Raw genomic sequence first — 53,540 nt, 5'->3', positions numbered from 1 at the left:
GAGCTCGCCCCACACACCAGCCCCGAACGGAACTCACAGCGGTCCGGAGCTCGCCCCACACACCAGCCCCGAACGGAACTCACAGCGGTCCGGAGCTCGCCCCACACACCAGCCCCGAACGGAACTCGCGGAGGTCCGGAGCTCGCCCCACACACCGGTCCCGAACGGAACTCGCGGGGGTCCGGGGCTCGCCCCGGCTGGGGGTCTGGGGGTTTGACCCCCAGAAGACACAACGAACGCAGAGCGGCAACTGACGAAGCGAAGCGAAGGAAGATGCCGCGGCGCGGTAGACCCTGGGGGTCGATCTACCGCTGCCGCGGCTGCCGCCGGACCGAGGGGGGAGGTGCCCGGCGGAGTTCGTGTCTTCCCAGTGGCGCGCCGAAACGGTGGGTGGCGCGTTAGTAAACGAGAGTAACGGGTCGGAGTGTGATCGCGCCATAACCGGGCGCAGATTCGCGGGTTTTTTCGGGGTTGATCTTTTCAGTGCCAGCGGGTGGTCAGGGCCCCTAGTGCGCCGAGGGCGACGGCGGCGGCGGTGGAGGTGCGCAGGACGGTCGTGCCGAGGCGGACGGCTCGGGCGCCGGCTTCGCGCAGAAGGGTGAGTTCGTCGTCGGTGATGCCGCCTTCGGGGCCGACGACGAGGAGGACGTCGCCGGTGTCGGGGAGGGCGAGGTCGGTGAGGCGGTCCGGGACGTCGGATTCGAGCACGATCGCGAGGGACGTCGTGGCGATGAGGCCGGCGAGTTCGCGGGTGGTGGCGGGCTCGGTGACGTCGGGGACGTGGGCGCGGCGGGCTTGTTTGGCGGCGGAGCGGGCGGTGGCGCGCCAGCGGGCGAGGGCTTTGTCGCCGCGGCCGCCGTCGTCCCACTTGGCGACGCTGCGGGCGGCGCGCCAAGGGACGATGGCGTCGACGCCGGCTTCGGTGGCGAGTTCGACGGCGAGTTCGCCGCGGTCGCCTTTGGCGAGGGCCTGGGCGAGGACGACGCGCAGGGCCGGTGGCTGCTCGGTCCAGCTCTCCTCGACGGTCAGGGTGAGGGCCGCGTCCCGGCCGGGCTGGACGGCTTCGACGACGCAGCGGGCCATGGCGCCGGCGCCGTCGGACAGCACCAGCCGCTCCCCCGCGCGCAGCCGGCGGACGGTGGCCGCGTGCCGGGCTTCCTCGCCGTCGAGGACCGCGGTGCCGCTGGTGGGCACCGCGGCCGCGAGGAAGACCGGCAGGGTGGTGTCGGGCACGGTCAGCGGTGGTTCTTGGCGCGCAGCTTGGAGAACAGGCCGCCGTGCTTGCCGTTCGACGACAGCGTCGGGGCTTCTTCGCCGCGCTGCTGGGCCAGCTCGACCAGCAGCTCGCGCTGGGCGTCGTCGAGCTTGGTCGGGACCTGGACGTCGATGTGGACGTGCAGGTCGCCGCGGCCGTCGACGCGCCCGGAGGAGCGCAGCCGGGGCATGCCCTTGCCGGTGAGGACGAGCTCGGCGTTGGGCTGCGTGCCCGGTTCGATGTCGAGTTCGTAGTCGCCGTCGACGAGGGTCGCGATGGGCACGGTGGCGCCGAGCGCGGCGGTCGTCATCGGGATGCGGAAGTTGCAGTGCAGGTCGTGGCCCTGGCGGACGAAGACTTCGTGCGGGGTCTCGTCGATCTCGACGTAGAGGTCGCCGGCCGGGCCGCCGCCGGGGCCGACCTCGCCCTGGCCGGAGAGGCGGATGCGCATGCCGTCGCCGACGCCCGGCGGGATCTTGGCGGTGACGTTGCGGCGGGCGCGGATGCGGCCGTCGCCGCCGCACTGGCGGCAGGGGTCGGTGATGACCTCTCCGAAGCCGCGGCAGACCGGGCACGGGCGCGCCGTGACGACCTGGCCGAGGAAGGACCGCTGGACGGACTGGACCTCGCCGGCGCCGCCGCAGGTGTCGCAGGTCTTGACCGAGGTGCCCTCGGAGGTGCCGGCGCCGCGGCAGAGGTCGCAGACGATCGCGGTGTCGACGGCGATTTCCTTGTCGACGCCGGTCGCGCACTCCTCAAGCGAGAGGCCGAGCCGGATGAGGGCGTCGGAGCCGGGCTGGACGCGGCTGCGCGGGCCACGGCCGCGACCGCCGCCGCCACCACCGCCCGCGGCGCCGAAGAAGGCGTCCATGATGTCGCCGAGGCCGCCGAAGCCGGCGAACGGGTCGCCGCCGCCCCCACCGCGCGCGCCGCCGTCCATCGGGTCGCCGCCGAGGTCGACGATCTTGCGCTTCTGCGGGTCCGACAGCACCTCGTAGGCCGTCGTGACCTCGCCGAACTTGTGCTGGGCGTCTTCCGACGGGTTGACGTCGGGGTGCAGCTCCCTGGCCAGCTTCCGGTACGCGCGCTTGATCTCCTGATCGCTCGCGTTCTTCGCCACCCCGAGGATGCCGTAGTAGTCCCTCGCCACCGTCTTCGCTTCTCCTTCTGCTCTGCCCGGCTCAGCGGCCGTGCAGGATCTGCCCCACGTAGTTGGCGACCGCGCGCACCGCGGCGATCGTGCCGGGGTAGTCCATCCGGGTCGGGCCGACCACCCCCATGCCGCCGAGCACCATGTCCTGGCCGTAGCCGATCGACACGACCGAGGTGCTGCGCATCTGCTCGTCTTCATTTTCCTCACCGATGCGCACCGTGATCGCACCGGGGTTGCGCGCGGCGGCCAGCAGCTTCAGCACGACGACCTGTTCCTCGAGGGCTTCGAGGACCTGGCGCAGTGAGCCGGGGAAGTCGGCGACGTTGCGGGTGAGGTTGGCCGTACCGCCGAGGACCAGGCGTTCTTCGGGGTGTTCGGCCAGCGACTCGACCAGGATCGTCGTGACGCGGATGAGCGCGTCGCGCAGCTCGCCGGGCGACTTGTCGGGCAGCTCGGCGACCCGCGCCGCGGCCTCGTTGAGCCGCCGTCCGGCCATGGCCGCGTTGAGGACGGTCCGGAGCCGGCTGACGTCTTCTTCGGTGACGACGTCGCCGAGGTCGACCGTCCGCTGGTCGACGCGCCCGTTGTCGGCGATCAGCACCAGCATCAGCCGCGCCGGGGTGAGCGGCACGACTTCGAGGTGGCGCACCTTGGCGTTGGTCAGCATCGGGTACTGGACGACGGCGACCTGCCGGGTCAGCTGCGCGAGCAGCCGCACCGAGCGCTTGAGGACGTCGTCGAGGTCGGTGCCGCTGTCGAGGAAGGTGGTGATCGCCCGCCGCTCGGCGGCGCTCAGCGGCTTGATCTCGGAGAGCCGGTCGACGAAGAGCCGGTACCCCTTGTCGGTCGGCACGCGCCCGGCACTGGTGTGCGGCTGGGTGATGTACCCCTCTTCTTCGAGGGTCGCCATGTCGTTGCGCACAGTGGCGCTGGACACACCGAGGTTGTGCCGCTCGACGATCGCCTTGGACCCGACCGGCTCCTGGTTGGAGACGTAGTCCGCGACGATCGCCCGCAGCACGTCGAAGCGGCGCTCCTCCGCGTTGGCCACCGGTTCCTCACCTACCTCGTTCGCTGCCGACCCCGAGTTTACGGAAGCCTGAGCCGATCGTGCTCAACCCCGGTCGTCCCGGGGAGTGGTGGACGCAGGGTCGCGCACGGGCGGAGGTCCCGCCGATCGGGCGCGCCCGCCGCTGAGCCCGCCGAGAGGGGTTCGGCGGAGGGGGTTCGACGCGGCCGGATCGGGCCCCGCAACGTCATGAACGAGTCGTTCACGACATCCAGCCGAGCCGATCGTGCTCAAGCCCGGTCGTCCCGGCCGGGTAAAGGGCGTCCAAATCAATTCCCATGCGCTGTTCTCGAATGGACTTCCGGCTTGAAGGGGGAACCGAAAAGCGGTTTGCTGCCTCTCATCCGCATGCCCTTCCCGACTTCCGAGGTCGCCGTGAACCACATTGCACCAGATTCGGGTGGAATGCCCGAAATCGCCCGGCGCGCGGCCGAGGCGAAAGCCCGGCTCGAGCGGGTCTCGGCGACCGCCTCGAGTCCTGATGGGGCCGTCACGGTCACCGTCAACACCAGCGGTGCCCTGCAGGAACTCACCTTCGGCTCGCGTGCCGACGAGCTGCCGCGGGCCCGGCTCGCCCAGGCCGTCCTCGCCGCCGCCAAGCGTGCGCAGGTCGATGCCGCGCAGCAGCTGACCGCGATCATGGCGCCGGTGATCGGCACCGACTCCGACGCGATGCATTTCCTCCAGGAACAGATCCCCGCGCCCGAATTGCCCGAAGAAGCAGAAAAAGCACCGCGGTGGGAATTCGCGGCCGAACCCGAGACACCGCCGCCGCCCGTGCGTCCGGCCCGGCCGCCGCGGCCGGACGACGACGAAGACTTCGGCGGCCCGATCCTGCGCCGGGGGCTCTGATGGCGATGAAGGTCGACTTCGACGTCCTCGGCGGGCACGAGGACGAGATCCGCGAGATCGCGGACAAGGTCCAGCAGGCCCTCGACGCCGCGGGCAGCGCGCAGGCGCTCGACTTCGACGCCTTCGGGCTGGTCGGGCAGGTCTTCGCGGCGCCGATCCAGATCTGGACGAGCCAGGCCGAGGAGTTCCTCCGGTCGGCCGTCGACGCCGGGCACGAGGTCGCCGACCGGGTGAAGACCGCCCACGGCGCCTTCACCGAGCACGAACAGACGACGAAGTGCCTGATCGAGGGCATCGGCAAGGAGCTGCCGGCATGACCGAGACGCAGGAGAACCCGCTGGTCGCGACGGCCGAACCGAGCAGCGGCTTCTGGAGCGGCATGGGCGAGGGGTCGAAGGGCGAGCTCGACAACGTCAACGCCCAGACCGGCGGCGCGGGCATCTTCAGCGACGCCGCGTCCACGCTCACCGACGCCCGCAACGGCGACTGGGGCAACCTCGCGCTGGACGTCGGCACCGACGCCCTCGACCTGCTCGGCGCCGCGATGGACCCGCTCGGCACGCTGGCGAGCGCCGGCGTCGGCTGGCTGATCGAGCACATCAGCTTCCTCAAGGACGGGCTCGACAAGCTCGCCGGCAAGCCCGAAGCCGTCACCGCCAAGGCCGTGACCTGGACGAACATCTCGAAGCAGCTCACCGAGACCGCCGAGCAGTACGAGCAGCAGGCCAAGAAGGTCCAGCAGTCCTTCAGCGACTGCGGCTCCGCCGAGGCCTACCAGAGGACGGCGGAGAGCTACGTCGGCGTCCTGCGCGGAGCGGCTTCGCACGCCGACAGCGCGTCGACGGCGATGAACGTCGGCGCGGCGCTGGTCGGCACCGAGCGCGGGCTGATCCGCGACATGATCTCGTCGTTCGTGGGCGAGCTGATCGTCAAGGCGCTGGCCGCGCTGGCGGCGTCGTGGTGCACCTTCGGCGGCACGATCGCGGCGTTCATCGCCGACACCGTCGTCGAGGGCGGGGTCCTCGCCGAGAAGATCAGCACGCGGATCACGAAGATCGTCGAGAAGCTCGAGAGCCTGGCCAAGGGCGCCGGCAAGTCGAAGGCGGCGCTCGAAGGCGCGGCGAACGCCCTCAAGAAGGTCGGCAAGGGTGTCGACAAGATCGTGGACAAGAGCGTCGACACGGCCGCGAGCATCGAGCGGAAGGCCAACGAGCTGAAGCAGGCGGGCAAGGAGGCGAAGTCCGCCGAGGAGACGGCCAAGGGGTGGAGTGACGCCGCCAAGGAGCACGTGCCCGGCCGCGAGAAGGTCGAGGGACTCGGCGACAAGCTCTCCGACGACGGCCGCAGCTTCCTCAGCCAGAAGGAGTGGCGCGAAGGCGGCGGCAAGGTCCCGGGCTTCAACCTCGCGGACGGCGTCGGTGTCGGCACCGAAGCCCGCCGCCAGGAGAACGAGCAGATCGACCGCTACCACGAAGGCCGAGAGGCCTACGAAAAGGAACACCCGGAGGGTGAAGGCGAGTGACGACGGCCGGGCAGGCGGAGGTGGAGCTGGCCAACCGGCAGGGCCGGCTCCACCCCGCGCAGCGGGGGAAGGTGCTCGACGGCTCGTTCTGGGTGGCCGCGGTCGTCGCGGTCGCGGCGCTCGTCGTCGCGGTCGTCGTGCCGGTCTCGGCGATCGACACCCGGTTCGGCGCCCGGCTCACCGGCGCCACGGTGGCCGCGGCCCTCGGCACGGCGCTCCCCCTCCTCGTGCTGGCCGCCTGGCTGGCGTTCGTCTGCGGGCGCCGGCTGGCCGACGTGCGGGACGGACGGCTGGTCGCGATCACCGGCTGGACCCACGACTTCGGCAGGCAGCGGCCGGACCGCGAGTACCCGATCGTGCTCTCCACCCGGCTCAGCAAGGGCATGAACGAGCACCACTACCTCAAGGCGGGCGGCAAGGAGTTCCAGCTCTACCGGACGATGGACCTGCGGATCCAGCCGGACCGGAACAACACCGTCCTGCTCACCCCGCGGGCCCGGCTGCTGATCACCGTCCTGCCGGCGTAGCCCGGGGCTCGATCTCGAGGTCGCCGCGGGTGACCGCGCGGATGTGCCCGCTGCCGAGCAGGTCGTGCGGGTAGCCGAGGTCGAGCGCGCTCACCTCGTCGAGGCGGGCCAGCTGGTCCGGGGTGAACTCGACGTCGAGGGCACCCAGGTTGCCTTCGAGCTGGGCGGGCGTGCGGGCGCCGACGACGGGCGCGGTCACGCCCGGGTTCCGCAGGGTCCAGGCCAGCGCGACCTGCGCGGGCGTGTGCCCGGCCTCGGCCGCGACCTCGGACACGACGTCGGCGATCGCGAGTGTGCGGTCGGTGACCATGCCCAGGCCGGCGTTGAAGCTGCGGCGGGTGCTCTCGTCAGTGGCGGCCGCGCGGTACTTGCCCGACAGCACGCCGCCGCCCAGCGGTGAGTACGGCGTCACCCCGAGCCCCAGCTCCCGCGCCATCGGGATCAGGTCGCGTTCGGCGTCGCGCCGGATCAGGCTGTACTCGACCTGCAGCGCGATCAGCGGCGTCCAGCCCCGCAGGTCGGCGATCGCCTGCATCCGCGAGATCTCCCAGGCCGGGACGTTGGACATGCCCACGTACCGGACCTTGCCCTGGCGGACGAGGTCGTCGAGGCCGCGCAGGATCTCCTCGACCGGCGTCGTGAAGTCCCACACGTGCAGGAGGAGCAGGTCGAGGTAGTCGGTGCCCAGCTGCCGCAGACTGGCCTCCACCGACGCGTACAGGCTCTTGCGGTGCGGGCCGCCGGAATTCGGGTCCCCGGGGCGGCGCAGCGTCGTGTACTTGGTCGCCAGCACCAGGCTTTCGCGGTGGTCGCGGGCGAATTCGCCGAGCAGCCGCTCGGCGCTGCCGTCGGTGTACGTCGGTGCGGTGTCGACGAAGTTGCCGCCGCGCTCGACGTAGGTGTCGAACAGCTTGCGCGCGTCGGCTTCTTCCGCGCCCCAGCCCCACTCGGTGCCGAAGGTCGCCGTGCCCAGTGCCAGCGGCGAGACCCGCAGCCCGGACCGGCCCAGCAGCCGGTAGGTGTCGAGGGTGAGCGCCATCGGGGTCCTCCTGTGTCGGTGATCGTCTCCGGGCACCAGCCTGGGCTCGCGACGAGCCGGGGGTAAGGGAAGGACCTTCCTGGGAACAGCGCTCCCACCCTGCCGGTTGGACCCGGTATGAGCACCGCCACCGTGGAGCTGGCCGCGTTCCTGCGGACCCGGCGGGAACGCCTGGACCCGCGTGACTTCGACCTGCCCGTGCGCCGGTCGCGGCGGACGCCGGGCCTGCGCCGCGAAGAGGTCGCCGAACTGGCCGGGGTCAGCGTCGACTACGTCGTGCGGCTGGAGCAGGCACGGGGGTTGCGGCCGTCGGCGGCCGTGGTGGAAGCGCTGTCGGGGGCGTTGCGCCTGACCGCCGAGGAGCGCGCCTACTTCTTCGACCTGACCCGGCAGCGCCCCCGCGGCACCGGCGAGCCCGCCACCACGGCGGTGCCGTCGCTCGCGCGCCTGGTCGAGGACCTGTCCCCGCTGCCCGCGATGCTGCTGAACCACCGCTTCGACATCCTCGCCTGGAACGGCGAGATGGCGCGGCTGCTGCTGGACTTCGGCACCCTGCCGCCGGCACAGCGGAACGCGATGTGGCTGTGCCTGCTGCACCCGGAGATCCGCGAGTACTACGTCGACCGCGAACGCGTCGTGCGCGAAGGGATCGCCCACCTGCGCGCCGCGTGGGCCGCGCACCCGGACGACCCGGTGCTGACCGCGCTCATCGCCGAATGCACCAGCGGCAACGCGGAGTTCGCGCGACTGTGGGCCGAACGGGACGTCCGGGGCACCGGCGGCGGGAGCAAGGTGCTGCGCCACCCCGCTGCCGGGGTGATCGCCGTGGACTTCGAGGTCCTCGTGCCGCTGCGGGACACCGGCCAGCGGCTGATGATCGGCCGTCCCGCGGACGACGAGAGCCGGGAAGCGCTCGCCGCCCGCGCGTAGCTCAGGAGTTGCGGGGGAAGCCCAGGTTGACCCCGGCGTGCGAGCGGTCCGGCCACCGCGACGTCACGACCTTCGTCCGGGTGAAGAAGTGGAAGCCTTCCGGCCCGTACGCGTGGCTGTCGCCGAACAGCGAGTCCTTCCAGCCGCCGAAGGAGTAGTAGCCGACCGGGACCGGGATCGGCACGTTGACGCCGACCATGCCGACCTCGACCTCGTTCTGGAACTTCCGCGCGGCCGCGCCGTCGCCGGTGAAGATCGCCGTGCCGTTGCCGTAGGGGTTCGCGTTGATCAGGTCCAGCGCGTCGTCGTAGGAAGCCGCGCGCGCCACCGAAAGCACCGGGCCGAAGATCTCGTCGGTGTAGATCGACATTTCCGGGCGGACGTGGTCGAACAGCGTCGGGCCCAGCCAGAAGCCGTCGCCGGGCACCTCGATGCCCCGGCCGTCCACGACCAGCGCCGCGCCCGACGCCACGCCGGCGTCCACATAGGACGCCACGCGCTCGTGGTGCGCCTTGGTGACCAGCGGCCCCATCTCGGACTCGGGGTCGCGGCCGTCGCCGACGCGCAGCCGCGCCATCCGCTCGGCGATCTTCGCGACCAGTTCGTCGCCGATCGGGTCGACCGCGACGACCACCGACACCGCCATGCAGCGCTCGCCCGCGGAGCCGAACCCGGCCGACACCGCGGCGTCGGCGGCCAGGTCGAGGTCGGCGTCGGGCAGCACGACCATGTGGTTCTTGGCCCCGCCGAGCGCCTGGACGCGCTTGCCGTGCCGGGTGCCGGTTTCGTAGACGTAGCGGGCGATCGGCGTCGACCCGACGAAGGAGATCGCCTTGACGTCGGCGTGCTCCAGCAGGCCGTCGACCGCGGCCTTGTCGCCGTGCAGCACGTTGAGCGCGCCCGCGGGCAGCCCGGCTTCGGCGAACAGCTCGGCGATGAACACCGCCGCCGACGGGTCCTTCTCACTCGGCTTGAGCACGACGGTGTTGCCGCAGGCCAGCGCGTTCGGGACGAACCACAGCGGCACCATGGCCGGGAAGTTGAACGGCGAGATCACGCCGACCACGCCGAGCGGCTGGGCGATCGAGTAGACGTCGACGCCGGTGGAGGCGTTCTCGCTGAAGCCGCCCTTGAGCAGCTGGGCGGCGCCGCACGCGTACTCGACGTTCTCGATCGCGCGGGCGATCTCCCCCGCCGCGTCCGACTCGACCTTGCCGTGCTCGCTCGTGATGATCTTCGCCAGATCGTGCTTGCGGGCCGACAGCAGCTCGCGGAAGGCGAACAGCACCCGCGTCCGCCCGGCCAGCGACGTCCCGCGCCAGCCCGGCAGCGCCGCCTTGGCCGCGGCGACGGCGGCCTCGACCTCGGCGTCGCCCGCGAAGTCGACCTGCGCGCGGACCTGGCCGGTGGCGGGGTCGAACACGTCGCCGGTGCGCGCGGGGGTCGCGGTGAACGGCTTGCCGTCGATCCAGTGGCTGATGCGGTCGCTCACGGCGGTGCGCTCCTTCGCTCGGGGGACGTCCACCCGAGTCTCCGGGCGGGCGCCACGCGGGCACCATCGGCAACGTGTACGCCAGTTGCCCCTCGGCCGTACAGTCTGTCCCTGCCGATCATCCCGAGGAGCCATGTACCCCACCGTCGCCGAGGCGCTCGCCCTGCCGGTGCTGCGCCAGGGCCGCCCGCACGTCGTCGCCGGCGCGGCCGGGCTCGACGCGCCGGTGCGCTGGGCGCACGTCGCCGAGGTCGCCGACATCGCGCACCTGCTGCGCGGCGGCGAGCTGGTGCTGACCACCGGGGTCGCGCTGCCCGACGACGGCCCGGCGCTGGCCCGCTACGTCGCCGACCTGGCCGGGGTCGGCGCCGCCGGCGTCGTGATCGAACTGGTCCGGCACTGGAGCGACAAGCTGCCCGCCGCGCTGGTCGAGGCGGCCGAGGAACACGGGCTGCCGCTGGTCACGCTCTCGCGCGAGACGCGGTTCGTGAGCGTCACCGAGGCGGTCAACGGCCAGATCGTCGACGCCCAGGTCGCCGAGCTGCGCGCCGCCGAGCGCGTCCACGAAACGTTCACCGCGCTGACGGTCGCGGGCGCCGAACCCGGCGTCGTGCTGGGCGAGGTCGCCCGGCTCACCGAGCAGCCGGTGGTGCTGGAGACGCTGTCGCACGAGGTGCTCGCCTACGACGCGGCCGGCACGGACCCGGCCGAGCTGCTCGCCGGCTGGCCGTCGCGCTCGCGGGTGGTCCAGGTCGGCGAGCGGACCGGCTACCACCCGGGTTCGGGCTGGCTGGTCACCGTCGTCGGCGCGCGCGGGCACGACTGGGGCCGGCTGGTGCTCGTCTGCGCCGACCAGCCGCCGCACCGCCACCGGGTGGTCACCGAGCGGGCCGCGTCCGCGCTGGCCGTGCACCGGCTGGTCGCCAAGGACTCCGACGGTCTCGAGCGGCAGGCCCACCGCGCGGTGCTCACCGAACTGCTCGCCTCGCCCGCGCCGTCCTCGGAGCTGCTCGCGCGGGCCTCGGCGCTCGCCGTGCCGCTGACCGGGCGGCAGCTGGTCGGGCTGGCGGTCCGGCCGCGGCTGGCCGGCCACCGCCCCGCGCTGTCGACGCCGCCGGTGCTGCGCGAGCTGGCCGAGGCGACGGTGCTGGCGGCGCGCCGCGCGAAGGTGTCGGCGCTGGTCGCCACCGACGACCTCGGGGTGCGGGCGCTGCTCGCGCTGTCGCGGGAGGCGAACGCCGACGCCGTGCTGCAGCGGCTCGCCACCGACGTCCACGAGGCCCGGGGCAGCGCGCCGGGCGTGCTCGCGGTCGGCACGACGGTGTCGTCCCCCGCCGAAGCGCGCCGCACGCTGCAGGAGGCCGCGCACGTCGCGGCGGCCGCGCTGGGTTCGGGCGACGAGCGCGTCCTGCACCGGCTGTCCGACGTCCGCCTGCGCGGCCTGCTGCACCTGCTGGCGGGCGACGAGCGGGTGACGGCGTTCGCGCACCGGGAGCTGGGCCCGCTGCTGCAACGCGACGCGGCTTCGGGCAGCCGGCTCGTCCAGGCCCTGCGGCACTACTGCGAGCAGGGCGGCAACAAGTCGGCGGCGGCGGCCGCCGCGCACACCTCCCGGACGGCGTACTACCAGCAGCTCGCGCGGATCGAGCAGGTCCTCGGCGTCCGACTGGAAGACCCGGAGTCGATGCTCTCGCTCTACGTCGCCTTGCTGGCGTCGGACCTCACCCGTCCGAGCGAGGAAGACTCACCCGGACGTGGAGCACAGTGATCGACCCCGGGCTGCCGATGACACCGATATGGCCCTACTCCCCTTCGCTGCCTGCCTGATGAGCTTGAGCTGCCTCGCGCCCGCGCAGCCGCCGGCGTCGACGCTGCAGCTGACCACCCACGACACCGCGAACCGGATCGGCTCGGTGGTGCTCACGTGCGACCCGACCGGCGGCACGCACCCGAAGCGCGACAAGGCGTGCCAGGTGCTCTCCGGCGTGAACGGCGACTTCTCGCGGATCAACGCGCGCCACCAGGCGTGCACGCTGATCTACGCCCCGGTCGACGTCACGGTGGTCGGCTCCTGGCGCGGCAAGCCGGTGTCGTTCCGCGCGACGTACCCGAACCGCTGCGCCGCCGACCGCGACTCGGACGACGTTTTCGCCTTCTGAGCAGCGCGCGGAAGCCGCCGGACCGCCCCCACGACGGCCCGGTGGCTCCCGCGCACGTCGTCAAACACGCCTGACCGCCCGGTCCGGTTCAGCCGCAGCGGCCGAGAGGTACGTCACGTGCCGAGGCGCGCGCGAGGTTCCAGGCGGGCCAGCCGTCCACGGCGTCGCCGGTCAGCACCTGCCGCAGCACGCAGGTGCGCAACGGTTCCGGCAGCCGCGCCTCGACCACCGGCACGACGTCGGCGGAGAACCCGGCCAGGTACCGGTGGTCCAGCGGCTTCCCGGCGGCGGCCCGATCGAGGTTGGCCCCGGCGATGAGCCGTTCCGGATCGAGCACGGCGAGCACGAGCAGCGCGACGGCGGCGGTCCCGATCGCGGCGCGCGGCAGCCACGACGAGCGCAGCCGGACCAGCGAAATCAGCACCAGGACGAAGACCGCGCCGAACCAGAGTTCGCAGACCTCGACCAGCAGCCGCAGCACGGTGAAGCCGTACGCCTCCTGGTAGGTCCCCATCCGGCTGAGCGCGGAGCCGACGAGCACGAGGCTCAAGGCGCTCAGCGCACCGAGCAGCACGCGCTGCCGGAGCCGATCGGCCTTCGTCGTGTTCGGCGCCCAGCGCAGGGCGGCGGAGACGATGGCGAGCGTGAGGACGGTGACGGCGCAGAGCTGCCAGAAGCCGCTCCGGGCGTACTCCGCCGACGTCAGGCCGCTGGTGCGCAGGACGTATCCGGTGCCGCCGAAGAGCACGACCAGCCGGACGGCGACGAAGACGCTGAACAGCACGATGAGGACGACGAGCGGGACTGTCCATTCCAGACCGTATTTGGTCCTCTTCGGACTTTCTCGTTCCGCTTCCGGTGCCGGCGCGGCCAAGAAGTAACTCGCTCCGGCGACGAGCAGCGCGACGACGGCGAAGACCACGCACCACCGCACGAGGACAGCGGGACTGAGATCGGGGACCACGGCGCTGACGACGGCGGCGAAGGCGGCGTCGGCACTGGCGAGCAGCGGCACGAAGACGGCCACGAGCACGGCGGCCCCGAGCACGGCGAGCGCGATCCGCCGGGCGACGCCGTCCCGCCGCGCGGCGAAGCGCCCGAGCCCCCGGCCGGCCCACGGAACGGCGCGGAGGGCTTCGAACGGGAGGGCGACCATGTCGTAGAGGACACTGTGGACGGTCCGCGGCCCGACAACGGCCAGCGACCCGGCCACGACGGCGGCGGGCACGCAGAGGGCGAAGAGCCAGCCGGAGGCCCGGAAGGTGCCCACGCCGAGGAGGGCGAGCCCGAGGACGGCCCAGCCCACACTGGCTGCGGTGAAGCGATCCCGGTTGGCGACGGTCACGGCGACGGCTACGGCTAGTCCGGCGAGCAGCCAGCCGATCCCGGGGCGGTCCACGGGGAGCATGAGCGCTCCGGCGACTCCGGCGATGGCGGCAGCGGGGAGGACGGCTGGGGGCAGCGGGACGGTCGCGGACTTCGGCGGTGGGAGCTGGCGGAGGAGCACGGGCGGAGCCGCGACCGCTACGCCGCCGGTCGCACCGCCGGTGCCACTGCTTGCCGCGCGGTAGCCCGCGTCGCCGCGCATCGCAGAAGCCGAGCCAGGCCTGCCACCCGCTGCACTCGCACCGACACCGCCACCAACAGGTCCCGCCGCGCCGGCACTGCCCGCCGCCTCACCACCACCGGCCACGGGCCCTGCCGCTCCGGCACCATCTGCTGCCCGAGCACCACCGCCCCCTGACCCCGCCTCGCCGACCCCACTCGTCGTCCGAGCACCGCCGACCCCGGGCCCCGCCTCGCCGATACCGCCGTCCACGGGCCCCGCCGCGTCGGTGCCGTTGGGCCACCCGCCCGCCACGCCAGCCCCTCCGCCGACCGCGGGCCCCGCCGCGTCAGTCCCACCGGCTCGCCCGCCTGCCGCACCCGCCCCTCCGCCGTCCGCGATCGTCTGCCGCTTGCCCCGCGGCACCCCTCGCCCGTCACCAGGTTTCCCCGGCCCACCCATGCTGCTCTTCGGCATCCCACCCACTCCTCACGTTCACGTTTGCAAATTCCCCCGGCCAGAGTCCCCCCAAGGTCGCGAGTGAGTCATTCGCGGCAGCCGCGGGCCCCCGAGGTCAGCCCACCGGCAACGTCACCCGGATCCGGCTGCCGGTCCCCGGCGCCGGATCCACCACCCCGATCGTCCCCCCGTGCAGCTCCACCGCCCACCGCGCGATCGCCAGCCCGAGCCCCGTCCCCCCGCCGGTAGACCGCTCCCCCCGGGTGAACCGCTCGAACACCCGCACCCGATCGGCAGGCGCGATCCCCGGCCCCTCGTCGCACACGTCGATGCGCACCTCGTCCCCCCGGACCTCGGCCAGCACCTGCACCGACCCGCCCGCCGGGCCGTGGCGGACCGCGTTCTCCAGCAGGTTCGCCACCACCTGGAACAGCCGCCCGCGGTCCGCGGTCACCAGCACGTCCGGCGCCGACACCGAAAACCGCACCCCGCGGACCAGCGCCGCCTCCGAGACCGCCTCGGAAAGCAGCTCCGACAGCGAAAACGACGTCCTGTGCAGCGGGATCGCCCCCGCGTCCAGCCGCGACAGGTCGAGGAGCTCGTCCACCAGCGTCGCCAGGCGCTCGGTCTGCTGCAGCGCCGTCTTCAACGTCCCCGGGTCCGGCTCTTCGACGCCGTCGACCAGGTTCTCCAGCACCCCGTTCAACGCCGTGATCGGCGTCCGCAGCTCGTGGGACACGTTCGCGATCAGCTCGCGCCGCTGGCGGTCCGCGTCGCCGAGGTCGCCCGCCATCTGGTTGAACGCCGAAGCCAGCGAGCCCACCTCGTCGCGGGTCGTCGCCCTGATGCGGCGGGTGTAGTCGCCCTTGGCCATCGCCCGCGCGGCCGCCGTCATCTCGCGCAGCGGGCGCGTCATGCCGTGGGCCAGCAGCTGCGAGAGCACCAGCGCCAGCACCATCGCCGTGATCGTCGTCCTCGGCGGCAGCCAGCCGATCTGCCAGTTGAAGAACGCGAACGCGACCCCGCCGGACGCGACCATCAGGATCGCCAGCTTCAGCTTGATCGACCGGATCCGGTCCAGCGGCCGCGGCACGAGGTTCACGATCCCGCCTCCAGCGCGTACCCGACGCCGTGCACCGTGCGGATCAGGTCCGCTCCCAGCTTCCGCCGCAGCGCCTTGATGTGGCTGTCCACCGCGCGCGTCGCCGCGGACGTGCCGTGCACGTCCCAGTCCCACACCTCTGACAGCAGCCGTTCCCGCGGCTGCACCACCCGCGGCCGCCGCGCGAAGTGCACCAGCAGGTCGAACTCGATCGGCGTCAGCTGCGCCGCCACCCCCGCCCGCGCGACGCGCCGCTGATCGACGTCGATCTCGAGGTCGCCCAGCACGATCCGGGTCCCCGAAGGGCCGGCGGAAGACCGCTCCACCCGCCGCAGCAGCGCGTGCACCCGCGCGGTCAAGACCCGCATCGAGAACGGCTTCGTCAGGTAGTCGTCGGCGCCGACGCCGAGCCCGACCAGCATGTCCGTCTCGTCGGCGCGCGCGGTCAGCATGAGCACCGGCACCGGACGGCGCCCCTGGATCCGGCGGCAGACCTCCAGGCCGTCGAACCCCGGCAGCATCACGTCCAGCACGACGAGGTCCGGCTCCGCCGCGGCGTCGGCTTCGACCGCGGCCGGCCCGTCGTGGGCGACGTCCACACTGAACCCTTCGGCCCGCAGCCGGGCCGCGATCGACGCGGCGATCGTGAGGTCGTCCTCGACGACCAGCACCCGCCGCCCACCCAGTTCCATGGCCACGACCCTATGCACCCCCGGTGGAGACGGTCCGCGTGAAGTGTGGAGATCCTGTGGAGACGTTTCACCCGCTTTGCCGGTTCGTGACGGCGAGATGTGTGACGCAGGTCATGCACCCGGGAGCCCGTTCGCGCAATCGACAGACTGCACTCCAGGCCGTGGAAGAGTGAACACTCTGCCGTTGCCCCGGCGATGACCAGGCGCGCAGGATGCCGCAATGGCGCCGACACCCGCAGACCAGCGCGTGCACGACGACGGCCGGGTCGAGCTCGACACCGCCGCCGCCGGGTCTCTCGAAGGCAGCCGGTTCTTCAACGAGGAGCTGGCCCCCGTCCCCGTCGAAAAACGAACCTGGACCACTTACAACTACTTCGCGCTCTGGATGGGGATGGCGCACAACATCCCCAGTTACGCACTGGCCGCGTCGCTGATCGCCCTCGGCATGAACTGGGTGCAGGCGCTGCTCACGATCACCATCGGCAACCTGATCGTGCTCGCGCCGATGCTGCTCAACAGCCACGCCGGCACGAAGTACGGCATCCCGTTCCCGGTGTTCGCCCGCGCGTTCTACGGCCTGCGCGGCGCCAACCTCGCCGCGCTGCTGCGCGCGTTCATCGCATGCGGCTGGTTCGGCATCCAGACGTGGGTCGGCGGCGAAGCCATCTACGTCATCCTCGGGCGCCTGCTCGGCTCGTGGTGGCGCGACTCGCCGGTGATCGCCGGGCAGCACTGGACGCTGTGGCTGTCCTTCGTGGTCTTCTGGATCGGCCAGCTGCTCATCATCTGGCGCGGCATGGAGGCGGTCCGCCGGTTCGAGAACTGGACGGCTCCGCTGGTGTCCGTCGGCTTCCTGATCATGCTCGGATACGTGCTGGTCAAGGCGGGCGGGCTCGGCCCGATCCTGTCCGACGGCGGGAAGCTCGGCTGGGGACCGGACTTCTGGAAGGTGTTCGCGCCGTCGCTGATGGCGATGATCGCGTTCTGGTCGACGCTGTCGCTGAACATGCCGGACTTCACGCGGTTCGGCGGCAGCCAGCGCAAGCAGGTCCGCGGCCAGATCCTCGGCCTGCCCACCACGATGACGTTCATCGCGATCGTGGCCATCCTGACGACGTCGGGCGGGCACGTGCTCTACGGCGAGGACATCTGGGACCCGGCGCAGCTGGCCGACAAGTTCACCAGCCCGGTCGTGGTCGTCGTCGCGCTGGTCGCGCTGGTGCTGGCGACGATCTCGGCGAACCTGGCGGCCAACGTCGTCAGCCCGTCCTACGACTTCTCGAACGCGTTCCCGAAGAAGATCACGTTCGCGGTCGGCGGCGGCATCACCGGCGTCATCGGCGTCCTGATCCAGCCGTGGCGGCTCTACTCCGACCCGAACATCTACATCTTCGCGTGGCTCGGCTTCTACGGCGGCCTGCTCGGCGCGGTCGCCGGGGTGCTCGTCGCGGGCTACTGGGTGATCGCGCGCACCAAGCTCAAGCTGAAGGACCTCTACACACCCGATGGGGTGTATTGGTTCAGCGGCGGCTGGAACTGGCGCGCGCTGGTCGCGACGCTGGTCGGAGCCGTGCTGGCGGTCGGCGGCGCCTATGGCGGCCCCTTCCCCGACGGCGGTCTGATCCCGTTCCTCAAGCCCCTTTACGACTACAACTGGGTGGTCGGCTTCGTCGGCGCGTTCGTCGTCTTCGCCGCCCTGTCCGTGTCCGCAACGCAGAAGGAGGAGTTCAGTGAGCGTCGTCCGAGCCGGATTGATCCAGCAGCGGTGGACGGGTGACAAGGAGTCCATGATCAAGGCGGCGGTCGACCACATCGCCACCGCCGCCTCGCAGGGCGCCCAGGTCGTCTGCCTGCAGGAACTGTTCTACGGGCCCTACTTCTGCCAGGTGCAGGACACCGAGTTCTACTCCTACACCGAGGGCATCCCGGACGGGCCGACGACCAAGCTCATGCAGGAGGTCGCCGAACGCCACGGCGTCGTGCTGATCGTGCCGATGTACGAGGTCGAGCAGCCCGGCGTCTACTACAACACCGCCGCGGTGATCGACGCCGACGGCACGTACCTCGGCAAGCACCGCAAGAACCACATCCCGCAGGTCAAGGGTTTCTGGGAGAAGTTCTACTTCCGGCCCGGCAACATGGGCTACCCGGTGTTCGACACCGCCGTGGGCCGCATCGGCGTCTACATCTGCTACGAGCGGCACTTCCCGGAGGGCTGGCGCGCGCTGGGCCTGGCCGGGGCGAAGATCGTGTTCAACCCGTCGGCGACCAGCCGCGGGCTGTCGCAGTACCTGTGGAAGCTGGAGCAGCCGGCGGCCGCGGTGGCCAACGAGTACTTCGTCGGCGCGATCAACCGCGTCGGCGTGGAACCCCTGGGCGACAACGACTTCTACGGCCAGACGTACTTCGCCGACCCGCGCGGGCAGCTGATCGGCGACGCCGCGTCCGACACCGACGACGAGGTCGTCATCCGCGACCTCGACATGACGCTGCTCGACGAGGTCCGGGACCTGTGGGCGTTCTACCGTGACCGCCGCCCGGACACCTACGGCCCCCTCACGGAGGCCTGATGACCACGCTCATCAAGGGCGGCCAGGTCGTTTCACCGTCGGGCGCGCTGCTCGCGGACGTCCTCGTCGACGGCGAGACCATCGCCGCCGTCGGGGCGCCCGGCACACTTTCCGGCGACGAGACGATCGACGCCACCGGCAAGTACGTGCTGCCCGGTGGCATCGACGCGCACACGCACATGGAGATGCCCTTCGGCGGGACGCACTCCGTCGACAGCTTCTCGACCGGCACCACGGCGGCGGCCTGGGGCGGCACGACGACGATCATCGACTTCGCCGTGCAGGCCAAGGGAACGTCGTTGCTGTCCACCTTGGACAAGTGGCACGCCAAAGCGGACGGCAACTGCGCGATCGACTACGGCTTCCACATGATCGTCAGCGACGTCAACGACCAGTCGCTGAAGGAGATGGAAGCCTGCGTCGACGGCGGCGTCGGCAGCTTCAAGATGTTCATGGCCTACCCGGGGGTGTTCTACTCCACGGACGGCGAAATCCTGCTGGCCATGCAGAAGGCGCGCGAGATCGGCGCCACGATCATGATGCACGCGGAGAACGGCATCGCGATCGACCAGCTGGCCGCGCAGGCGGTGGCGGCCGGGAACACCGACCCCGTCCAGCACGGTCTGACGCGTCCGCCGGAGCTGGAAGGCGAGGCGACGTCACGGGCGATCCAGCTCGCGAAGGTCACCGGTTCGCCGTTGTACATCGTGCACCTGTCGGCGTCGCAGGCACTCGCGGCGGTCGCGGAGGCACGCAACGACGGCCAGAACGTCTTCGCCGAGACGTGCCCGCAGTACCTCTACCTGTCCATCGAAGACTTGGCCAAGCCGGACTTCGAGGGCGCCAAGTACGTCGCTTCGCCGCCGCTGCGGGAGAAGTCGCACCAGGCCGACCTGTGGCGGGGCCTGCGGACGAACGACCTGTCCGTGGTGTCCACCGACCACTGCCCGTTCTGCTTCAAGGACCAGAAAGAGCTGGGGCGCGCGGACTTCCGGGCCATCCCGAACGGGATGCCGGGTGTCGAGCACCGGATGGACCTGCTGCACCAGGGTGTCGTCGCGGGCGAGCTGACGCTCGGGCGCTGGGTCGAGACGTGCTCGGCGACGCCGGCGCGGATGTTCGGGCTGTACCCGCGCAAGGGCGTCATCGCGGCGGGCTCGGACGCGGACATCGTGATCTACGACCCTTCGGCGACGCAGACCCTCTCGGCCGAGACGCACCACATGAACGTGGACTACTCGGCGTACGAAGGGTTCGAGATCACCGGTCGCGTGCACACCGTGCTCTCCCGCGGGCGCGTCGTCGTGTCGCCTTCCGGCTTCTCGGGGAGCACGTCGCACGGCAAGTTCCTGTCGCGCTCGCTGAACCAGTACCTGAACTGATAGACAGAGTGTGGCGAAGCCACTCCGCTGAGGGTGGTGGCGGGGAGGAAGGTGGAGATGGACTTCGGGATCGTGCTGCAGACGGACCCACCCGCACGGGACGTCGTGCGGCTCATGAAGGACGCCGAGGACGCCGGGTTCCGCTACGGCTGGACGTTCGACTCCTGCGTGCTGTGGCAGGAGCCGTTCGTCATCTACTCGGCGATCCTCGCGTCGACGTCGTCGCTGGTCGTGGGGCCGATGGTGACCAGCCCCGGCACGCGGGACTGGTCGGTGATGGCGTCGACGTTCGCCACGCTCAACGACATGTACGGCAACCGGACGGTCTGCGGCATCGGCCGCGGCGACTCCGCGCACCGGGTCGTCGGCAAGCCACCGTCCACTTTGGCCACCGTGCGCGACTGCATGCGCGTGGTCAAGGACCTCGCCGAAGGCCGCGCGGTGGAGATGAACGAGAAGACCGTGCAGATCCCGTGGATCCGCAACGGCAGGCTCGAGATGTGGATGGCCGGGTACGGGCCGAAGGCGCTGCAGACGGTCGGCGAGCACGCCGACGGCTTCATCCTGCAGTGCGCGGACCCGGCGATCGCGCGCTGGACGATCGGCGCGGTGCGCGACGCCGCGCGGGCGGCCGGCCGCGATCCCGGCGGCATCACGATCTGCGTCGCGGCCCCGGCGTACGTCGGGGACGACCTGCCGCACCAGCGCGAACAGCTGCGCTGGTTCGGCGGGATGGTCGGCAACCACGTCGCCGACCTGGTGGCCCGCTACGGGTCTTCGAGCGCGGTGCCTCGCGAGCTGACCGACTACATCCGCGAGCGGGAGGGCTACGACTACAGCCACCACGGCAAGGCGGGCAACCCGTCGACGGAGTTCGTCCCGGACGAGATCGTCGACCGGTTCTGCCTGCTGGGCCCCGCGCCGGCCCACGTCGAACGGCTGCAGGAGCTGGCCGAGCTGGGCGTGGACCAGTTCTCGCTGTACCTGATGCACGACGACCGCGAGGCGACGCTGGCGTCGTACGGCTCGCAGATCATCCCGAAGCTCACCGCGTAGGGCCCGCCCCACCCCGGTTCCGGGGGTGCGCACCAGCGCGCCCCCGGTCCCGGTGCCGGGACGATCGGGGCCATGAATTCTCCGAAACTCCGTGCTGCGCTGGCTCTGGGGGCCGTCGTGGGTGCGGTCGCCTTGAGTGCGCCCGCGGCCGCGGCGAGCCCCACCGGAATCGTCTGGGAATCCGCGTGCGCCGCCGGGTACCAATGCGGCCACCTCGACGTCCCACTGTCCTATCAGGACTCGTCGGCCGGCACCGCGTCGATCGCCGTCGGCCGGTTGCCCGCCACCGATCAGGCCCACAAGCTGGGCACGATCTTCTACAACCCCGGCGGCCCGGGTTCGTCCGGCCGTTTCGCACCCGCGTTGACGCCGTTCCTGCACGAGCGCTTCGACATCGTCGGGTTCGACCCGCGCGGCGTCGGCGCCAGCTCGAAGATCCACTGCTTCACCGATCCTTCGCAGCTCGAGGTCCTCCAGCGCGCGCTCGGCACGTTCCCGCTCACCCGGGCCGCCGAGCAGCAGCAGATCGCGGACACCCGCACGGTCACCGACCTCTGCGCGCAGAACGCGGGCCCGCTGGCCGACCACCTTTCCACCGGCACGATCGCGCGCGACCTGGACCGGCTGCGAGCGGCGTTCGGCGAGCCGAAACTGCGCTACTACGGGAAGTCGTACGGCACCTACCTCGGCGAGACGTACGCCAACCTGTTCCCCGGCCGGGTGGGTTCCCTGGCGCTCGACGCGGTCGACGACCCGGTGCGCTGGTCGACCGGCACCGGCCCGATGAGCTACCGGCTTCAGGGCTACGAAGACGGTCCACGCGCGCTGGAGTCCTTTTTGGACGCGTGTGCTTCCCGCTGCACGTTCGACTACGACGCGATCCTGGACCGGCTGGAGACGGGCCCGATCACGGTGACGGACACCGCGGGCAAGCAGGTCGCCGTCACCTACCAGAGCGCGATCGCCACGATCCACAACTACCTGACCGACGCCCAAGCGGCGCCGCAACTGGCCGCGTTCCTCCAGGCGCTGGCGGACCCGGCGTCGCGCGCCCCGGCGTCAGCGGGCGGCCCGCCGGACGTCGATTCCCTCCTGGGCGGCGGCGCGACGCTGTGCTCGGACGCGGCGAACCCGCGCGATCCGGCCGTGTGGTGGGACTACGCGCGGAAGGCCGACCGGGTGGGCCGCGGCTTCGGGCCGTACGACGTCTACAAGACGCTGCCCTGCGCCACCTGGGACGTCTCGGACACCGGCCGCTACACGGGTCCGTGGAACCGCCCGACGGCGCCGATCCTGCTGCTCGCCAACCGCCAGGGCGACCTCGAAACGCCGTACGCCGGGGCCCAGCGGACCGAGAAGCTGCTGGCCAACGCGCGCCTGCTGACCCTCGACACGTACGGGCACGGGTCGAGGGGCAAGAGCGCGTGCGTGGACGCGTCGCTCGACCGCTACTTCGCCGCCGGTTCGGTAACCGCGCGGGGCACGGTCTGCGCACCGGACCGGGGTCCGTTCGACAGGTAGGCCATCGCCGCTCCGGGGTCGCCGAGCCAGCCTTCGTAGTCGGCCGGGTTCTCGAAGAGGTGCGCGAACCGGTGCGCCACTTCGGGAACCCGCTGCGCGGTGTCCAATGTGGCCAGTACGTGCTCGGCCGGCGGGGCCAGGAGGTCGTTGTTGAAGCGCGTCGCGTGCCGGGCGTGCTGCCAGTAGCGGGCGAAGGCGTCGTGCATGAACGCCTCGTCGAACGGCCGGTCGGCACGCTCCACAATGGCCTCCTGGTACGCCCGCGCCGCGCGGGCGGCCATGTTGGCGCCCTGGCCGCCGACCGGGTCGTTGGTCACCGCGGTGTCGCCCATCGCGAGGACCTTCGCCCCGGACGGCAGGGTGCCCACCGGCTGCCGCACGACCGGCGTGATCCGGCCGTGCAGCAGATCCCCGGGCGCGGCCGGCCGGGCGTCGTCGAGCAGCGCGGCCTGCCAGGGGTAGTGCGCGCGCAGCAGCTTCCGCGCGGTCTCGTAGTGCTGCTCTACGTCGGTGACCTCGTTCCAGACGTCCATCGGCCCGCCGGGCACGCCGAAGAAGCCGATGCCGTGCACGGGCCCGTGCACCGACAGCACGGGCAGCAGGAAGAACTCACCGACCTGGGACATCCCGAAGGTCAGGCCGGGCACCGCGTCGAGTTCCCCGGCGACGTACATGATCCCGATCGCCCGCTGCGGTTCGCGGTACGGCGACCGCTCGTCGTCGCGCGGGAACAGCGCGTCGAACTGCGCACCACGTCCGGCCGCGACGATGAGCAACTCGAATTCGCGGGCGCACTCGTCCAGTTCGTCCGGGGTGACGCGGCGGATCCGGAGGTCGCCGCCGAGGCGTTCGAACTCCGCCATCCAGTCCGAGACCTTGACGCGCTGGTCGACCGACTGGGCGGGCCGGTCGAGCCCGACGCGCCAGGACATCGCGGGTTCGGTGCCCTCCCCCGCGGCCGCGAAGGCGACTTCCCGGATCGGCGGCGCGCCGGCGTCCCAGAAGTTGATGCCGAGTTCGCGTTCTCGCTGCAGGGCGGGGGCGAACAGGCACTGGTTGGAGACGAGCCGGCCGGCCCGCACTTCTTCCGCGGTGCGCTCGGCGAACACCGTGACGTCGTAGCCCCGTTGGCGCAGTCCGATGGCCAGGACCAATCCCGCTTGCCCCGCTCCGACGATGCCGATCCGCCGCATGGCCGTCCCTCGCCCTGGAAACCCTTGGCCCCCAACGTACTCGTCGCGGGGCGGGATTCCCTGCCCGATCGGGCGGTCAGCGGTACGCGTCCTGCTCGGCTTCCCGCCGGACGGCTCCGAGCGCGTCGCGCAGCTCGGCGAGCCCGACGGAACCGAGCGCCAGCCGGAGCGCCTGGGGCACGGCCGGCGTCGTCGCGAACGGTTCGGCGGTGGCGACCGCGACCCGCCGGCGTGCCAAGGCCGCCGCGATCCGGTCCGGGCGCGCAGCCGGGGCCAGCGGCAGCCACAGGAAGTACGACGAGGGGTGCGCGAGCACGGGCAGCCCGGCGAGCACCTCGGCGGCGATCGCCTGCCGTGCCCGCGCGTCTTCGCGCTTCTTGGTTTCCAGGCGGTCGACCGTGCCGTCGTCGAGCCAGCGGCGGGCGATCTCGGCGGTCAGCGCGGGCGTGTTCCACGTCGTGGCCCGGATCGCACGTTCGAGCGACGGCACGAGCGCGTCCGGCGCCACGACGAACCCGAACCGCAGCCCGGTCGAGACGTTCTTCGACAGCCCCGACACGTACACGGTGCTCTCGGGCGCGAGCGTCGCCAGCGGTGGTGGGGCGTCCTCGGCGAGGTAGGCGTAGGAAGCGTCCTCGATGATCGTCAGCCCGTGCGAGCGGGCGATCTCGACGAGCCGCGCGCGGCGGGCGTCGTCGAGCACCCAGCCCAGCGGGTTGTGCAGGGTCGGCATCGCGTAGACCGCGCGCACCCGGCGACGGCGGCACAGCAGCTCGAGGACGTCGAGATCGGGCCCGTCCGCGCCGGCCGGCAGCGGCGCCGGCTCCAGCCCGAGCGTGCGCGCGAGCACCCGGAACCCGGGGTAGGTGAGGGCATCGACGGCGACGACGTCCCCGGGCCGGAAGAGGGTCATGGCGGTGATCGCGAGGCCGTGCTGGGCCCCGTCGACGACGAGCACGCGCTCCCGCCCGACGTCGAGACCCCGCCGCCGCAGGTGCCGCGCGACGGCGGCGCGGTCGTGGGCGCGCCCGCGGTGGGGCTGGTAGCGCAGCAGCGCGTCGAGGTCGCCGGCGGTGGCGAGGTCGCGCAGCGCCTGGCGCAGCAGATCGGCTTGCCCGGGCACGGCGGGGTGGTTGAAGCTCAGATCGAGCGCGTCGGCGGCGACCGCCCGCTCGTCGGCCGCCTCCCCGGTGGCGGGATCACGGACGAAGGTGCCGCGCCCTTGCTCGCAGCTGACCAGCCCCATGGCTTCGAGCTCGGCGTAGACCCGCGAGGCGGTGACGACGGCGATCCCGTGGTCGGCGGCAAGCCGCCGGTGGGTGGGCAGCTTCGTCCCGGCGGGCAGTCCGCCACCCCGGATCTGCGCCGCGAGGGCGTCGACGACCCCCTTGTACTTCGGTACGCGCACGCTTCGGATTGTAGGCAGGACAATTCGTGGACTGTCCTGGATCGGTGGTTCTACGGTCGCCGCATGCACACCGCGATCCTGACTTTCGACGGCTACAACGAACTGGACTCCCTGATCGCCCTCGGCGTCCTCAACCGCGCGGGCTCGCGGGTGTCGATCGCGAGCCCGACGCCACGAGTGACGTCGATGAACGGCGTCACGATCGACGCGATGATCGACCTGCGGGAGGCTCGCGAGGCCGACGCGGTGATCATCGGGAGTGGTTCCCGGACGCGGGAAGTGGTGGAGGACCCGGCCATCATGTCGGTGCTGAGCGACCTCGACCCGTCCCGCCAACTGCTGGCGGCGCAGTGTTCGGGGACGCTGGTGCTGGCGAAGCTGAGGTTGCTGGGCGGAGTACCGGCGTGCACGGACCTCACGTCGAAGCCGTGGGTAGTCGCGGCGGGCGTCGAGGTGCTGGACCAGCCGTTCTTCGCCCGCGGCACCATAGCCACCGCGGGCGGCTGCCTGGCTTCGGCGTACCTGGCGTCGTGGGTGATCGCCCGCGTCCTCGGGGTGGCGGCCGCGGAGGAGGCGATGCACTACGTGGCGCCGGTCGGGGAGAAGGAGGAGTACGTGGCACGAGCCATGCGGAACGTGACGCCGTACTTGGAGCCTGCCTTGATGTGACTGTTCTTCCCCCTGCTGTAACAGAAGAAGCCGGGCCGCCGATCCAGTCAGAGCTCAGTACCCGCACAGAACGGCACCCGGTATGGACATCGCGGAGCGCGCGCAAGCGCTGGCCCTGAAGATCCGCAAGCACAAAGAAGGCATCGAAACCGAAGAGGCGACCAAGAACGCCTTCGTGATGCCGTTCATCAGCACCGTTCTCGGGTACGACGTGTTCAACCCGGCCGAGGTCATCCCCGAATTCACCGCCGACGTCGGGACCAAGCGTGGCGAGAAGATCGACTACGCGATCGTCCACAACGGCCAGGTGCAGGTCCTGGTCGAGGCCAAGAAGATCAACGATCCGCTGCGCATCGAGCACGCTTCCCAGCTCTTCCGCTACTTCGCCGTCACCAACGCGCGGATCGCGGTCCTGACCAACGGGCAGGTGTACGAGTTCTACACCGACCTCGACGCGCCGAACCGGATGGACGCCAAGCCGTTCCTCGTGCTGGACTTCGCCGACATCGACGACACCCTGCTGCCCGAGCTGGCCAAGCTCACCAAGGAGTCCTTCGACCTCGACTCGGTCATCAGCGCGGCCGGGGAACTCAAGTACATCGGCCAGCTGAAGCGCATCCTCGCGGCGCAGTTCAAGGAGCCCGAGGACGAGTGGGTGAAGTTCCTGACCACCCGGGTGTACGAGGGACCGTTCACCCAGCGGGTGCGCGAGCAGTTCGCTCCCCTGGTGAGCAAGGCGACCCGCCAGTTCCTCAACGAGCAGGTCAACGACCGGCTGAAGAACGCGCTCGGCGGGCCCGACTCCTACGTCAGCGTTTCGAGCGGCACCACCGCGCCGGCCGAGCAGCCGCAGCCCGAGCCGCTCGCGGACGCCGGTTCCGGCGAAGACAGCGAACGAGTGGTCACCACCGAGGAAGAGCTCGAGGGTTACCGGATCGTCCGCGCCATCGTCTGCGCCGAGGTGCCCGCCTCCCGGATCGCCGCGCGCGACACGCAGACCTACTTCGGGGTGCTCCTGGACGACAACAACCGCAAGCCGATCGCGCGGTTGTGGTTCAACCGGTCGAAGAAGTACCTCGGCGTGTTCGACGAAAACAAGGTGGAGACCCGGCTGCCGATCGCCGCGGTCGAGGACATCTACCAGCACGCCGGCCACCTGCGGAGCACGGTGGCGAGGTATCTCGCCGCCGGGCGTCCGCCGGTGGCCGCCGAGCCGGTTCAGTCCACCAGCGCCTGGTAAACCAGCTGCCGCAACTGCGGTCGCAGCCGGTAAGTGCTCGATGGCAACAGCTGCGTGTAGAACCCGACCGTCAGATCCTCATCCGGATCCACCCAGAACGCCGTCGAAGCCGCCCCGCCCCAAGCGAACTCCCCCGCCGACGACAACGTCCGGGCCTTCACCGGGTCCTCCAGCACCGAGAACCCCAGCCCGAAGCCGTGGCCGTCGAACGGCATCTCCGCGAACAGCGGGCGCCCGAACGCCTCCAAGTCCACCCGCCCCGGCAGGTGGTTCGAAGCCATCAGCGACACCGTCCGCGGGGACAGCAGCCGAACTCCGTCGAGTTCGCCGCCGCGCAGCAGCATCTCCGTGAAACGCCAGTAATCGCCCGCTGACGACACCAGGCCGCCACCGCCGGACAGGCAGTCCGGGCGGGACGTGCCCGCGCGGCCGAACGCGTCGTTGCGGACCGCGCGGCCCGATGCCGGGTCGCGCACGTACATCGCGGCCAGCCGCGGCAGGGAAGGAGCCACGAACGCCGTGTCCGTCATGCCCAGCGGCGTGAAGATCCGCGACGAGAAGAACTCGTCCAGTGGCAGGCCCGACACCACTTCGACCAAGCGCCCGAGCACGTCGGACGCGATCGAGTAGTTCCACTCCGCGCCCGGCTGGAACACCAGCGGCAGCTTCGCCCACTGCTCGCAGCACGCCGCCAGGTCGAGGCCCGGCGGGGTGCTCCACTCGAAGCCCGCCGCCCGGTAGATCGCGTCCACCGGGTGGCCGTGGTGGAATCCGTACGTCAGGCCCGCCGTGTGCGTCAGCAGGTGCCACACCCGGATCGGCGACGTCGCCGGCTCGGTGAGCGGCGACAGCGCCGACCCCTTGACGAACACGCGTGGCGAAGCGAACTCGGGCAACCAGCGTGAAATCGGGTCGTCCAGCTCCAGCAAGCCCTCTTCGGCCAGCATCATCGCCGCCACCGAGGTGATCGGCTTGGTCATCGAGAAGATGCGCCAGAGCGTGTCGGTCTCGACTGGGAGGTCCGCTTCGACGTCGCGGTGCCCGCCGCTGCCGACGTGGACGATGCGGCCGTGCCTGCTCACCACCGCGAGCCAGCCCGGTAACCGCCCGTCCTCGACGTACCGGTCGAAGTGCGCGTCGAGCCTCGTCAGCCGGTCCGCGTCGAACCCGGCTTCGGCCGGGTCGACTTCCACCTTGAGTTCTGCCATGCCGCGAGGCTACTTCTCGCGCGCCCGTTCGGCCGCTTTCTCTTCGCGCCAGGCTTCGTCGTTCTTGCCCACGCGCCAGTAGCCCGAGATCGACAGCAGCTCGCGCCGCACCCCGCGCTCGTCGAGCAGGTACCGCCGCAGGTCCCGCACGAAGCCCGCCTCGCCGTGCACGAACGCCTGCACGACGCCGTCGCGCCACGGCAGCTCGCGCACCGCCGCGGCGACGTCGCCGCCGGAAGCCCGGTGCAGCCAGGTGATCTGCACGTCCCCCTTGGTGGCCAGCGGCTGCTCCTCGGCCGCGTTCTCGACGAGGATCACCGCGTGCGCCGGGGCCCCGGCCGGGAGCGCTTCGAGCGACGCCGCGATGGCCGGCAACGCGCTTTCGTCCCCGGCCAGCAGGTGCCAGTCCGCCTCGGTGCCCGGCGCGTAGGCGCCGCCGGGACCGGAAAGCAGCAGCTCGTCGCCCGGCTGGGCGGCGGCCGCCCACGGGCCGGCGATGCCCTCGTCGCCGTGGTGGACGAAGTCGATGACCAGCTCGCCGGCCTGCGGGTCGAACGCCCGGACGGTGTAGGAACGCTGCCGCGGCCAGTGTTCCCGCGGCAGCGTCGCGCGGCACTCCTGGACGTCGAACGGCTCCGGGTACTCGACGCCGGGCACCTTGAACAGCACCTTCACGTAGGCGTCGGTGAATTCGTTCGGCGTGAAGGCGGCGATGCCGTCACCGCCCGCGACGATCCGGATCATGTGCGGCGTCAGCCGCTCGGTGCGCAGGACCCGCAGGCGCACCGCGGGACGCCCGGACCGCCGGGGTGCTTCAGCCATCGACCACTCCAATACTAAGGCTTACCTAAGTCAGCCTACGCGCCGGATCGGGCCCGTGCCTACCCAGGTGTGCTCAGTTCTTCGAGCAGCCGCGCGAACCCGGCGGCGGTCCGCGCCCGGAACCCGACGAAGAACCGGTTCGCCAGCGGCACGCCCCACCGCCCGCGCGAAGCCGCGTTGACCACCCGGTGCTCGACGCGGGCGCCGGCCGGATCCGGCGTGACGCGGTACTCCCCGCGGTACCACCAGCCGCCCTGGACCGCGACGAACCCGCGTTCGCGGTCGACGTCCATCCGCATCGGGTGGCCGCCGCCGCTCAGCAGGCCCCGCAACCGGTCGAACACCTCCCCGGGTGGCCGCGCGACGACCCCCGAAGCCTCCGCAAGCGCTTTCACGAGCGAGGATCCGAAACGCGCGTGTTCTGGAACGCCGTGATCAGCCACTCGCCGTCTTCGCGGACGAGCACGAAGGTGACCGTCGATTCACGGCCTTCGTCCGTCGTGTCCGAACCGGTCACCGACGAGCCGCCACCCACGACGGCGACGGCGACGTCCGGGCGGACGAACCGCACCTTCGCCGCCGCGTCGGGCCGCCCGGTCAGCTTGATCCCCTTGAGCGGTCCTTCGAAGAGCGCGCGGTGCGAGCTCTCGATCCCGGCGCGGCCGGCGAAGTTCGCCCCGAAGAACGTCACGTAGTCGGCGTCTTCGGTGAAGAGCCGCCCGTACGCGGTCGCGTCCCCGTCGTTCCAGGCCTGCGTGAGCTTGCCGAGCACGGCGCGGACGTCGGCTTCGGCGGTGGTCGTGGTCATGGGATCCCCTTCACGAACGCTGTTCGTTTAACGAACACCGTTCTATCGACGAACGCCGTTCGCGTCAAGTACAGTGTTCGCGTGACCGCTCCCCCGCCGCCGTGGCGCAGCGCCCCGCGCCGCCGCGCCGCGAAACCCGTCCTGTCCCAGGAACTCGTCGTGAAGACGGGGCTGGAAATCCTGGCGAAGGAGGGGTTCGAGGCGGTCACCATGCGGCGGGTCGCGCAGGAACTCGACACCGGGCCCGCGTCGCTCTACGCGCACGTGTCCAACAAGGACGAACTGGCGGAGCTGATGCTCGACGCCGTGCTCGCCGACGTGCCGCTGCCGGAGCCGGACCCGGACCGCTGGGACGAGCAGGTCAAGGACCTCGTCCGCGCGCAGATCCGGGTGATGGTCGCCCACCCCGGCATCGCGCGCGTGGCGTGGGACATCGCCGTGCCGGTCACGCCGAGTTCACTTCAGCAGGGCGAGGCGATGCTCGCCCTGCTGCGCGCCGGCGACCTCGGGCTCAAGCAGGCGACGTTCGCGGGCGACGCGCTTTCCCTCTACGCCAAGGCGTACGCGTACGAAGCCAGCGGCTGGACCTGGGGCGACATCGACCAGGCCGAGACGGCGAAACGCGGCGAGCAGATGGTCGCCTACATGCGCTCACTGCCCGCCGAATCGTTCCCGAACATGCTGCGCATCGGCGAGTTCTTCTCCGCCGAGACGGCCACCGAACGCCTCGAGTTCGCCCTCGACACCTACCTCGCCGGCCTCAAGGTGCTGGCCGCGAAAAACTAGGGCCGCAGCACGATCTTGCCGCGCGTGTGCCGCTGCTCCAGCTCGCGGTAGGCGTCGCGCACCTCGTCCAGCGGGTAGACGCGGGCGACCGGCAGGGTCAGCAACCCCTTGTCCAGCAACAGGCCCAGCTCGCGCAGGATGTCGGCGGACGCGCCGGCCGCGTTGCCGTCGGTCTTGACGTTGTACTTCGCGGCCGCCTCGAAGTCGATGATCGTGTCGATCCGCCCGGGGTGGATCCCCAGGTGCAGCGCCAGTTCCACGTACCCGGAACCGAAGGTGTCGACGAACGCGTGGACGCCGTCCGGCGCCGCTTCCTTGATCCGCCCGAGAACGCCATCCCCGTAGGAAACCGGGACGACGCCGAGCTCGCGCAGCCACTCGTGGTTCGCTTCGCCGGCGAGGCCGATCACCTCGGCGCCGGCCAGCTTCGCCAGCTGGACCGCGAGCGAACCCACACCGCCGGCCGCGCCCGAAACGACGACCGTCTCCCCTTCGCGCGGGCACACCGCTCCCACCGCGGCGTACGCGGTCGTGCCGGCCACGAACAGCGAGCCGGCGACCTCCCACGGCAGGTCGGCGGGCTTCGGCGTCAGGTTCTCCGCTTCCGCGACGACGAAGTCGGCGTGGCTGGAGCGGGTGTCGACGAACCCGATCACCTCGTCGCCGACGGCGATCTCCTCGACGCCTTGGCCGAGCTCGGCCACGACGCCGGCGAAGTCGCTGCCCTGACCGGACGGGAACGTCGCCGGGTAGCGCTCGTGCAGGAAGCCCCGCCGGATGGCCGCCTCGCCCGGGTTGATCCCGGCGGCCCGCACCTCGACGAGCACCTGCCCCGGTCCGGCGATCGGCAAGGGGACGTCCTCGACCCGGAGGACCTCCACGTCGCCGTACTCGTCGAACTTGATCGCGCGCGCCATGAGGCCTCCCGGAAGTCGTTGCTCAATACAAGCAACGACCGGGGCGGCCGGAATAATTCCCGGCTCAGCCCGCGAGCCGCCGGACGACGCCGTCGGCGAGCAGCCGCCCGCGGTCGGTGAGCACCGCGCGGCCCCGCGTGTCCAAAGCGGACGGGTCGAGCAGGCCCTCCGCCGCGGCCGCGCGAGCTTCGGCGAGCCCGGGCTCGTCGAGGGCGTCGAGCGGCAGCCCTTCGGCGACGCGGAGTTCGAGCATGATCCGCTCGAGGTGCTGGTCGTCGTCGGTGAGCACTTCGCGCCCGCCCGCTGGCGAATCGCCGCCGGCCAGCAGCGCGGCGTAGCGCGCCGGGTGCTTGACGTTCCACCAGCGCACCCCGCCGACGTGGCTGTGCGCGCCCGGGCCGGCGCCCCACCAGTCGTCGCCGCGCCAGTAGCCGAGGTTGTGGCGGCAGCGGGCCGCGTCGGAGGCCGCCCAGTTCGACACCTCGTACCAGCGCAGCCCGGCCGCCGTGAGCGCCGCGTCGATCATCTCGTAGTCCGCGGCCAGCACGTCGTCGTCGGGCGCGGGCAGCTCGCCGCGGCGCACGCGGCGGGCCAGCGCGGTGCCCTCCTCGACGATCAGCGCGTACGCGGACACGTGGTCGACGCCGGCGGCCAGCACGGCGTCGAGTGTGGCGAGGAGGTCGTCCGGGCGTTCTCCCGGCGTGCCGTAGATCACGTCGAGGTTCACGTGGTCGAACCCGGCGGCGCGCGCTTCGGCGGCGGCCTGCCCCGGCCGGCCCGGCGTGTGCACGCGGTCGAGGATCTTCAGCACGTGCGGCGCGGCCGACTGCATGCCCAGCGAAACGCGGGTGTAGCCGGCTTCGCGGATCCCGGCGAAGAACTCCGGCGACGTCGACTCCGGGTTCGACTCCGTCGTCACCTCGGCGCCCGGCGCGAGCCCGAAGACGTCGCGGACGGCGTCGAGCACCGAAGCCAGGCCGTCCGCGCCGAGCAGCGAAGGCGTGCCGCCGCCGACGAACACGGTGTCGGCGGCCGGCGGCACGACCAGCACGCGGGCGGCCAGCTCCAGCTCGCGCCGCAGCCCCTCGAGCCAGGACTGGGGCGACGAGCCGGAGTCCAGCTCACCCGCGGTGTAGGTGTTGAAGTCGCAGTAACCGCAGCGCGTCGCGCAGAACGGGACGTGCACGTAGACCCCGAACGCTCTGCTGCCGAGCCCGTCCAGCGCGCTTTCCGGCAACGCCGGATCGATCGGGGTGGCGGGGTCGGGACGCAGCTCGGGCACGCCCCGATTGTCCCCTACGAGGCCGGGAGGTTCGCCGCCGCCCACTCGGGGTCGACGGGGATCATTTCGATGACGTCGAGCAGCACGCCGTCCGGGTCCGCGACGTAGAAGTGCCGCTGCCCGTAGACCTCGTCGACGAGCGGCACGACGAGGTCCACCCCCGCCTCCGCCAGCCGCTTCGCCTCGGCCGCCGCGTCTTCGACGACGAGCCCGAACATCACGCCGGTCGTCTCGGCCGCCCGGTACCCCGCCGGCACCGACGCGTGCCCGCGCTGCACGAAGCTGATCTCGTAGCCCGGCGCGCCGGCGTTGACGCTGGCGAACCAGTCCAGCTCGACGGTGACCGGCAGCCCGAGCACGTCGGCGTAGAAGCGGGTGGTCGCGGCGACGTCGTCGACCAGGTACCCCGCCCCGAAACCCTTGACCCGCATCCAGTTCCCCTCTTCAAACCACTGTGTCCGAAGTACTCTACATGTAGTGGTTTGAATGGCGCAAGAGTCCGCACGCAGCATGGTTGACACGATTTTCGCAGGTGAGTGACCCTTCTCCCAGCATGCGGTCAGGCCTGGACCACATTGTGGACGCGTGGCACGCTCACGTCGTGACTCATGCCGGTGACTTCCTCGTGGCCCGCCGCCACGTCGACCTCCTGCGGGTCGCGAGCGCCCTCTGCGCACCCGTTCGCTGACTGCCGTCGCCACCACCTGCCACGAAATCGGACAGCCCCCTCGGAGGACGCCGCCATGGCCACGCCCACGCGTCAGACCCCCGCCCGACCCGCCCGCGCGAAGCAGAAGCGGGGCGAAGGGCAGTGGGCACTCGGTTACCGGGAGCCGCTGAACCCGAACGAGCGGTCGAAGAAGGACGATCACCCGCTCAACGTGCGGGCGCGGATCGAAAACATCTACGCCCACCGCGGGTTCGACGCGATCGACCCGGGCGACCTGCGCGGCCGGTTCCGCTGGTTCGGCCTCTACACCCAGCGCAAGCCGGGGATCGACGGCGGCCGCACCGCGACGCTGGAGCCCGAAGAGCTCGACGACAGCTACTTCATGCTGCGGGTCCGCCTCGACGGCGGCGCGCTGACCACCCGGCAGCTCACCGTGCTCGGCGAGATCTCGCAGCAGTACGCCCGCGACACCGCCGACATCACCGACCGGCAGAACATCCAGTACCACTGGATCCGGATCGAGGACGTCCCCGCGATCTGGGACAAGCTCGAGCAGTCCGGCATGACGACGATGGAAGCGTGCGGCGACAGCCCGCGCGTCATCCTCGGCTCGCCGGTCGCCGGCATCGCGGCCGACGAAGTGATCGACGGCACGCCGGCGATCGACGAGATCAAACGCCGCTACATCGGCAAGCCCGAGTTCGCGAACCTGCCGCGCAAGTTCAAGACCGCGGTCTCCGGACAGCCCGACGTCGCGCACGAGATCCACGACATCGCCTTCGTCGGCGTCGACCACCCCGAGCACGGCCCCGGCTTCGACGTCTGGGTCGGCGGCGGCCTGTCGACCAACCCGATGCTCGGGCAGCGCCTCGGCGCGTGGGTGCCGCTGGACGAGGTCCCCGACGTCTGGGAAGGCGTCATCTCGATCTTCCGCGACTACGGCTACCGGCGGCTGCGCTCCCGCGCCCGGATCAAGTTCCTGGTCAAGGACTGGGGCGCGGAGAAGTTCCGCCAGGTGCTGCAGGACGAGTACCTCAAGCGCGAGCTGATCGACGGCCCGGCGCCGGCCGAACCCGCCGCCCCGCTCGACCACGTCGGGGTGCACCCGCAGGTCGACGGCAACTTCTACGTCGGCGCCGCGCCGATCGCCGGCCGGTCATCGGGCGGCACGCTCGTCGCCGTCGCCAAGGCCGCCGAGCGCGCCGGGTCGGCCCGCGTGCGGCTCACCCCGCAGCAGAAGCTCGTCGTGCTCGACGTCCCCGAGGCCCAGGTCGCCACGCTCGAGGCCGAGCTGAGCGAACTGGGGCTGGAGACGAAGCCGTCGCCGTGGCGGCGCGGCGTGATGGCCTGCACCGGGCTGGAGTTCTGCAAGCTCGCCATCGTCGAGACGAAGGCGCGGGCGCAGCAGCTGGTCGCGGACCTCGAGAAGTCCTTGGCGGACATCCAGAAGGACCTCGACACGCCGGTCAGCGTGCACCTCAACGGCTGCCCCAACTCCTGCGCGCGGATCCAGACCGCGGACATCGGCCTCAAGGGCCAGATCGTCACCGACGCCGACGGCAACCAGGTCGAAGGCTTCCAGGTGCACCTGGGCGGCGGCCTCGGCCTCGACGCCGGGTTCGGCCGGAAGCTGCGCGGGCACAAGGTGACCTCGGGCGAGCTGACCGGGTACGTCGAGCGCGTCGTCCGCAACTACGTGGCCGGGCGCGAACCCGGCGAGCGGTTCGCGCAGTGGGCGTTGCGCGCCGAGGAAAGCGCCCTCCAGTGACCGAGCGAGCGGCTCCGTACTACTGCCCGTACTGCGGTGACGAGGATCTGCGGCCGGAAGAGAACGGCGGCTGGCTGTGTTCGGCCTGTCGCCGGGTTTTCTCGGTGAAGTTCCTCGGCCTGTCCCTCCCGGAGGTTTCCCGATGACCGCCACCGCCGACTACAAGACCCTCGCCGAGCGCGCGTCCAAGGAGCTCGCGGACGCCACCGCCGACGAAGCGATCCGCTGGACCGTCGACACGTTCGGCGACGACTTCATCGTCGCGTCCAACATGCAGGACGCCGTGCTCATCGACCTCGCCACGAAGGTCAAGTCCGAGGTGGACGTGCTCTTCCTCGAGACCGGGTACCACTTCCCCGAGACCCTCGGCACGCGCGACGCCGTGCAGACGGTCTACCCGGGCGTGAAGATCGTCAACGCCCAGGCCGAGCAGAGCGTCGCCGAGCAGGACGCGGAGTACGGCGAGAAGCTGCACGAGCGCGACGCGACGCTGTGCTGCAACCTGCGCAAGGTCGTGCCGCTGCGCAAGACCCTCTCGAACTACTCGGCGTGGATCACCGGCGTGCGCCGGGTCGACGCGCCGACCCGCGCGAACACCCCGATCGTCACCTGGGACGACCGCAACGGCCTGGTGAAGGTCAACCCGATCGCGGCGTGGACCGACGACGAGTTCAACGGCTACATCCGCGAGCACGGGATCCTCGAAAACCCGCTGGTTTCGATCGGCTACCTGTCGATCGGCTGCGCCCCCTGCACGGCTCGCGTCGAGCCGGGCCAGGACCCGCGCAGCGGCCGGTGGGCGGGTCAGTCGAAGACCGAGTGCGGATTGCACGGCTGAGGAAGGGACGCATGACGACCTTGGAGCCCGCCACCGACGCGGCACAGGACAACCTGGCGGCTTTGGAATCCGAAGCCATTCACATCTTCCGGGAGGTGGCAGGCGAGTTCGACCGGCCGGTGATCCTCTTCTCCGGTGGCAAGGACTCGACGCTGCTGCTGCACCTGGCGATCAAGGCGTTCTGGCCGGCGCCGGTGCCGTTCCCGCTGCTGCACGTGGACACCGGGCACAACTTCGACGAGGTCATCGAGTTCCGCGACCGGGTCGTCGAGCGGCACGGGCTGCGCCTGGTCGTCGCGAAGGTCCAGGACTGGATCGACGACGGGCGCCTCGAAGAGCGCGCCGACGGGATGCGCAACCCGCTGCAGACCACGCCACTGCTCGACACGATCTCCGAGAACAAGTTCGACGCCGTCTTCGGCGGCGGGCGCCGCGACGAGGAGCGCGCCCGGGCGAAGGAGCGGATCTTCAGCCTCCGCAACGCCTTCGGCCAGTGGGAGCCGCGGCGGCAGCGCCCCGAGCTGTGGAACCTGTACAACGGCCGGCACCGCCCGGGCGAGCAGGTGCGCGTCTTCCCGCTGTCCAACTGGACCGAGGCCGACGTCTGGAACTACATCGCCCGCGAGAAGGTCGAGCTGCCGTCGATCTACTACGCGCACCAGCGCGAGGTGTACCTGCGCGACGGGATGCTGCTGACCGAAGGCCCGTGGGGCGGCCCGCGGCCCGGCGAAGAGGTCCGCGAGCTGACCGTGCGGTACCGGACCGTCGGCGACGGCTCGTGCACCGGCGCGATCGAGTCCGCCGCGACCACCGTCGAAGACGTCATCGCCGAGGTGTCCGCGTCACGGCTCACCGAACGCGGCGCCACCCGCGCCGACGACCGGATGTCCGAAGCGGCCATGGAAGACCGCAAGCGTGAGGGGTACTTCTGATGAGCTCGCTGTTGCGCCTGGCCACCGCCGGGAGCGTCGACGACGGCAAGTCCACCCTGGTCGGGCGGCTGCTGTACGACACGAAGTCGGTGCTCGCCGACCAGCTCGACGCCGTCACGCGCGCGTCCGTCGACAAGGGACTGTCCACACCGGACCTGTCCCTGCTGGTCGACGGCCTGCGCTCGGAGCGCGAGCAGGGCATCACCATCGACGTCGCCTACCGGTACTTCGCCACGCCGAAGCGGTCGTTCGTGCTGGCCGACACGCCCGGGCACGTGCAGTACACCCGCAACACGGTGACCGGCGCGTCCACCGCGCAGCTGGCGGTGCTGCTGGTCGACGCGCGCAAGGGCGTCATCGAGCAGACCCGGCGGCACGCGGCCGTGCTGGCCCTGCTGGGCGTGCCGCAGCTGGTGCTGGCGGTGAACAAGATCGACCTGGTCGACTACGACGAGGCGACCTTCACCGTGATCGCCGAGGAGTTCGCCTCGCACGCCGAGACGCTGGGCTACGCACGCGGGTCGGTGCTCACGATCCCGGTGTCGGCGCTCGAAGGCGACAACGTCGCGACCCGCTCGGAGCGCACGCCGTGGTACAGCGGCCCGAGCCTGCTGGAGCACCTGGAGGAGGTCCCGGTCGCCCCGGACCCGCACGACTCCGCGCTGCGGTTCCCGGTGCAGTACGTGATCCGCCCCCGCACGGCGGAGTACCCGGACTACCGCGGCTACGCGGGCCAGATCGCCGCGGGCACCGTGCGCCCGGGCGACGAGATCGTCGTGCTGCCACAGGGCATCCGCAGCCGCGTCGAGCGCATCGACACCGCCGACGGCCCGCTGGCCGAAGCCGGCTCCGGGATGTCGGTGACGCTCCTGCTGGCCGACGACATCGACATCTCCCGCGGCGACCTGATCGCGGCCGCGGACGCCCCGCCCCAGGTCACCGACGAGATCACCGGCACCCTGTGCTGGCTGTCGTCGAAGCCCCTGAAGGCGGGTGCGCGGGTGCTGGTCAAGCACGGCGCGCGCACGGTCCAGGCACTGGTCGGCGAGCTGCACGCGCGGTTCGACGAGCAGACGCTGTCCAGTGTGGACGCCCCGGCGTCGCTGGAGCTCAACGACATCGGCCTGGTCACGCTGCGCCTGGCCGAAGAGCTGGGCGTCGACGACTACGGCGTCAGCCCCCGCACGGGCGCGTTCCTGGTGATCGACCCGAAGGACGGCGACACCCTGGCCGCCGGCCTGGTGGGCGAGCGCTTCTCGTGACGCCACCCCTGGTCGCCGTCGCGCACGGCAGCCGCGACCCCCGCTCGGCGTCGACCGTGCGGGCGCTCGTGGACGTCGTGCGCGCGCAGGCACCGGGGCTGTCGGTGCACGAGTCCTTTTTGGACCTCTCTTCGCCGCTCGTCTCGGACGTATTGCGGGGGTTGTATTCGGCCGGTCACCGCACGGCGGTCGTGGTGCCGCTGTTGCTGGGCAGCGCGTTCCACGCCCGGGTGGACCTGCCCGCGTTGATCGCCGCGGTCGTCGCGGAGTGCCCGGGCTTCCGCATCCGGGTGTCGGACGTGCTGGGCGCGGACCCGGCCCTGGAGGCCGTCGCCCTGGACCGGCTGGCTTCGGCACCCCGCCGCCGCGACACGGGGGTGTTGCTGAGCGCGGTGGGGTCGTCCAACGCGGCCGCCAACGCCGTGGTCGCTTCGCTGGCTTCACACTGGGAGGAGCGGCTGGGCATCCCGGTGAGCGAGGCGTTCGCATCGGCCACCCAGCCGGACATCCCGACGGCGGCGGCCTGGTTGCGGGAGCGGGGCGCGCGGCACCTGATCGTCGGGTCGTGGTTCCTCGCGCCGGGACTGCTGCCGGACCGGATCGCGCGACTGGCTCGCGAGGCGGACCCGAAGGCGTTCATCGCGGACCCGCTGGCCGACGACCCGCGCGTCGCGGACGTGGTGGTGAGCCGGTACGCGTCCGCGGTGAGCGGACTGCTCCGCCAGTACGCGTAGTCCCGAGCGACACCGCCAAAAGGCGAGTCTTATTCACATTCGCCGTCACCCCGCGTGCATGGGAACGGTAAATCCTTGACGCGCTAGTTAACTTGCCGGTAACTATCTAAGCGCTGCGCAGCTTTCTCCCTCCCCTCTTGAAACCGCAGGTAGGTGGATACAGATGAAAGCTCTTCACCTTTCCCGGCTCGCCGCTCTGACCGCGGCCGCCGCCCTTCCGATCGCCCTCGCCGCGCCGGCGCAGGCGGCCACCGCCGTCACCTTCGACTGCCAGGCCGATGCTCCGATCGTCGGTCCGCAGAAGGTGTCGCTCAACCAGGACGCGGACGTCACCGCGCCCGCCACGGTCGCTCCGGGCGGTGCCTTCGACGTCGTCATCGACCCGGCGCCCAACACCGTGCCCGGTGATGTGAGCGGGAACAAGGTCAAGAACATCAACACCTTCGCGCTCAAGTTCCCCATCCCGGCCAACTCGGCCTACGTCGGCGCCGACCTCGCCGGCGGCTCCGGCCTGGGCAGCACCGCTCCGGCCATCGCGGTCGCGAACGGCGTCGCGACGCTGAGCTTCCCCGGCCCGATCGCGGGCGGTGCGACCTTCGAGCTGCCCACCATCACCGCGCACCTGACGGCCGGCCAGTCGGGCACCATCGAGACCAAGCTGTCCGGGACCAGCTACAGCGACCCGGGCCTGACGTTCAAGGCCGTGGCGAGCAGCATCATCGGCGACGTCACCGCGCCGACGGCGTGCTTCCCCAACCCCAGCCCCGTTTTCACCACGACGACCATCGGCTGAAATTCCCCGGCCACCCTGCGGGTCGCGCCCGTAGGGTGGCCGCATGGGGAACTTCGAACTCGCTCAGGTCAACATCAGCCGCATGAAGGCGCCGCTCGACGACGAGTCCTTCCGGGACTTCGTCGGCGCGCTCGAGCCGCTGAACGCGATCGCCGACCGCGCACCGGGTTTCGTCTGGCGCCTGCAGACCGAGGACGGCGACGCCACCTCCGTCCGCGCCTTCGAATGGGACGTCCGCGGCACGTCCGGGGTGCTGGTCAACATGTCCGTGTGGACGTCGGTCGAGGCGCTCGCGGCCTTCGCGTTCTCCGCCGACCACGTCGCGGTCATGAAGCGCCGCCGCGAGTGGTTCCACCACGTCCGCGAGGCGATGACCGTGCTCTGGTGGGTCCCCGCCGGGCACCGGCCGACGACCGCGGAGGCCGAGGCGAAGATCCGGCACCTGCGCGTCCACGGCCCGACGCCGGACGCTTTCACGCTGAAGCAGCACTTCTCGCCGGAAGCGGCCGCCCACGAGGGTGACCCCGGCTGGCTGTGCCCCGCGTAACACCGGCCACCCGCGGCGGATGTGCAAGGGTGACGGGCATGGCTGACGAACTGGTGCACTACGACGTGGTGGGCGGCACCGCCACGATCACCCTGGACTCCCCGCACAACCGCAACGCGCTGTCGGCGCAGCTGCGCCGCGAGCTCTCGGACTCGCTGACGAAGGCGGCCGAAGACGACGCCGTCCGGGTGGTCGTGCTGACCCACACGGGCCCGGTGTTCTGCGCGGGGATGGACCTCAAGGAAGCCCGCGGCGGCAGCGCGGGCGACCAGGGCGTCAACGAGTTCCCGAAGATCCTCGAGCAGCTGTGGACCAGCCCGAAGCCGGTCGTCGCCCGCCTGGCCGGCCCCGCCCGCGCCGGCGGCATCGGCATGGTGGCGGCGTGCGACATCGCGGTGGCGGTGCCGGAAGCGACGTTCGCTTTCTCCGAAGTCCGCATCGGCGTGGTCCCGGCGATCATCTCCCTGACGGTCCTCCCCCGCCTCAACCCGCGCGCGGCCCACGAGCTGTTCCTGACGGGCGACACGTTCGACGCCCGCCGCGCGGTCGAGATCGGCCTCCTGAACTCGGCGACCGACGACCTCGACGCCGAGGTCGCCCGCTTCGTCAAGGCACTGGCGGCCGGCGGCCCGAAGGCGCTGGCGGAGACGAAGGCCCTCCTGAGCCGCCCCCGCTTCGCGACGCCGTCCGACGGCTTCGCCGAGATGCTCGGCCTGTCGGCGAAGTTCTTCGCGAGCGAGGAAGGCCAGGAGGGCATCCTGGCCTTCGCCCAGAAGCGCAAGCCGAACTGGGTCCCGCAGGACTAAGCCGCGACGCGGGCCTGCTTCCGCGGGAACAGCGCGAGCAGGCCCGCGGCCGCGCCGCACGCAGCGGCCAGTGCGTACACCGGACGCACACCCCCGGCCTGGTAAGCGATCCCGAGCACCGCGACGCCGAGCGTCTGGCCGAACTGGCGGGTCGTCGTCAGGATCCCCGCGGCCATCCCGGCCCGCCCCGGCGGGGCCGCCGCCGCGATCGCCGCGCCCGTCGCCGGGCCCGCGATGCCGACGCCGATCCCCGTCACCGCGAGGCCCGCCGGCACCGCCACACCCAGCAGGAGCATGCAGCCGAGCGCGCCCAGCAGCACCCCGGCGCCCAGCAGGACCCGCGGCGGGAAGCGGTGCAGGAAACGCCCGAGCAGCGTGGACGTCAGGAACGACGCCACCGCCAGCGGCGCCAGCGCGAGCCCGGCCGCGGAGGGGCTCAGCGAGCGATCCGTCTGCAGCCACAGGGACACGTACACCAGCGCCGCGAACGTGAGCGTCGACGCCGCCGCGCAGGCGACCAGCGTCGTGAACTCGCGGTCGCGGAACAACCGCAGGTCCAGCAGCGGGTCCGCGCGCCGCTCGACGACGCCGAACACCGCGAAGGCGACCGCCGAAACGCCCAGCGCCCCGAGCGTGACCGGTGACGTCCACTGTCCCGAGCCGCCCAGGGTGAGCCCGTGCACCAGGCTCGCCGCCGCCACCGCGAACCACGCCGCGCCGGCGAAGTCGAACCGGCCGCGCCGCGCCGGGGTGTCCGCGGGCAGCGCGAAAGCCGCGAACACGGCGGTCAGCGCGGCGCACGGCACGTTGACGAAGAAGATCGCCGGCCAGCCGAAGTACTCGGTCAGCACTCCGCCCACCAGCGGCCCCGCCGCCGCGCCGAGGCCGCTGACCGCGAAGAAGACGCTGATCGCCGTCGCGCGCGCCCGCCCTTCGTACGTCGCGGCCAGCACCGCGAACCCGGTCACGGCCAGCGCCGCGCCGCCGACCGCCTGCACCCCGCGCGCGGCGATCAGCGTCCCGATGTCCGGCGCCAGCCCGCACGCCAGCGACGCCAGCCCGAACACCGCCAGCCCGCTCACGAACACCCGCCGCACACCCCACCGGTCGGCGAGCGAACCCGCCGCCAGCATCAGCACAGCCAGGACCACCGTGTAGCCGTCCGGCACCCACTGCAACTGCCCCAGCGACGCCGTCAGGTCGGCGCCGATCCGGGGCAGCGCCACCGTCACGACGGTCGTGTCCAGCAGGAACAGGAACGAACCCGCACAGACCGCGAGCAACGGCCACCACTTGCGCATCGAAACTCCCTTCGGGTGGCCCGAAGGATCTGGCCTGGTCCACGCGCTGCAGCTGGACGGCCGCGCCCCGATGCGCACGATCGGCCGGGTGCTCGGCGTCTCGGAGAACACCGCGGCCCGGCGCTACCAGCGGCTGCGGACCGCCGGCGTCCTGCGGGTCACCGGGGCCGTCAGCGGCGGCGAAGCCGGCTACACGACGTGGACGCTGCGGCTGCGCACGACGCCGGACGCGGGCGCCGCCGTCGCGGACGCGCTGGCCGACCGGCCCGACGTGTCGTGGGTGCACCTGCTCTCCGGCGGGACCGAAATCTCCTGCACCGTCCACGCCCCCGACACGACCGGGCGGGACGACCTGCTGCTGCACAAGCTGCCGCGGGCGAGCCGGGTCACCGCCGTCTCCGCGCACGAACTGCTGCACACGTTCGCGCTCCCGGACGGCTGGCGCGGGGTGCGGTGCCTGTCCCCCGGGCAGGTCGAGCAGCTCCGGCCGCCACCACCGCGGGGGAGTCTCTCGCCGACGCCGGAGGACCAGCCGCTCCTGGACGCGCTCGCCCACGACGGCCGGGCGAGCTACACCGCGCTGGCGAGAGCGACCGGCTGGTCGGACTCCGCCGTTCGGCGCCGGATGGACGTGCTGCGGCGGCACGGCACGCTGACCTACCACCTCGACGTCTCCCCGGCCGGGCTCGGGTTCCGGTCGGAGACGCGGCTGTGGCTCACCGTGTCCCCCGCGCACCTGGCCGAAGCGGGCGAGGCGCTGGCGAGCCACCCGGAGACGTCGTTCGCCGTCGCCACCACCGGCACCACGAACCTCACCGCGATGGTGAACTGCCGGGACGGCGGCGACCTCTACCGCTACCTCACCGGCCGCGTCGCGGGGATCCGCGGGGTGCAGACCCTCGAGAGCGCACCGGTGATCCGCACGGTCAAGCGCGCGGGGACGCCGCTCAGGCGTCCGGCAGGACGACCGTGAGCCGCCACGAACCGGCGCTGCGCCCGCTCGGGCCGAGCGCGCGCTGGGCGTCCGAGAGCACGCTGCGGATCGCCAGGTACGTCTTCGGTTCGGCCTTGCGCAGCGCGTCCGAGCCCGGCCAGATCAGCACGTGCTCCCCCGGCGGCAGCCACGACAGGTCGGTCAGGCAGTCGTAGAGCGCGTCGAGGTTCTGCCCGAAGTGGTCCGGAAAGGACAGTGCATCGGCGAACGCGCTCAGCGTGCTCACCTTGTCCACAGTGGGCCGCGAGTTCACGACGTGCGGGTACGCACCTCGGGCGAACGCCGCCTCCGCGGCGGCCTTCGCCTGCTCCGGCGCGCTCATCGGGCCGGGTCCACGACGACGAACGACGAGTAGTGGTCGCCGGTGTAGTACAGCTCGTGCGCCTGCCCGGTGATCAGCCGCCGCGCGCCGCGGTCGGAGCTGCCCGGCGTCTTCACGGTGTACTCGTGGTAGTAGCCGGACTTCTTGCCGGGCAAGCGCTTCTCGCGGTTTTCGAACACGACGTCGTCGTTGCGCGGGTACGGGTACGGCCCGCCCTTTTCGATCAGCTTCCACGTGTCCGCGGCCTGGGCGGGCAACGCGGAAAGCGCCTTCAGCGGGAGCCCGGAGTCGGACCCGGGAACGGTGGCGCCGCCCTTGGCGGGCGTGCTCGAAGACGAGCTGGGAGCGCTGCTCGAAGCGGGCGACGACGAGCCGCCGCCGACGGCGTCCTTGACCAGCCAGCCCCCCAGCACCAGCACGAGGAGCCCGATCAGCGCGGCGGTGATCCGCCTTCGGTTGAACATGGTGCGCGAGCCTATGCCGACCCGTCGGAGCGGTCGTCGTCACGCCCCGGAGTCAGGCGGCTGGCGAACAGCCCGACGAGCTTGTCGAGCACCCACGCGGCGGCCAGGCACAGCGGCACGACGACCACCATGACCAGCACGAACTGGACCGGGAACCACGCCTGGGCGAGCCACAGCTCGACCCCGTCCCACCAGTCGGCAAGCCCGTTGAACACAGTGTGAGCCTACGCGCGCTTCGCTGCCCCCGCGTGCCTGGGGCGGTACGTTGCTGGACATGTTCGCCGTGTACGCGCAGGAACCCAACGCCGACAGCCCGCTGGACTCGCTCGTCGTCGGCGAGCGACCCGAACCCGACGTGCCGGACGGCTGGGTCCGCGTGCACGTCAAGGCGGCCAGCCTGAACATGCACGACCTCTGGACGCTGCGCGGGGTCGGCATCAAGCCGGAGCAGTTCCCGATGATCCTCGGCTGCGACGGCGCCGGCACCCTCGACGACGGCTCCGAGGTCGTCCTCCACTCGGTGATCAACGCGCCGGGCTGGCAGGGCGACGACACCCTCGACCCGAAGCGCACCCTGCTCACCGAGAAGCACCAGGGCACGTTCGCCGACCAGGTGATCGTCCCGGCCCGCAACGTCGTGCCGAAGCCCACCGCGCTGAGCTTCGCCGAGGCCGCCACGATGGGCACGGCCTGGCTGACCGCCTACCGGATGCTCTTCGTGAAGTCCGGGCTGCGGCCGGGCCAGACGATGCTCGTGCAGGGCGCCTCCGGCGGTGTCTCGACGGCGCTGGTGCAGCTCGGCCGCGCGGCCGGGTTCCGGGTCTGGGTGACCGGCCGGACCGAGGAGAAGCGCGCGCTGGCCACGAGTCTCGGCGCGCACCAGACGTTCGAGTCGGGCGCGCGGCTGCCCGAGCGCGTCGACGCCGTGTTCGAGACCGTCGGGAAGGCGACCTGGTCGCACTCGGTCAAGTCGCTGAAGCCGGGCGGCATCATCGTCGTCTCCGGCTCGACCAGCGGCCCGGACGCGGGCGCCGAACTGCAGCGCGTCTTCTTCCTGCAGCTGCGCGTCTCCGGCTCGACCATGGGCACCCGCGACGAGCTCGCGGACCTGCTCGCCTACCTCGACATCACCGGCGTGCGGCCGCAGATCGGGCAGGAACTGCCGTTCGAAGAGGCAGCCAAGGGATTCCAGGCGATGCTCGACGGCGACACCGCCGGCAAGATCGTCTTCACCCGCTGACGCGCTGACCTGGGCGGATCGGCTCCCGGCCCGCCCAGGTCACCGCTTTTACCGCCCACTTGGTGAATTGTCAACGTACTCGGATCGAGATCTGGTCGTTAGCACCCATATTCGACCAAAACCCAAGGGCGGCAAGCTAATCTGTAAACATGACCGCGACGAAGCGGCCCGCTCCGGCTGGACCGGGCGGCCGGCCCAGCAGTGATCCGGATCCCATCCGGGTCTCCTTCCGGCGCTACGCCGGCGTCCGCACCCGCGTCCTCGAGGTCGGCGACACCGGCCCCGAACCGGAGCTCCCCCGCCGCTCGCTGCGGCGCAGATCCGCCGTCCCGCACCTGCGGCCCACCGCGCCGCGCCTGGTGCTGCTGCACGGTTACTGCGACAGCGCCGACACCTGGCGCCCCGCCCTGGAGCAGCTCGCCGCCGCCGGCATCCCGGCGATCGCGGTGGACCTGCCCGGTTTCGGCGACGCGCAGCCGCTGCGGCCCGGCCCGATGCTGCCGCAGCTCGACGCCTTCACCACCGCCGTCGTCCGCGAACAGGCCGTGCTCGGCTCGGTCGTGCTGGCGGGCAACTCCCTCGGCGGCACGATGAGCCTGCGCGCGGCGCAGAACAGCAGGCTGGCGCTCTCCGGCGTCGTCTCGATCGCCGCGCCGGGGTTCGTCGACTCGTGGCTGATCCGGACGATGGCGCGCTACCCGCTGCCCCTGCGGCTGTACTCGTCCCTGCCGGTCCCGGTGCCGGGGTTCCTGGTGCGCAAGGTCGCCGAGCAGCTCGTCCCGCGGCTGCTCTACGCCGACTCGACGGCGGCGGACGCGGCGCAGGTGCAGCGCTTCACCGCGCTGTTCCCGGACTACCGCGCGACCAAGAGCCGCCTCGAGCAGGCGCGGCAGCTCGTCGCGGAGCTCGCCGACGCCTACCGCCTCGACTCGGTCCAGGTCCCGCTGCTGGTCGTCGCGTGCGGCAAGGACAAGCTCGTCACCGCCGCGTCCGGGCGCCAGCTGCACACGCTGGTGCCGCACAGCAAGCTGCTGGTGCGCGAGGACTGGGGGCACTGCCCGCAGCTGGACGACCCGGTCGAGATCGCGGAGCTGCTCACCTACTTCGCCGCGAGCGCGGTCCGCACCACCCAGGCCAAGCGCGCGGCCGCGACGGCGTCGGAAGCGGTGAGCGAGGACACCGCGGCGGGCTGATCCGCTCACGCTGTCTTCACGCGGAGTTGGCGGTAGGTTCCCCCGTTGGGTCCGTGATCCGGGCTCGTACACCGACGTTCGGGAGACGAAGATGTCCGCTCCAAGCCTGGGCTCCAGCTCCGGCATCTTCCGGCGCAAGCCGATCGACCAGATCCAGGACACCAGCGAAGCCGGCGGCCTCAAACGCACCCTGGGGCTGTGGCAACTGACCGCCATCGGCATCGGCGGCATCATCGGCGCGGGGATCTTCGCCCTCGCCGGCAGTGTCGCGCACGGCGACGACTCGGCCGGCATCCCCGGCGTCGGGCCCGCCGTGCTGATCTCGTTCCTCATCGCGGGCGTCGCGAGCGCCGCGGCCGCGTTCTCCTACGCCGAATTCGCCGGCCTGATCCCGAAAGCGGGGTCGGCCTACACCTACGGCTACGCCGTGCTCGGCGAGATCGTCGGCTGGTTCATCGGCTGGGACCTGCTGCTGGAGTACACCGCGATCGTGGCGGTGGTGGCCATCGGCATCTCCGGCTACTTCAGCTTCCTGCTGGGCCAGCTCGGCCTCGACCTGCCCGCCTGGATGCTCGGCGCGCCCGGCACCGGGCCGGGCCACAAGGTCGACCTCTTCGCCGCGCTGCTCTGCCTGCTCATCGCGTACCTGCTCAACCGCGGCATCCGCAGCGCCGCCCGGTTCGAGACGGCGATGGTCGGCATCAAGGTGCTGATCGTGCTGGTGGTCGTGCTCGTCGGCTTCTTCTACGTCAAGACCGGCAACTACACGCCGTTCGCCCCGGCCGGCTTCGGCGGCGCGGTGACCGGCGCGGCGACGGTGTTCTTCGCCGTCTTCGGGTACGACGCCATGAGCACTGCCGCGGAGGAGTCCAAGGACGCGCAACGGCACATGCCGAAGGCGATCCTCTACTCGCTGGGCATTTCGATGGTGCTCTACGTGCTGGCCTGCCTGGTGCTGACCGGCATGCAGAAGTACACCGAAATCGACCCGAAGAGCGGCTTCTCGACGGCGTTCAAGTCAGTCGGTCTCGACGGGCTGGCCACGGTGATCGCGATCGGCGCCATCATCGGCATCCTGACCGTGCTGTTCACGTTCCTGATGGGCGCCACCCGCGTCGGCTACTCGATGAGCCGCGACGGCCTGCTGCCGGCGTGGCTCGGCAAGACCAACGAGAAGCGGCAGGTGCCGAGCCGGATGACGTGGATCCTCGGCGGTGCGTCGGCGGTCATCGCCGGGGTGCTGCCGATCGGCGAGGCCGCGGAGCTGACGAACATCGGCATCCTGCTCGCGTTCGTCGTGGTCTGCGTCGCGGTGATCGTGCTGCGCTACAAGCAGCCCGGCCTGCCCCGGACGTTCAAGACGCCGGGCATGCCGGTGGTGCCCGCGGTCGGCATCGTGTTCTCGCTCTGGCTGATCACGTTCCTGCAGCCGGAAACCTGGATCCGGTTCGCCGTCTGGTTCGTGCTCGGGATGATCGTCTACTTCCTCTACAGCCGGCGGAATTCGGTGCTGAACCGCACCGGCGGCGCTCCCGAGGCCGGGAAGACGGACTAGCGGATGCGGTCGAGGCGGGCGGCGGCGTCGCGCGCCTCGACCTTCAGCCGCTCGAGGATGACGGCGGCCGAGGCGTCGTAGGCGAGCGGGTAGGTCTGGCCGGCCCACAGCGAAATCGCTTCCGGGTCACCCGCCTTGGCCGACGCCTTGCGCACCGGCCCCGCCAGGTGGTTGAGCTGCGGGTAGGCCGCGGGGGCGCCGTCGGACAGCGCGTCCGTGAACTTGTTGACCAGCCCGCGCGCCGGGCGGCCGCTGAAGGCCCGGGTGAACGCCGTCTCGCGTTCGGCGAGCGCCAGCGCCTTCCGGTGGGCCTCCGACGTCCCGGCCTCGTCCGCGCGCAGGAAGACCGTGCCGAGCTGGGCGGCCACCGCCCCGGCGGCGAGCACCGCGGCGACGTCCGCGCCGTGCACCAGGCCGCCGCCCGCGATCAGCGGCAGGTCGACGCGCGCGGCGACGAGCCGCAGCAGCGCGAGCACGCCGTATTCCGCGCCACCGCCGGGCAGCCGGGCGTCGTCGGTGAAGAGACTGCGGTGCCCGCCCGCTTCGAAGCCCTGCAGGACGAGCGCGTCGGCGCCGAGGTCGGCGGCGCGCTGCGCGGCCTCGGGCGTGGTCACGGTGATGACGACCTTCGCGCCGGCGTCCTTGAGCCGCTGGATCTCCGACGGCGACGGCGGGCCGAAGGTGAACGACACGACCGGCACCCGCTTTTCGAGCACGACCTCGAGCTTCGCCGGGTAGTTGTCGTCGTCCCACTTCGGTTCGCCGAGCTCGACGTCATACTCGCGGGCGAAGGCCTCGAGGCGTTCGCGGTGCGCGCCGATGTCGGCACCCGTGTCCGGCTGCGGGACGAAGAGGTTGACGCCGAACCCGCCGCCGGTCAGCTCCCGCGTCCGGTCGATCTGCGCCGCCAGCGCCGCGGGGGTGAGCATGCCGGCCGAGAGGAAGCCGAACCCGCCGGCCTCGGTCACCGCGGCGACCAGCTCCGGGGTGGTGGGCCCGCCCGCCATCGGGGCGGCGATGACCGGGAACGCCAGCTCGTCGAACATGCTCCCGAGCGTAGTACTCAGGCGGGCAGCAGCATCGTGTAGAGCTTCTTGATCACCCCGTCCGCCACGAGGGCGACGTCGATCCCGCGCACGACCGGCGGTCCGCCCGCCGGGCCGAGCGCCCAGGCCAGGTGACCGAGGTCGTGGTTGACCAGCACCGGACCCGCGGCCGTGAACACGAAGCCCGGGGACTGCTCCAGCAGCCCCTTCGCCTTGGCGTTCAGCTCCTCGTGGCCGCTCGCGACCCCTTCCGGATCGGCGAACTCGACGTCGGCCGCGTAGGTCGCGGCGATCGCCTTCGCCCGCCGCTCGTCGTCACGCTCGTTGAAGACGTCGAGCAGGTTCGCCCGCATCAGCTCGGCCACCGTCGCCATCGCACCTCCTGGGTTCGCGGCCATATTACGTGACATGTCACGCAACTGTCAGGGGTGGTCCTCCGGCCGCGGCAGCGTGCCCCGCTCGACGAGCCGGTCGTAGACCCGCTCGAGCAACGTCGTCAGCTGCGCCTGCTCGCCGGGTTCGAGAGCGTCCAGGAACGCCTGCCGCACGAACCCGACGTGGTCCGGCGCGGCCTGGCGCAACGCCTCCCAGCCGGCCTCGGACAGCACCACCTCCGTGACCCGGCGGTCCTCGGCCGCGGTCCCGGTCCCGACCAGCCCGCGATCGCGCATCCGCTTCAGGTGGTGCGAGAGCCTGCTGCGCTCCCAGCCGATGCGGATCGCGAGGTCGGTGACCCCCATCCGGCCGCCGGAGGCGCTCGTCAGGGCGACCAGGACGTGGTAGTCGGCGAGCGAGAGGCCGCTGTCGGCCCGCAGCTGCCGGTTCAGCTCGTAGTCCAGGCGGAGGTGCACCTTCATGTAGGCGTACCAGGCGGCCGTCTCGGCTTCCGAAAGCAGCGCGAACGGCGACCCCGGCGCAAAGTCCCGCGTCACCGCGCGAGCTTAACCACCCAGACTGGTCTAGACCACGACCGCCGAAGGTGCGACGATCCGGGCAGGTGCGACGGCGATGTCGCGCCCATCCCGCCAGGAGGTCCCCCGGTGAAGACGTCCAGAACGCGGCGCCTCGGCCGCGCACTCGCCGTGCTGGCACTGCTCGGTGCCGGCACGACCGCCGCCCAGCTCAGCCCGGCCGCGGCGGCCACGCCGGCGCTGCAGTCGATCGTGCCTGTGCCGGTCTCGGTGACCGCGGCCACCGGGGTCACCTTCCCGCTGGTCTCGACGACGAAGATCGTCACCGAGGCGGGCTCCGCCCCGGCCAAGCAGGTGGGCGATTACCTGGCCGGCGTGCTGCGCCCGTCGACCGGCTTCGCGCTGCCGGTGTCGGACGCGCCGGCATCCGTGCCGTCCGACAGCATCGCGCTGCTGCTGAGCGGCGCGCCCGCCGCCGTCGGCGCGCAGGGCTACCAGCTCGTGTCGACGGCATCCTCGGTCACGGTGCGCGCCCAGACGGCCGACGGGCTCTTCGCCGGCGTTCAGACGCTGCGGCAGATGCTGCCCGGCAGCGTCGAGAGCGCGTCGGCGCAGCCCGGCCCGTGGAACGTCCCGGGCGCGACGGTCCTGGACTACCCCCGGTTCGGCTACCGCGGCGCGATGCTCGACGTCGCCAGGCACTTCCACCCGGTGTCGACGGTCAAGCGCTACCTCGACCAGCTCGCCCAGTACAAGATCAACAACCTGCACCTGCACCTGGCCGACGACCAGGGCTGGCGCATCCAGATCGACAGCTGGCCGAAGCTGGCGACGTACGGCGGCAGCACCCAGGTCGGCGGCGGCGCGGGCGGCTACTACACGAAGGCGCAGTACACGGAGATCGTGAACTACGCGGCTTCCCGCCACATCACGGTCATCCCGGAGATCGACATGCCGGGCCACGTCAACGCGGCGCTGGCGTCGTACGCGGAACTGAACTGCAACGGGGTGGCGCCGGCACTGCGCACGGACACGGCGGTCGGCTACAGCTCGCTGTGCATTTCGAAGGACATCACGTACACGTTCATCGCGGACGTCCTGCGCGAACTGGCGGCCCTGACCCCGGGCCCGTACCTCCACATCGGCGGCGACGAAGCGTCGTCGACCTCGGCGGCCGACTACCTGACGTTCGTGAACAAGGTCCTCCCCCTGGTCGCGGCGACGGGCAAGCAGGTGGTGGGCTGGCACGACATCGCGAAGGCGACCCTGCCGGCCTCGGCCACCCCGCAGTTCTGGGGCACGACGGCGTCGGACGCAGGCGTGTCGGCGGCGGCGTCGCGCGGCAGCAAGGTGATCCTGTCACCGGCGAACAAGGCGTACCTGGACATGAAGTACAACAGCTCGAGCCCGATCGGCCTGTCGTGGGCGGGCTACATCGAGGTCCAGGACGCGTACGGCTGGAACCCGGGCGCATACCTCTCGGGCGTGTCGGAGTCCGCGGTCCGCGGCGTGGAGTCCCCCTTGTGGGCGGAAACGGTGACCAAGCCGGCCGACATCGACTACCTGGCGTTCCCCCGCCTGGCCGCCCACGCGGAACTGGGGTGGTCCCCGTGGTCCACGCACGACTGGACGACGTTCCGCACCCGCCTCGGCGCCCAGGCCCCCCGCTGGGTGGCACAGGACATCGACTTCTACCGGTCTTCACAGGTCGCGTGGGACACCGGCGGCACGACGAACCCGGGCACGTGCGCGGACCCGGCTTGGGCTGCTTCGCAGGTGTACACGGGCGGGAACGTGGTGTCCCACAACGGCCACAAGTGGACGGCGAAGTGGTGGACGCAAGGCGAGGAGCCGGGAACGACGGGCCAGTGGGGAGTGTGGACGGACAACGGCACCTGCTGACCTTCGGTCGGCTCCGGCGTGTGTCGCTACCCTGCGGCCATGCCGGAGCCGTGTCCGATCTGCGCCAAGCATCGCGGTAACGGGCCGCTCACGAGCCTTGAAGTCTGGTCCGACGATCTGGTCGTCGTGAGCCACGGAGCCGAGCCCGGGTTCTTCGGCTACCTCTTCGTCGAGACCCGGCGGCACGTCGCGTGCCTCGACGCCCTCACCGGGCCCGAAGCGCTGGCGGTAGGCAGAGCGGCTTGGCTGGCCGCGCGGGCGTTGCGCGCCGAGCTCGATGCCGAGTCCCTGCACTCGGCCGTCACGGGTCGGACCGTGCCGCACTTCCACCAGCACGTCTTCGTCCGGCACCGCGGTACGCCGCCCGAGGCCGGCTGGATGGACGTCGCGCTGCCCAGCGCACCGCACGACGAGCGCGTGGACCTGTGCGGGCGGTTGAGGCCGCACTTCGACCGGCCATGATGGACGAGTCGCCGGGCGCAGACCGTCAGCGGCGCGCTGCGGGCGGTGAAAGCGGAACACCCGGCCTGCTCCGCGGGTTAGGTTGGGGCATGAGCGCTGATCTGGAGCAGGTTCGGACGCTGTCGTTGCAGGAGCACGGCTTGGCCACCGTGGCCACCACGCGGGCCGATGGGACTGTGCACTCCTCCGTTGTCAACGCCGGGGTCTTCGATGATCCGGTGACCGGGACGCCCGGGATCGCTTATGTCGCTGTCGGGAAGGCGCACAAGCTCGCGCTGCTGCGGCGGGCCGGACATGCCACCGTCACCTTTCGGCGGGGGTGGAACTGGCTCTCCGTCACCGGGGCCACCCACCTCGTCGGGCCGGATGATCCCGATCCCGCGTTCGATCCCGCCGGGCTGCCTCGGCTGCTGCGCGACGTGTTCATCGCCGCGACCGGGACTCATGACGACTGGGACGAGTACGACCGCGTGATGGCCGAAGAGCGGCGGGTCGCGGTGTTCATCCGGGCGGACCGGATAATCGGCAATTCCTGATCCTTCCGTCTCCGGGAGTCGTTCGTTGTCCGAGTCACCGCCTCGCGTCACCACGCCGGTCAAGGTCCTGCTCGGCGTGCTCTTCGTCGCCGACGCCGGGTTCGGCGTGGTGCTCGCCCTCGGGCTGGTTCGCGGTCAGTCGCCGTGGCTGATCGGCGGTGCCTACGCGGCGACCGTGCTCCTCGCCGTGCTGGTCTACCGCGCGTCCCGCGCCCGCGAGCTCAAACGCGGCTTCGCGGGCCTGCAGGACCTCACCGTCGGCGACGAAGGCCTCCGCCTGCCCGCGGGCACCCTCAGCACCCGCGTGATCCCGTGGACGCAGATCGCCGACATCACGCCGCGCCGCTCAGCCCGCTTCGGCGACGGCTTCGTCCGCGATGCCCTGTGGGTCGACCTGGTCACCGGCGGTGGTGTCGAAAGCTCGGTGCAGCGCTACGCGCCCCGCGGCCGGCTCGCTCCGGCGCCGCCGGGCCGGCGGCAGTTCGAGCAGACGGCGATCCTCGACCCGGCCCTGTTCGACGCCGTCGTCGAGCGCCTCCGCAAGGAACTGCGGCACCGGCAGCTGCACGCCCAGCTGCGCGGCTCACCCCGCATCCGCCACCACT

General features: G+C 71.6%; 57 protein-coding genes (1 of these 57 running past the window's edge). 33 read left to right on the top strand and 24 right to left on the bottom strand.

The annotated features are described in order from the left end of the window. Positions 1-480: 480 nt before the first annotated feature. Genes ACLJQM_RS29555 through hrcA form a run of 3 tightly spaced genes read right to left on the bottom strand, consistent with a single transcriptional unit; the run spans position 481 to position 3,459 of the window. Positions 481-1,233: a 16S rRNA (uracil(1498)-N(3))-methyltransferase gene (locus ACLJQM_RS29555; RefSeq protein WP_410633578.1), complete on the bottom strand. Its 753-nt coding sequence runs from the start codon at positions 1,231-1,233 to the stop codon at positions 481-483. A 2-nt stretch (positions 1,234-1,235) separates the two neighbouring features. Next, a complete protein-coding gene (dnaJ, locus tag ACLJQM_RS29550) occupies positions 1,236-2,405 on the bottom strand; it encodes a molecular chaperone DnaJ (protein WP_247020838.1) in 1,170 nt (389 codons plus the stop codon). Positions 2,406-2,436: 31 nt separating this feature from the next. Further along, positions 2,437-3,459, bottom strand: a complete 1,023-nt coding sequence (gene hrcA, locus ACLJQM_RS29545; RefSeq protein ID WP_247020836.1) for a heat-inducible transcriptional repressor HrcA — start codon at positions 3,457-3,459, stop codon at positions 2,437-2,439. Positions 3,460-3,783: 324 nt separating this feature from the next. Between hrcA and ACLJQM_RS29540 the strand changes: the two genes are divergently transcribed. Genes ACLJQM_RS29540 through ACLJQM_RS29525 form a run of 4 tightly spaced genes read left to right on the top strand, consistent with a single transcriptional unit; the run spans position 3,784 to position 6,378 of the window. After that, positions 3,784-4,329 carry a YbaB/EbfC family nucleoid-associated protein gene (locus ACLJQM_RS29540; RefSeq protein WP_360769679.1) on the top strand — a complete coding sequence of 182 codons (546 nt, stop codon included), beginning with the start codon at positions 3,784-3,786 and terminating at the stop codon, positions 4,327-4,329. Continuing rightward, positions 4,329-4,646, top strand: a complete 318-nt coding sequence (locus tag ACLJQM_RS29535; protein ID WP_247020832.1) for a type VII secretion target — start codon at positions 4,329-4,331, stop codon at positions 4,644-4,646. Before ACLJQM_RS29540 ends, ACLJQM_RS29535 begins: the two co-directional genes overlap by 1 nt. After that, the gene (locus ACLJQM_RS29530) at positions 4,643-5,851 is read left to right on the top strand and encodes a hypothetical protein (protein WP_410633575.1); all 1,209 of its coding nucleotides are present in this window, start codon (positions 4,643-4,645) and stop codon (positions 5,849-5,851) included. The genes ACLJQM_RS29535 and ACLJQM_RS29530 overlap by 4 nt, the downstream gene beginning before the upstream one ends. Beyond that, a complete protein-coding gene (locus ACLJQM_RS29525) occupies positions 5,848-6,378 on the top strand; it encodes a hypothetical protein (RefSeq protein ID WP_247020828.1) in 531 nt (176 codons plus the stop codon). Before ACLJQM_RS29530 ends, ACLJQM_RS29525 begins: the two co-directional genes overlap by 4 nt. Here the strand turns inward: ACLJQM_RS29525 and ACLJQM_RS29520 are convergent. Next, positions 6,359-7,417, bottom strand: a complete 1,059-nt coding sequence (locus tag ACLJQM_RS29520) for an aldo/keto reductase (RefSeq protein WP_410633574.1) — start codon at positions 7,415-7,417, stop codon at positions 6,359-6,361. The genes ACLJQM_RS29525 and ACLJQM_RS29520 overlap by 20 nt on opposite strands. A gap of 117 nt (positions 7,418-7,534) precedes the next feature. Between ACLJQM_RS29520 and ACLJQM_RS29515 the strand changes: the two genes are divergently transcribed. Next, positions 7,535-8,347, top strand: coding sequence for a helix-turn-helix transcriptional regulator (locus ACLJQM_RS29515; protein WP_410633573.1), 813 nt, complete (start codon positions 7,535-7,537; stop codon positions 8,345-8,347). A 1-nt stretch (position 8,348) separates the two neighbouring features. Here ACLJQM_RS29515 and ACLJQM_RS29510 read toward each other — a convergent pair whose 3' ends face one another. Next, positions 8,349-9,839: a CoA-acylating methylmalonate-semialdehyde dehydrogenase gene (locus ACLJQM_RS29510; protein WP_410633571.1), complete on the bottom strand. Its 1,491-nt coding sequence runs from the start codon at positions 9,837-9,839 to the stop codon at positions 8,349-8,351. A 133-nt stretch (positions 9,840-9,972) separates the two neighbouring features. Here ACLJQM_RS29510 and ACLJQM_RS29505 point away from each other — a divergent pair, with 133 nt between their 5' ends. Next, positions 9,973-11,607 carry a PucR family transcriptional regulator gene (locus ACLJQM_RS29505; RefSeq protein WP_360769665.1) on the top strand — a complete coding sequence of 545 codons (1,635 nt, stop codon included), beginning with the start codon at positions 9,973-9,975 and terminating at the stop codon, positions 11,605-11,607. A 58-nt stretch (positions 11,608-11,665) separates the two neighbouring features. Next, the gene (locus ACLJQM_RS29500; RefSeq protein WP_360769662.1) at positions 11,666-11,998 is read left to right on the top strand and encodes an SSI family serine proteinase inhibitor; all 333 of its coding nucleotides are present in this window, start codon (positions 11,666-11,668) and stop codon (positions 11,996-11,998) included. 88 nt (positions 11,999-12,086) lie between these two features. Here the strand turns inward: ACLJQM_RS29500 and ACLJQM_RS29495 are convergent, their stop codons facing one another. The 3 genes from ACLJQM_RS29495 to ACLJQM_RS29485 form a co-directional block, all read right to left on the bottom strand. Beyond that, positions 12,087-13,586, bottom strand: a complete 1,500-nt coding sequence (locus ACLJQM_RS29495) for a DUF4153 domain-containing protein (protein ID WP_410633570.1) — start codon at positions 13,584-13,586, stop codon at positions 12,087-12,089. Positions 13,587-14,118: 532 nt separating this feature from the next. Further along, the gene (locus tag ACLJQM_RS29490; protein ID WP_360769654.1) at positions 14,119-15,105 is read right to left on the bottom strand and encodes an ATP-binding protein; all 987 of its coding nucleotides are present in this window, start codon (positions 15,103-15,105) and stop codon (positions 14,119-14,121) included. Next, positions 15,102-15,776: a response regulator transcription factor gene (locus tag ACLJQM_RS29485; protein WP_360770362.1), complete on the bottom strand. Its 675-nt coding sequence runs from the start codon at positions 15,774-15,776 to the stop codon at positions 15,102-15,104. The genes ACLJQM_RS29490 and ACLJQM_RS29485 overlap by 4 nt, the downstream gene beginning before the upstream one ends. A gap of 241 nt (positions 15,777-16,017) precedes the next feature. On the opposite strand from ACLJQM_RS29485, the gene ACLJQM_RS29480 reads away from it, so the two are divergent. The 5 genes from ACLJQM_RS29480 (at position 16,018) to ACLJQM_RS29460 (ending at position 22,326) form a co-directional block, all read left to right on the top strand. Beyond that, on the top strand, positions 16,018-17,574 hold the full coding sequence (locus ACLJQM_RS29480; protein WP_410633568.1) for an NCS1 family nucleobase:cation symporter-1: 1,557 nt from the start codon (positions 16,018-16,020) through the stop codon (positions 17,572-17,574). A gap of 10 nt (positions 17,575-17,584) precedes the next feature. Then, entirely contained in the window at positions 17,585-18,367 is a 783-nt protein-coding gene (locus ACLJQM_RS29475) for a nitrilase-related carbon-nitrogen hydrolase (RefSeq protein ID WP_247025045.1), read from the top strand. After that, a complete protein-coding gene (hydA, locus tag ACLJQM_RS29470; RefSeq protein WP_247020807.1) occupies positions 18,367-19,749 on the top strand; it encodes a dihydropyrimidinase in 1,383 nt (460 codons plus the stop codon). Before ACLJQM_RS29475 ends, hydA begins: the two co-directional genes overlap by 1 nt. 57 nt (positions 19,750-19,806) lie before the next feature. After that, the gene (locus ACLJQM_RS29465; protein ID WP_410633566.1) at positions 19,807-20,805 is read left to right on the top strand and encodes a TIGR03842 family LLM class F420-dependent oxidoreductase; all 999 of its coding nucleotides are present in this window, start codon (positions 19,807-19,809) and stop codon (positions 20,803-20,805) included. Between the two features lie 72 nt (positions 20,806-20,877). Beyond that, entirely contained in the window at positions 20,878-22,326 is a 1,449-nt protein-coding gene (locus ACLJQM_RS29460) for an alpha/beta hydrolase (protein ID WP_410633564.1), read from the top strand. Here the strand turns inward: ACLJQM_RS29460 and ACLJQM_RS29455 are convergent. Together ACLJQM_RS29455 and ACLJQM_RS29450 are read right to left on the bottom strand one after the other, a co-directional pair. Beyond that, positions 22,254-23,519 (bottom strand): styrene monooxygenase/indole monooxygenase family protein, encoded by a 1,266-nt coding sequence (locus ACLJQM_RS29455; protein ID WP_410633563.1) that lies wholly within the window; start codon positions 23,517-23,519, stop codon positions 22,254-22,256. The genes ACLJQM_RS29460 and ACLJQM_RS29455 overlap by 73 nt on opposite strands. A 76-nt stretch (positions 23,520-23,595) precedes the next feature. Next, positions 23,596-24,927 (bottom strand): PLP-dependent aminotransferase family protein, encoded by a 1,332-nt coding sequence (locus tag ACLJQM_RS29450; RefSeq protein WP_410633562.1) that lies wholly within the window; start codon positions 24,925-24,927, stop codon positions 23,596-23,598. 63 nt (positions 24,928-24,990) lie between these two features. On the opposite strand from ACLJQM_RS29450, the gene ACLJQM_RS29445 reads away from it, so the two are divergent. Both ACLJQM_RS29445 and ACLJQM_RS29440 read left to right on the top strand, forming a co-directional pair. Then, positions 24,991-25,596 carry a DJ-1/PfpI family protein gene (locus tag ACLJQM_RS29445; protein WP_410633561.1) on the top strand — a complete coding sequence of 202 codons (606 nt, stop codon included), beginning with the start codon at positions 24,991-24,993 and terminating at the stop codon, positions 25,594-25,596. Between the two features lie 82 nt (positions 25,597-25,678). Continuing rightward, positions 25,679-26,836, top strand: coding sequence for a type I restriction endonuclease (locus tag ACLJQM_RS29440; protein WP_410633560.1), 1,158 nt, complete (start codon positions 25,679-25,681; stop codon positions 26,834-26,836). On the opposite strand, the gene ACLJQM_RS29435 is transcribed toward ACLJQM_RS29440, so the two are convergent. From ACLJQM_RS29435 to ACLJQM_RS29420, 4 genes are read right to left on the bottom strand one after another with little or no spacing between them, the layout of a single operon-like run. Then, positions 26,815-28,044 carry a serine hydrolase domain-containing protein gene (locus ACLJQM_RS29435; protein ID WP_410633558.1) on the bottom strand — a complete coding sequence of 410 codons (1,230 nt, stop codon included), beginning with the start codon at positions 28,042-28,044 and terminating at the stop codon, positions 26,815-26,817. The two genes, ACLJQM_RS29440 and ACLJQM_RS29435, sit on opposite strands and share 22 nt — an antisense overlap. Before the next feature lie 9 nt (positions 28,045-28,053). Continuing rightward, a complete protein-coding gene (locus ACLJQM_RS29430; protein WP_410633557.1) occupies positions 28,054-28,866 on the bottom strand; it encodes a siderophore-interacting protein in 813 nt (270 codons plus the stop codon). A gap of 59 nt (positions 28,867-28,925) precedes the next feature. Continuing rightward, a complete protein-coding gene (locus ACLJQM_RS29425; RefSeq protein WP_410633555.1) occupies positions 28,926-29,261 on the bottom strand; it encodes a hypothetical protein in 336 nt (111 codons plus the stop codon). Further along, entirely contained in the window at positions 29,258-29,674 is a 417-nt protein-coding gene (locus tag ACLJQM_RS29420; protein ID WP_247020792.1) for an SgcJ/EcaC family oxidoreductase, read from the bottom strand. Before ACLJQM_RS29420 ends, ACLJQM_RS29425 begins: the two co-directional genes overlap by 4 nt. Positions 29,675-29,755: 81 nt before the next feature. Between ACLJQM_RS29420 and ACLJQM_RS29415 the strand changes: the two genes are divergently transcribed. Beyond that, on the top strand, positions 29,756-30,460 hold the full coding sequence (locus tag ACLJQM_RS29415; RefSeq protein WP_410633554.1) for a TetR/AcrR family transcriptional regulator: 705 nt from the start codon (positions 29,756-29,758) through the stop codon (positions 30,458-30,460). Here ACLJQM_RS29415 and ACLJQM_RS29410 read toward each other — a convergent pair. The 3 genes from ACLJQM_RS29410 to ACLJQM_RS29400 form a co-directional block, all read right to left on the bottom strand. After that, positions 30,457-31,377 carry an NADP-dependent oxidoreductase gene (locus ACLJQM_RS29410; RefSeq protein ID WP_360769627.1) on the bottom strand — a complete coding sequence of 307 codons (921 nt, stop codon included), beginning with the start codon at positions 31,375-31,377 and terminating at the stop codon, positions 30,457-30,459. The genes ACLJQM_RS29415 and ACLJQM_RS29410 overlap by 4 nt on opposite strands. Before the next feature lie 64 nt (positions 31,378-31,441). After that, positions 31,442-32,659 carry a radical SAM family heme chaperone HemW gene (hemW, locus tag ACLJQM_RS29405; RefSeq protein ID WP_410633553.1) on the bottom strand — a complete coding sequence of 406 codons (1,218 nt, stop codon included), beginning with the start codon at positions 32,657-32,659 and terminating at the stop codon, positions 31,442-31,444. 14 nt (positions 32,660-32,673) lie between these two features. After that, positions 32,674-33,090, bottom strand: a complete 417-nt coding sequence (locus tag ACLJQM_RS29400; protein ID WP_410633551.1) for a VOC family protein — start codon at positions 33,088-33,090, stop codon at positions 32,674-32,676. Between the two features lie 122 nt (positions 33,091-33,212). Here ACLJQM_RS29400 and ACLJQM_RS29395 point away from each other — a divergent pair, with 122 nt between their 5' ends. The 10 genes from ACLJQM_RS29395 (at position 33,213) to ACLJQM_RS29350 (ending at position 41,009) form a co-directional block, all read left to right on the top strand. Further along, complete coding sequence (locus tag ACLJQM_RS29395) at positions 33,213-33,347, top strand: putative leader peptide (protein WP_360769618.1); 135 nt, start codon at positions 33,213-33,215, stop codon at positions 33,345-33,347. A 55-nt stretch (positions 33,348-33,402) separates the two neighbouring features. After that, positions 33,403-35,097 (top strand): nitrite/sulfite reductase, encoded by a 1,695-nt coding sequence (locus ACLJQM_RS29390; protein ID WP_410633548.1) that lies wholly within the window; start codon positions 33,403-33,405, stop codon positions 35,095-35,097. After that, positions 35,094-35,243 (top strand): Insertion element protein, encoded by a 150-nt coding sequence (locus ACLJQM_RS29385; protein ID WP_086860657.1) that lies wholly within the window; start codon positions 35,094-35,096, stop codon positions 35,241-35,243. Before ACLJQM_RS29390 ends, ACLJQM_RS29385 begins: the two co-directional genes overlap by 4 nt. Continuing rightward, a complete protein-coding gene (locus tag ACLJQM_RS29380) occupies positions 35,240-35,935 on the top strand; it encodes a phosphoadenylyl-sulfate reductase (RefSeq protein WP_360769612.1) in 696 nt (231 codons plus the stop codon). Before ACLJQM_RS29385 ends, ACLJQM_RS29380 begins: the two co-directional genes overlap by 4 nt. Before the next feature lie 11 nt (positions 35,936-35,946). After that, on the top strand, positions 35,947-36,867 hold the full coding sequence (gene cysD, locus ACLJQM_RS29375) for a sulfate adenylyltransferase subunit CysD (protein ID WP_360769609.1): 921 nt from the start codon (positions 35,947-35,949) through the stop codon (positions 36,865-36,867). Continuing rightward, complete coding sequence (locus ACLJQM_RS29370; protein ID WP_410633546.1) at positions 36,867-38,129, top strand: sulfate adenylyltransferase subunit 1; 1,263 nt, start codon at positions 36,867-36,869, stop codon at positions 38,127-38,129. The genes cysD and ACLJQM_RS29370 overlap by 1 nt, the downstream gene beginning before the upstream one ends. Then, complete coding sequence (locus ACLJQM_RS29365; RefSeq protein WP_410633544.1) at positions 38,126-38,863, top strand: sirohydrochlorin chelatase; 738 nt, start codon at positions 38,126-38,128, stop codon at positions 38,861-38,863. The genes ACLJQM_RS29370 and ACLJQM_RS29365 overlap by 4 nt, the downstream gene beginning before the upstream one ends. A gap of 163 nt (positions 38,864-39,026) precedes the next feature. Continuing rightward, entirely contained in the window at positions 39,027-39,656 is a 630-nt protein-coding gene (locus tag ACLJQM_RS29360; protein ID WP_410633543.1) for a cyclase, read from the top strand. A gap of 43 nt (positions 39,657-39,699) precedes the next feature. After that, the gene (locus ACLJQM_RS29355) at positions 39,700-40,203 is read left to right on the top strand and encodes a DUF3291 domain-containing protein (protein WP_410633542.1); all 504 of its coding nucleotides are present in this window, start codon (positions 39,700-39,702) and stop codon (positions 40,201-40,203) included. A gap of 38 nt (positions 40,204-40,241) precedes the next feature. Next, positions 40,242-41,009, top strand: a complete 768-nt coding sequence (locus ACLJQM_RS29350) for an enoyl-CoA hydratase family protein (RefSeq protein ID WP_247020770.1) — start codon at positions 40,242-40,244, stop codon at positions 41,007-41,009. Here the strand turns inward: ACLJQM_RS29350 and ACLJQM_RS29345 are convergent. Next, on the bottom strand, positions 41,006-42,310 hold the full coding sequence (locus tag ACLJQM_RS29345) for an MFS transporter (protein ID WP_410633541.1): 1,305 nt from the start codon (positions 42,308-42,310) through the stop codon (positions 41,006-41,008). The two genes, ACLJQM_RS29350 and ACLJQM_RS29345, sit on opposite strands and share 4 nt — an antisense overlap. Between ACLJQM_RS29345 and ACLJQM_RS29340 the strand changes: the two genes are divergently transcribed. Next, positions 42,303-43,283: an Lrp/AsnC family transcriptional regulator gene (locus ACLJQM_RS29340; RefSeq protein WP_410633539.1), complete on the top strand. Its 981-nt coding sequence runs from the start codon at positions 42,303-42,305 to the stop codon at positions 43,281-43,283. The genes ACLJQM_RS29345 and ACLJQM_RS29340 overlap by 8 nt on opposite strands. Here the strand turns inward: ACLJQM_RS29340 and ACLJQM_RS29335 are convergent. Genes ACLJQM_RS29335 through ACLJQM_RS29325 form a run of 3 tightly spaced genes read right to left on the bottom strand, consistent with a single transcriptional unit; the run spans position 43,258 to position 44,305 of the window. Continuing rightward, positions 43,258-43,626 (bottom strand): barstar family protein, encoded by a 369-nt coding sequence (locus tag ACLJQM_RS29335; RefSeq protein WP_247020766.1) that lies wholly within the window; start codon positions 43,624-43,626, stop codon positions 43,258-43,260. The genes ACLJQM_RS29340 and ACLJQM_RS29335 overlap by 26 nt on opposite strands. Next, positions 43,623-44,090: a ribonuclease domain-containing protein gene (locus ACLJQM_RS29330; protein ID WP_247020764.1), complete on the bottom strand. Its 468-nt coding sequence runs from the start codon at positions 44,088-44,090 to the stop codon at positions 43,623-43,625. The genes ACLJQM_RS29335 and ACLJQM_RS29330 overlap by 4 nt, the downstream gene beginning before the upstream one ends. A gap of 11 nt (positions 44,091-44,101) precedes the next feature. Next, positions 44,102-44,305, bottom strand: a complete 204-nt coding sequence (locus ACLJQM_RS29325; protein ID WP_247020762.1) for a hypothetical protein — start codon at positions 44,303-44,305, stop codon at positions 44,102-44,104. Positions 44,306-44,364: 59 nt separating this feature from the next. Between ACLJQM_RS29325 and ACLJQM_RS29320 the strand changes: the two genes are divergently transcribed. The 3 genes from ACLJQM_RS29320 (at position 44,365) to ACLJQM_RS29310 (ending at position 48,078) form a co-directional block, all read left to right on the top strand. Next, the gene (locus ACLJQM_RS29320) at positions 44,365-45,330 is read left to right on the top strand and encodes a zinc-binding alcohol dehydrogenase family protein (RefSeq protein WP_247020761.1); all 966 of its coding nucleotides are present in this window, start codon (positions 44,365-44,367) and stop codon (positions 45,328-45,330) included. A gap of 149 nt (positions 45,331-45,479) precedes the next feature. Continuing rightward, positions 45,480-46,523 (top strand): alpha/beta fold hydrolase, encoded by a 1,044-nt coding sequence (locus ACLJQM_RS29315; RefSeq protein WP_410633538.1) that lies wholly within the window; start codon positions 45,480-45,482, stop codon positions 46,521-46,523. A gap of 91 nt (positions 46,524-46,614) precedes the next feature. Further along, positions 46,615-48,078, top strand: coding sequence for an APC family permease (locus ACLJQM_RS29310; protein WP_410633536.1), 1,464 nt, complete (start codon positions 46,615-46,617; stop codon positions 48,076-48,078). Here ACLJQM_RS29310 and ACLJQM_RS29305 read toward each other — a convergent pair. From ACLJQM_RS29305 to ACLJQM_RS29295, 3 genes are read right to left on the bottom strand one after another with little or no spacing between them, the layout of a single operon-like run. Then, positions 48,075-49,124 (bottom strand): NAD(P)H-dependent flavin oxidoreductase, encoded by a 1,050-nt coding sequence (locus ACLJQM_RS29305; protein ID WP_247020755.1) that lies wholly within the window; start codon positions 49,122-49,124, stop codon positions 48,075-48,077. The genes ACLJQM_RS29310 and ACLJQM_RS29305 overlap by 4 nt on opposite strands. Before the next feature lie 17 nt (positions 49,125-49,141). Then, complete coding sequence (locus ACLJQM_RS29300; protein ID WP_247020752.1) at positions 49,142-49,498, bottom strand: nuclear transport factor 2 family protein; 357 nt, start codon at positions 49,496-49,498, stop codon at positions 49,142-49,144. A gap of 48 nt (positions 49,499-49,546) precedes the next feature. Then, positions 49,547-50,056 (bottom strand): MarR family winged helix-turn-helix transcriptional regulator, encoded by a 510-nt coding sequence (locus ACLJQM_RS29295; RefSeq protein WP_360769573.1) that lies wholly within the window; start codon positions 50,054-50,056, stop codon positions 49,547-49,549. A gap of 108 nt (positions 50,057-50,164) precedes the next feature. Here ACLJQM_RS29295 and ACLJQM_RS29290 point away from each other — a divergent pair, with 108 nt between their 5' ends. From ACLJQM_RS29290 to ACLJQM_RS29275, 4 genes are all read left to right on the top strand, one after another. Then, on the top strand, positions 50,165-51,937 hold the full coding sequence (locus ACLJQM_RS29290) for a family 20 glycosylhydrolase (RefSeq protein ID WP_410633534.1): 1,773 nt from the start codon (positions 50,165-50,167) through the stop codon (positions 51,935-51,937). A gap of 39 nt (positions 51,938-51,976) precedes the next feature. Continuing rightward, a complete protein-coding gene (locus ACLJQM_RS29285) occupies positions 51,977-52,399 on the top strand; it encodes an HIT family protein (RefSeq protein WP_360769567.1) in 423 nt (140 codons plus the stop codon). A gap of 89 nt (positions 52,400-52,488) precedes the next feature. Beyond that, positions 52,489-52,935, top strand: a complete 447-nt coding sequence (locus tag ACLJQM_RS29280) for a pyridoxamine 5'-phosphate oxidase family protein (RefSeq protein WP_360769564.1) — start codon at positions 52,489-52,491, stop codon at positions 52,933-52,935. 25 nt (positions 52,936-52,960) lie between these two features. After that, positions 52,961-53,540, top strand: the 5' portion of a protein-coding gene (locus ACLJQM_RS29275) for a hypothetical protein (RefSeq protein ID WP_247020740.1). Its footprint extends 2 nt past the window's final position; 580 of the gene's 582 nt are visible here — the first part of the coding sequence; it begins with the start codon at positions 52,961-52,963; its stop codon straddles the right edge of the window (only 1 of its three bases is visible, at position 53,540).

It is taken from the genome of Amycolatopsis sp. cmx-4-83 (assembly GCF_046548815.1).
GTDB classification, from domain to species: Bacteria; Actinomycetota; Actinomycetes; order Mycobacteriales; family Pseudonocardiaceae; genus Amycolatopsis; species Amycolatopsis pretoriensis_A.
This window is presented reverse-complemented; position numbering and strand designations above follow the sequence as displayed.

What these genes read in the sequence shown, in the direction of transcription:
- ACLJQM_RS29535 (WP_247020832.1), top strand. Translation starts at nt 4,329, where the DNA reads ATGGCGATGAAGGTCGACTTCGACGTCCTCGGCGGGCACGAGGACGAG.
- ACLJQM_RS29530 (WP_410633575.1), top strand. Translation starts at nt 4,643, where the DNA reads ATGACCGAGACGCAGGAGAACCCGCTGGTCGCGACGGCCGAACCGAGC.
- ACLJQM_RS29520 (WP_410633574.1), bottom strand. Translation starts at nt 7,417, where the DNA reads ATGGCGCTCACCCTCGACACCTACCGGCTGCTGGGCCGGTCCGGGCTG.
- ACLJQM_RS29515 (WP_410633573.1), top strand. Translation starts at nt 7,535, where the DNA reads ATGAGCACCGCCACCGTGGAGCTGGCCGCGTTCCTGCGGACCCGGCGG.
- ACLJQM_RS29505 (WP_360769665.1), top strand. Translation starts at nt 9,973, where the DNA reads ATGTACCCCACCGTCGCCGAGGCGCTCGCCCTGCCGGTGCTGCGCCAG.
- ACLJQM_RS29500 (WP_360769662.1), top strand. Translation starts at nt 11,666, where the DNA reads ATGAGCTTGAGCTGCCTCGCGCCCGCGCAGCCGCCGGCGTCGACGCTG.
- ACLJQM_RS29495 (WP_410633570.1), bottom strand. Translation starts at nt 13,586, where the DNA reads ATGCGCGGCGACGCGGGCTACCGCGCGGCAAGCAGTGGCACCGGCGGT.
- ACLJQM_RS29480 (WP_410633568.1), top strand. Translation starts at nt 16,018, where the DNA reads ATGGCGCCGACACCCGCAGACCAGCGCGTGCACGACGACGGCCGGGTC.
- ACLJQM_RS29475 (WP_247025045.1), top strand. Translation starts at nt 17,585, where the DNA reads ATGATCAAGGCGGCGGTCGACCACATCGCCACCGCCGCCTCGCAGGGC.
- hydA (WP_247020807.1), top strand. Translation starts at nt 18,367, where the DNA reads ATGACCACGCTCATCAAGGGCGGCCAGGTCGTTTCACCGTCGGGCGCG.
- ACLJQM_RS29465 (WP_410633566.1), top strand. Translation starts at nt 19,807, where the DNA reads ATGGACTTCGGGATCGTGCTGCAGACGGACCCACCCGCACGGGACGTC.
- ACLJQM_RS29460 (WP_410633564.1), top strand. Translation starts at nt 20,878, where the DNA reads ATGAATTCTCCGAAACTCCGTGCTGCGCTGGCTCTGGGGGCCGTCGTG.
- ACLJQM_RS29455 (WP_410633563.1), bottom strand. Translation starts at nt 23,519, where the DNA reads ATGCGGCGGATCGGCATCGTCGGAGCGGGGCAAGCGGGATTGGTCCTG.
- ACLJQM_RS29445 (WP_410633561.1), top strand. Translation starts at nt 24,991, where the DNA reads ATGCACACCGCGATCCTGACTTTCGACGGCTACAACGAACTGGACTCC.
- ACLJQM_RS29440 (WP_410633560.1), top strand. Translation starts at nt 25,679, where the DNA reads ATGGACATCGCGGAGCGCGCGCAAGCGCTGGCCCTGAAGATCCGCAAG.
- ACLJQM_RS29435 (WP_410633558.1), bottom strand. Translation starts at nt 28,044, where the DNA reads ATGGCAGAACTCAAGGTGGAAGTCGACCCGGCCGAAGCCGGGTTCGAC.
- ACLJQM_RS29430 (WP_410633557.1), bottom strand. Translation starts at nt 28,866, where the DNA reads ATGGCTGAAGCACCCCGGCGGTCCGGGCGTCCCGCGGTGCGCCTGCGG.
- ACLJQM_RS29420 (WP_247020792.1), bottom strand. Translation starts at nt 29,674, where the DNA reads ATGACCACGACCACCGCCGAAGCCGACGTCCGCGCCGTGCTCGGCAAG.
- ACLJQM_RS29410 (WP_360769627.1), bottom strand. Translation starts at nt 31,377, where the DNA reads ATGGCGCGCGCGATCAAGTTCGACGAGTACGGCGACGTGGAGGTCCTC.
- ACLJQM_RS29400 (WP_410633551.1), bottom strand. Translation starts at nt 33,090, where the DNA reads ATGCGGGTCAAGGGTTTCGGGGCGGGGTACCTGGTCGACGACGTCGCC.
- ACLJQM_RS29395 (WP_360769618.1), top strand. Translation starts at nt 33,213, where the DNA reads ATGCGGTCAGGCCTGGACCACATTGTGGACGCGTGGCACGCTCACGTC.
- ACLJQM_RS29390 (WP_410633548.1), top strand. Translation starts at nt 33,403, where the DNA reads ATGGCCACGCCCACGCGTCAGACCCCCGCCCGACCCGCCCGCGCGAAG.
- ACLJQM_RS29380 (WP_360769612.1), top strand. Translation starts at nt 35,240, where the DNA reads ATGACCGCCACCGCCGACTACAAGACCCTCGCCGAGCGCGCGTCCAAG.
- cysD (WP_360769609.1), top strand. Translation starts at nt 35,947, where the DNA reads ATGACGACCTTGGAGCCCGCCACCGACGCGGCACAGGACAACCTGGCG.
- ACLJQM_RS29370 (WP_410633546.1), top strand. Translation starts at nt 36,867, where the DNA reads ATGAGCTCGCTGTTGCGCCTGGCCACCGCCGGGAGCGTCGACGACGGC.
- ACLJQM_RS29360 (WP_410633543.1), top strand. Translation starts at nt 39,027, where the DNA reads ATGAAAGCTCTTCACCTTTCCCGGCTCGCCGCTCTGACCGCGGCCGCC.
- ACLJQM_RS29355 (WP_410633542.1), top strand. Translation starts at nt 39,700, where the DNA reads ATGGGGAACTTCGAACTCGCTCAGGTCAACATCAGCCGCATGAAGGCG.
- ACLJQM_RS29350 (WP_247020770.1), top strand. Translation starts at nt 40,242, where the DNA reads ATGGCTGACGAACTGGTGCACTACGACGTGGTGGGCGGCACCGCCACG.
- ACLJQM_RS29345 (WP_410633541.1), bottom strand. Translation starts at nt 42,310, where the DNA reads ATGCGCAAGTGGTGGCCGTTGCTCGCGGTCTGTGCGGGTTCGTTCCTG.
- ACLJQM_RS29335 (WP_247020766.1), bottom strand. Translation starts at nt 43,626, where the DNA reads ATGAGCGCGCCGGAGCAGGCGAAGGCCGCCGCGGAGGCGGCGTTCGCC.
- ACLJQM_RS29330 (WP_247020764.1), bottom strand. Translation starts at nt 44,090, where the DNA reads ATGTTCAACCGAAGGCGGATCACCGCCGCGCTGATCGGGCTCCTCGTG.
- ACLJQM_RS29320 (WP_247020761.1), top strand. Translation starts at nt 44,365, where the DNA reads ATGTTCGCCGTGTACGCGCAGGAACCCAACGCCGACAGCCCGCTGGAC.
- ACLJQM_RS29315 (WP_410633538.1), top strand. Translation starts at nt 45,480, where the DNA reads ATGACCGCGACGAAGCGGCCCGCTCCGGCTGGACCGGGCGGCCGGCCC.
- ACLJQM_RS29310 (WP_410633536.1), top strand. Translation starts at nt 46,615, where the DNA reads ATGTCCGCTCCAAGCCTGGGCTCCAGCTCCGGCATCTTCCGGCGCAAG.
- ACLJQM_RS29305 (WP_247020755.1), bottom strand. Translation starts at nt 49,124, where the DNA reads ATGTTCGACGAGCTGGCGTTCCCGGTCATCGCCGCCCCGATGGCGGGC.
- ACLJQM_RS29300 (WP_247020752.1), bottom strand. Translation starts at nt 49,498, where the DNA reads ATGGCGACGGTGGCCGAGCTGATGCGGGCGAACCTGCTCGACGTCTTC.
- ACLJQM_RS29285 (WP_360769567.1), top strand. Translation starts at nt 51,977, where the DNA reads ATGCCGGAGCCGTGTCCGATCTGCGCCAAGCATCGCGGTAACGGGCCG.
- ACLJQM_RS29280 (WP_360769564.1), top strand. Translation starts at nt 52,489, where the DNA reads ATGAGCGCTGATCTGGAGCAGGTTCGGACGCTGTCGTTGCAGGAGCAC.